58 protein-coding genes, 1 tRNA gene, 1 other RNA gene and 1 pseudogene (2 of these 61 running past the window's edge) are annotated in these 55,504 nt (G+C 69.4%); 23 read left to right on the top strand and 38 right to left on the bottom strand.

What is annotated here, in order from left to right:
• Positions 1-328: the 5' portion of a winged helix-turn-helix domain-containing protein gene (locus tag ACZ3I4_RS04270; RefSeq protein ID WP_465380461.1), read on the bottom strand. It extends 17 nt beyond the left edge of the window; 328 of the gene's 345 nt are visible here — the first part of the coding sequence; its start codon is at positions 326-328; its stop codon lies off the left edge, out of view.
• A complete protein-coding gene (locus tag ACZ3I4_RS04265; protein ID WP_465380369.1) occupies positions 328-1,071 on the bottom strand; it encodes a hypothetical protein in 744 nt (247 codons plus the stop codon). Before ACZ3I4_RS04265 ends, ACZ3I4_RS04270 begins: the two co-directional genes overlap by 1 nt.
• 1,346 nt (positions 1,072-2,417) lie before the next feature.
• Here ACZ3I4_RS04265 and ACZ3I4_RS04260 point away from each other — a divergent pair.
• Both ACZ3I4_RS04260 and ACZ3I4_RS04255 read left to right on the top strand, forming a co-directional pair.
• Positions 2,418-3,164 (top strand): HEPN domain-containing protein, encoded by a 747-nt coding sequence (locus ACZ3I4_RS04260; protein ID WP_465380368.1) that lies wholly within the window; start codon positions 2,418-2,420, stop codon positions 3,162-3,164.
• Between the two features lie 251 nt (positions 3,165-3,415).
• The gene (locus ACZ3I4_RS04255; protein WP_465380367.1) at positions 3,416-3,547 is read left to right on the top strand and encodes an integrase; all 132 of its coding nucleotides are present in this window, start codon (positions 3,416-3,418) and stop codon (positions 3,545-3,547) included.
• A 58-nt stretch (positions 3,548-3,605) separates the two neighbouring features.
• Here the strand turns inward: ACZ3I4_RS04255 and ACZ3I4_RS04250 are convergent.
• Positions 3,606-3,681 (bottom strand) — tRNA-Ala (locus ACZ3I4_RS04250).
• Positions 3,682-3,782: 101 nt separating this feature from the next.
• On the bottom strand, positions 3,783-4,376 hold the full coding sequence (locus ACZ3I4_RS04245; RefSeq protein WP_465380366.1) for a YqgE/AlgH family protein: 594 nt from the start codon (positions 4,374-4,376) through the stop codon (positions 3,783-3,785).
• Positions 4,377-4,444: 68 nt separating this feature from the next.
• On the opposite strand from ACZ3I4_RS04245, the gene ACZ3I4_RS04240 reads away from it, so the two are divergent.
• Positions 4,445-5,242, top strand: coding sequence for an S-methyl-5'-thioadenosine phosphorylase (locus tag ACZ3I4_RS04240; RefSeq protein WP_465380365.1), 798 nt, complete (start codon positions 4,445-4,447; stop codon positions 5,240-5,242).
• A 43-nt stretch (positions 5,243-5,285) separates the two neighbouring features.
• Entirely contained in the window at positions 5,286-6,017 is a 732-nt protein-coding gene (locus ACZ3I4_RS04235; RefSeq protein WP_465380364.1) for a class I SAM-dependent methyltransferase, read from the top strand.
• On the opposite strand, the gene ACZ3I4_RS04230 is transcribed toward ACZ3I4_RS04235, so the two are convergent.
• On the bottom strand, positions 6,007-6,573 hold the full coding sequence (locus ACZ3I4_RS04230; RefSeq protein WP_465380363.1) for a TetR/AcrR family transcriptional regulator: 567 nt from the start codon (positions 6,571-6,573) through the stop codon (positions 6,007-6,009). The genes ACZ3I4_RS04235 and ACZ3I4_RS04230 overlap by 11 nt on opposite strands.
• Before the next feature lie 71 nt (positions 6,574-6,644).
• On the opposite strand from ACZ3I4_RS04230, the gene ACZ3I4_RS04225 reads away from it, so the two are divergent.
• The gene (locus ACZ3I4_RS04225) at positions 6,645-7,190 is read left to right on the top strand and encodes a hypothetical protein (RefSeq protein ID WP_465380362.1); all 546 of its coding nucleotides are present in this window, start codon (positions 6,645-6,647) and stop codon (positions 7,188-7,190) included.
• On the opposite strand, the gene ACZ3I4_RS04220 is transcribed toward ACZ3I4_RS04225, so the two are convergent.
• Positions 7,145-7,624, bottom strand: a complete 480-nt coding sequence (locus ACZ3I4_RS04220; RefSeq protein WP_465380361.1) for a VOC family protein — start codon at positions 7,622-7,624, stop codon at positions 7,145-7,147. The two genes, ACZ3I4_RS04225 and ACZ3I4_RS04220, sit on opposite strands and share 46 nt — an antisense overlap.
• Before the next feature lie 112 nt (positions 7,625-7,736).
• Here ACZ3I4_RS04220 and ACZ3I4_RS04215 point away from each other — a divergent pair, with 112 nt between their 5' ends.
• The 4 genes and pseudogenes from ACZ3I4_RS04215 to ACZ3I4_RS04200 all read left to right on the top strand — a co-directional run.
• On the top strand, positions 7,737-8,423 hold the full coding sequence (locus ACZ3I4_RS04215) for an aggregation-promoting factor C-terminal-like domain-containing protein (protein WP_465380360.1): 687 nt from the start codon (positions 7,737-7,739) through the stop codon (positions 8,421-8,423).
• Positions 8,424-8,512: 89 nt separating this feature from the next.
• Complete coding sequence (locus tag ACZ3I4_RS04210; protein WP_465380359.1) at positions 8,513-9,322, top strand: hypothetical protein; 810 nt, start codon at positions 8,513-8,515, stop codon at positions 9,320-9,322.
• Between the two features lie 5 nt (positions 9,323-9,327).
• The gene (locus tag ACZ3I4_RS04205) at positions 9,328-9,699 is read left to right on the top strand and encodes a GntR family transcriptional regulator (protein WP_465380358.1); all 372 of its coding nucleotides are present in this window, start codon (positions 9,328-9,330) and stop codon (positions 9,697-9,699) included.
• 120 nt (positions 9,700-9,819) lie between these two features.
• Positions 9,820-10,194 (top strand): annotated as a pseudogene (locus tag ACZ3I4_RS04200) (TetR-like C-terminal domain-containing protein); the annotation flags it as partial.
• Between the two features lie 59 nt (positions 10,195-10,253).
• Here ACZ3I4_RS04200 and ACZ3I4_RS04195 read toward each other — a convergent pair.
• From ACZ3I4_RS04195 to ACZ3I4_RS04150, 10 genes are all read right to left on the bottom strand, one after another.
• Positions 10,254-10,808: a hypothetical protein gene (locus ACZ3I4_RS04195; protein ID WP_465380357.1), complete on the bottom strand. Its 555-nt coding sequence runs from the start codon at positions 10,806-10,808 to the stop codon at positions 10,254-10,256.
• Positions 10,733-11,239 (bottom strand): HAMP domain-containing protein, encoded by a 507-nt coding sequence (locus ACZ3I4_RS04190; RefSeq protein ID WP_465380356.1) that lies wholly within the window; start codon positions 11,237-11,239, stop codon positions 10,733-10,735. Before ACZ3I4_RS04190 ends, ACZ3I4_RS04195 begins: the two co-directional genes overlap by 76 nt.
• 190 nt (positions 11,240-11,429) lie before the next feature.
• Positions 11,430-11,806, bottom strand: a transfer-messenger RNA (tmRNA) gene (gene ssrA / locus ACZ3I4_RS04185).
• 24 nt (positions 11,807-11,830) lie between these two features.
• Positions 11,831-12,460, bottom strand: a complete 630-nt coding sequence (locus tag ACZ3I4_RS04180) for a cellulose binding domain-containing protein (RefSeq protein WP_465380355.1) — start codon at positions 12,458-12,460, stop codon at positions 11,831-11,833.
• 42 nt (positions 12,461-12,502) lie between these two features.
• Complete coding sequence (smpB, locus tag ACZ3I4_RS04175; protein ID WP_465380354.1) at positions 12,503-12,979, bottom strand: SsrA-binding protein SmpB; 477 nt, start codon at positions 12,977-12,979, stop codon at positions 12,503-12,505.
• A gap of 54 nt (positions 12,980-13,033) precedes the next feature.
• Entirely contained in the window at positions 13,034-14,275 is a 1,242-nt protein-coding gene (locus ACZ3I4_RS04170; protein WP_465380353.1) for a M23 family metallopeptidase, read from the bottom strand.
• A 105-nt stretch (positions 14,276-14,380) separates the two neighbouring features.
• Complete coding sequence (ftsX, locus tag ACZ3I4_RS04165) at positions 14,381-15,256, bottom strand: permease-like cell division protein FtsX (protein ID WP_465380352.1); 876 nt, start codon at positions 15,254-15,256, stop codon at positions 14,381-14,383.
• Positions 15,257-15,315: 59 nt separating this feature from the next.
• Positions 15,316-15,996: a cell division ATP-binding protein FtsE gene (gene ftsE / locus ACZ3I4_RS04160; RefSeq protein WP_465380351.1), complete on the bottom strand. Its 681-nt coding sequence runs from the start codon at positions 15,994-15,996 to the stop codon at positions 15,316-15,318.
• 148 nt (positions 15,997-16,144) lie between these two features.
• Entirely contained in the window at positions 16,145-17,263 is a 1,119-nt protein-coding gene (gene prfB / locus ACZ3I4_RS04155; protein ID WP_465380350.1) for a peptide chain release factor 2, read from the bottom strand.
• A 61-nt stretch (positions 17,264-17,324) separates the two neighbouring features.
• The gene (locus tag ACZ3I4_RS04150; protein WP_465380349.1) at positions 17,325-17,840 is read right to left on the bottom strand and encodes a PadR family transcriptional regulator; all 516 of its coding nucleotides are present in this window, start codon (positions 17,838-17,840) and stop codon (positions 17,325-17,327) included.
• 322 nt (positions 17,841-18,162) lie between these two features.
• On the opposite strand from ACZ3I4_RS04150, the gene ACZ3I4_RS04145 reads away from it, so the two are divergent.
• Positions 18,163-19,107 (top strand): hypothetical protein, encoded by a 945-nt coding sequence (locus ACZ3I4_RS04145; RefSeq protein ID WP_465380348.1) that lies wholly within the window; start codon positions 18,163-18,165, stop codon positions 19,105-19,107.
• On the opposite strand, the gene ACZ3I4_RS04140 is transcribed toward ACZ3I4_RS04145, so the two are convergent.
• Complete coding sequence (locus tag ACZ3I4_RS04140; protein WP_465380460.1) at positions 19,104-19,565, bottom strand: DUF6912 family protein; 462 nt, start codon at positions 19,563-19,565, stop codon at positions 19,104-19,106. The genes ACZ3I4_RS04145 and ACZ3I4_RS04140 overlap by 4 nt on opposite strands.
• A gap of 319 nt (positions 19,566-19,884) precedes the next feature.
• Positions 19,885-20,400, bottom strand: coding sequence for a rhodanese-like domain-containing protein (locus ACZ3I4_RS04135; protein WP_465380347.1), 516 nt, complete (start codon positions 20,398-20,400; stop codon positions 19,885-19,887).
• Positions 20,401-20,494: 94 nt separating this feature from the next.
• On the opposite strand from ACZ3I4_RS04135, the gene ACZ3I4_RS04130 reads away from it, so the two are divergent.
• From ACZ3I4_RS04130 to ACZ3I4_RS04120, 3 genes are all read left to right on the top strand, one after another.
• Positions 20,495-20,950, top strand: coding sequence for an Lrp/AsnC family transcriptional regulator (locus ACZ3I4_RS04130; protein WP_465380346.1), 456 nt, complete (start codon positions 20,495-20,497; stop codon positions 20,948-20,950).
• Between the two features lie 49 nt (positions 20,951-20,999).
• Positions 21,000-21,230 carry a helix-turn-helix transcriptional regulator gene (locus tag ACZ3I4_RS04125; RefSeq protein ID WP_465380345.1) on the top strand — a complete coding sequence of 77 codons (231 nt, stop codon included), beginning with the start codon at positions 21,000-21,002 and terminating at the stop codon, positions 21,228-21,230.
• 175 nt (positions 21,231-21,405) lie between these two features.
• A complete protein-coding gene (locus ACZ3I4_RS04120) occupies positions 21,406-21,930 on the top strand; it encodes an Rv3235 family protein (RefSeq protein ID WP_465380344.1) in 525 nt (174 codons plus the stop codon).
• 116 nt (positions 21,931-22,046) lie between these two features.
• Here ACZ3I4_RS04120 and secA read toward each other — a convergent pair whose 3' ends face one another.
• A complete protein-coding gene (gene secA, locus ACZ3I4_RS04115; RefSeq protein WP_465380343.1) occupies positions 22,047-24,965 on the bottom strand; it encodes a preprotein translocase subunit SecA in 2,919 nt (972 codons plus the stop codon).
• A gap of 163 nt (positions 24,966-25,128) precedes the next feature.
• Between secA and ACZ3I4_RS04110 the strand changes: the two genes are divergently transcribed.
• Positions 25,129-26,262, top strand: a complete 1,134-nt coding sequence (locus ACZ3I4_RS04110; RefSeq protein ID WP_465380342.1) for a GNAT family N-acetyltransferase — start codon at positions 25,129-25,131, stop codon at positions 26,260-26,262.
• On the opposite strand, the gene hpf is transcribed toward ACZ3I4_RS04110, so the two are convergent.
• The 12 genes from hpf to ACZ3I4_RS04050 form a co-directional block, all read right to left on the bottom strand.
• Entirely contained in the window at positions 26,263-26,886 is a 624-nt protein-coding gene (hpf, locus tag ACZ3I4_RS04105; RefSeq protein WP_465380341.1) for a ribosome hibernation-promoting factor, HPF/YfiA family, read from the bottom strand. It abuts the gene before it with no gap.
• 256 nt (positions 26,887-27,142) lie between these two features.
• Positions 27,143-27,931, bottom strand: coding sequence for a ComF family protein (locus ACZ3I4_RS04100; protein ID WP_465380340.1), 789 nt, complete (start codon positions 27,929-27,931; stop codon positions 27,143-27,145).
• Between the two features lie 16 nt (positions 27,932-27,947).
• Positions 27,948-29,753, bottom strand: a complete 1,806-nt coding sequence (locus ACZ3I4_RS04095; protein WP_465380339.1) for an LpqB family beta-propeller domain-containing protein — start codon at positions 29,751-29,753, stop codon at positions 27,948-27,950.
• Entirely contained in the window at positions 29,753-31,438 is a 1,686-nt protein-coding gene (gene mtrB / locus ACZ3I4_RS04090; protein ID WP_465380338.1) for an MtrAB system histidine kinase MtrB, read from the bottom strand. The genes ACZ3I4_RS04095 and mtrB overlap by 1 nt, the downstream gene beginning before the upstream one ends.
• A 28-nt stretch (positions 31,439-31,466) precedes the next feature.
• A complete protein-coding gene (gene mtrA / locus ACZ3I4_RS04085) occupies positions 31,467-32,156 on the bottom strand; it encodes an MtrAB system response regulator MtrA (RefSeq protein ID WP_089293161.1) in 690 nt (229 codons plus the stop codon).
• A gap of 117 nt (positions 32,157-32,273) precedes the next feature.
• Positions 32,274-32,477: a DUF397 domain-containing protein gene (locus tag ACZ3I4_RS04080; RefSeq protein ID WP_465380337.1), complete on the bottom strand. Its 204-nt coding sequence runs from the start codon at positions 32,475-32,477 to the stop codon at positions 32,274-32,276.
• 42 nt (positions 32,478-32,519) lie between these two features.
• Positions 32,520-33,380 (bottom strand): DUF5753 domain-containing protein, encoded by an 861-nt coding sequence (locus ACZ3I4_RS04075; protein ID WP_465380336.1) that lies wholly within the window; start codon positions 33,378-33,380, stop codon positions 32,520-32,522.
• A 1,092-nt stretch (positions 33,381-34,472) separates the two neighbouring features.
• Positions 34,473-35,627, bottom strand: a complete 1,155-nt coding sequence (manA, locus tag ACZ3I4_RS04070; protein WP_465380335.1) for a mannose-6-phosphate isomerase, class I — start codon at positions 35,625-35,627, stop codon at positions 34,473-34,475.
• A gap of 38 nt (positions 35,628-35,665) precedes the next feature.
• Positions 35,666-36,613: a cation diffusion facilitator family transporter gene (locus ACZ3I4_RS04065; RefSeq protein WP_465380334.1), complete on the bottom strand. Its 948-nt coding sequence runs from the start codon at positions 36,611-36,613 to the stop codon at positions 35,666-35,668.
• A gap of 34 nt (positions 36,614-36,647) precedes the next feature.
• The gene (locus ACZ3I4_RS04060; protein ID WP_465380333.1) at positions 36,648-37,874 is read right to left on the bottom strand and encodes an SIS domain-containing protein; all 1,227 of its coding nucleotides are present in this window, start codon (positions 37,872-37,874) and stop codon (positions 36,648-36,650) included.
• A complete protein-coding gene (locus ACZ3I4_RS04055) occupies positions 37,874-38,062 on the bottom strand; it encodes a Trm112 family protein (RefSeq protein ID WP_465380332.1) in 189 nt (62 codons plus the stop codon). The genes ACZ3I4_RS04060 and ACZ3I4_RS04055 overlap by 1 nt, the downstream gene beginning before the upstream one ends.
• Positions 38,063-38,119: 57 nt before the next feature.
• A complete protein-coding gene (locus tag ACZ3I4_RS04050) occupies positions 38,120-39,499 on the bottom strand; it encodes a phosphomannomutase/phosphoglucomutase (protein ID WP_465380331.1) in 1,380 nt (459 codons plus the stop codon).
• Positions 39,500-39,677: 178 nt separating this feature from the next.
• Between ACZ3I4_RS04050 and ACZ3I4_RS04045 the strand changes: the two genes are divergently transcribed.
• From ACZ3I4_RS04045 to ACZ3I4_RS04030, 4 genes are all read left to right on the top strand, one after another.
• A complete protein-coding gene (locus ACZ3I4_RS04045; RefSeq protein ID WP_465380330.1) occupies positions 39,678-40,964 on the top strand; it encodes a GAF domain-containing protein in 1,287 nt (428 codons plus the stop codon).
• 33 nt (positions 40,965-40,997) lie between these two features.
• A complete protein-coding gene (gene adh / locus ACZ3I4_RS04040) occupies positions 40,998-42,521 on the top strand; it encodes an aldehyde dehydrogenase (protein ID WP_465380329.1) in 1,524 nt (507 codons plus the stop codon).
• Positions 42,522-42,525: 4 nt separating this feature from the next.
• A complete protein-coding gene (locus ACZ3I4_RS04035) occupies positions 42,526-42,897 on the top strand; it encodes a DUF779 domain-containing protein (protein WP_465380328.1) in 372 nt (123 codons plus the stop codon).
• A gap of 346 nt (positions 42,898-43,243) precedes the next feature.
• On the top strand, positions 43,244-44,080 hold the full coding sequence (locus tag ACZ3I4_RS04030) for a polysaccharide deacetylase family protein (RefSeq protein WP_465380327.1): 837 nt from the start codon (positions 43,244-43,246) through the stop codon (positions 44,078-44,080).
• Here the strand turns inward: ACZ3I4_RS04030 and ACZ3I4_RS04025 are convergent, their stop codons facing one another.
• Positions 44,081-44,449, bottom strand: a complete 369-nt coding sequence (locus tag ACZ3I4_RS04025) for a DUF3499 domain-containing protein (protein WP_436650369.1) — start codon at positions 44,447-44,449, stop codon at positions 44,081-44,083. It abuts the gene before it with no gap.
• Positions 44,450-44,655: 206 nt separating this feature from the next.
• Here ACZ3I4_RS04025 and ACZ3I4_RS04020 point away from each other — a divergent pair, with 206 nt between their 5' ends.
• Positions 44,656-45,135, top strand: coding sequence for a metallopeptidase family protein (locus ACZ3I4_RS04020; protein WP_465380326.1), 480 nt, complete (start codon positions 44,656-44,658; stop codon positions 45,133-45,135).
• Positions 45,136-45,148: 13 nt separating this feature from the next.
• Here ACZ3I4_RS04020 and ACZ3I4_RS04015 read toward each other — a convergent pair whose 3' ends face one another.
• From ACZ3I4_RS04015 to ACZ3I4_RS04005, 3 genes are all read right to left on the bottom strand, one after another.
• Positions 45,149-45,406, bottom strand: a complete 258-nt coding sequence (locus ACZ3I4_RS04015) for a WhiB family transcriptional regulator (RefSeq protein WP_014688021.1) — start codon at positions 45,404-45,406, stop codon at positions 45,149-45,151.
• Between the two features lie 285 nt (positions 45,407-45,691).
• Positions 45,692-48,202, bottom strand: coding sequence for a bifunctional FO biosynthesis protein CofGH (locus ACZ3I4_RS04010; protein WP_465380325.1), 2,511 nt, complete (start codon positions 48,200-48,202; stop codon positions 45,692-45,694).
• Between the two features lie 74 nt (positions 48,203-48,276).
• Positions 48,277-49,257 carry a hypothetical protein gene (locus ACZ3I4_RS04005; protein WP_465380324.1) on the bottom strand — a complete coding sequence of 327 codons (981 nt, stop codon included), beginning with the start codon at positions 49,255-49,257 and terminating at the stop codon, positions 48,277-48,279.
• A gap of 112 nt (positions 49,258-49,369) precedes the next feature.
• Between ACZ3I4_RS04005 and cofD the strand changes: the two genes are divergently transcribed.
• The 3 genes from cofD to ACZ3I4_RS03990 are packed head-to-tail and all read left to right on the top strand — an operon-like array spanning position 49,370 to position 51,985.
• Positions 49,370-50,326, top strand: coding sequence for a 2-phospho-L-lactate transferase (gene cofD / locus ACZ3I4_RS04000; RefSeq protein ID WP_465380323.1), 957 nt, complete (start codon positions 49,370-49,372; stop codon positions 50,324-50,326).
• Positions 50,257-51,411: a coenzyme F420-0:L-glutamate ligase gene (locus tag ACZ3I4_RS03995; RefSeq protein WP_465380322.1), complete on the top strand. Its 1,155-nt coding sequence runs from the start codon at positions 50,257-50,259 to the stop codon at positions 51,409-51,411. The genes cofD and ACZ3I4_RS03995 overlap by 70 nt, the downstream gene beginning before the upstream one ends.
• Positions 51,412-51,421: 10 nt before the next feature.
• On the top strand, positions 51,422-51,985 hold the full coding sequence (locus ACZ3I4_RS03990; protein WP_465380321.1) for an NUDIX domain-containing protein: 564 nt from the start codon (positions 51,422-51,424) through the stop codon (positions 51,983-51,985).
• On the opposite strand, the gene ACZ3I4_RS03985 is transcribed toward ACZ3I4_RS03990, so the two are convergent.
• Positions 51,982-53,097, bottom strand: a complete 1,116-nt coding sequence (locus ACZ3I4_RS03985; protein WP_465380320.1) for a mannose-1-phosphate guanylyltransferase — start codon at positions 53,095-53,097, stop codon at positions 51,982-51,984. The two genes, ACZ3I4_RS03990 and ACZ3I4_RS03985, sit on opposite strands and share 4 nt — an antisense overlap.
• Before the next feature lie 18 nt (positions 53,098-53,115).
• Entirely contained in the window at positions 53,116-54,267 is a 1,152-nt protein-coding gene (locus ACZ3I4_RS03980) for a glycosyltransferase family 4 protein (RefSeq protein WP_465380319.1), read from the bottom strand.
• A gap of 160 nt (positions 54,268-54,427) precedes the next feature.
• Here ACZ3I4_RS03980 and ACZ3I4_RS03975 point away from each other — a divergent pair, with 160 nt between their 5' ends.
• Positions 54,428-55,132: a TIGR03089 family protein gene (locus ACZ3I4_RS03975; protein WP_465380318.1), complete on the top strand. Its 705-nt coding sequence runs from the start codon at positions 54,428-54,430 to the stop codon at positions 55,130-55,132.
• On the opposite strand, the gene ACZ3I4_RS03970 is transcribed toward ACZ3I4_RS03975, so the two are convergent.
• Positions 55,129-55,504 carry the final stretch of an acetoacetate--CoA ligase gene (locus ACZ3I4_RS03970; protein WP_465380317.1) on the bottom strand. The gene runs 1,559 nt beyond the window's last position, so 376 of the gene's 1,935 nt are visible here — the last part of the coding sequence; its start codon lies off the right edge, out of view — the gene reads right to left on this strand; it ends in the stop codon at positions 55,129-55,131. The genes ACZ3I4_RS03975 and ACZ3I4_RS03970 overlap by 4 nt on opposite strands.

Here is a 55,504-nt window from a genome sequence, read left to right as displayed (position 1 = left end):
TCCGATGGCGTGACAGCAGTTCCTCCAGGGCGCGCAACTCCGTCTCGAGAGCGGTGCGCCCGCCGGGAGTGATGGCGAGCCAGGTTCGCGGGCGGCGTCCCTCGTGCCCCTTGGTCACCTCGACGAGGCCCGCTCCCTCGAGGACCGCGAGGTGCCGCGACAGGTTGCCGCCGGTCAAGTTGAGCGTGTCCCGCAGGTAGGTGAAATCGACGCGCTCCGCTTCCGCGCAGATAGTCAGAATCCCCAGCCGGTGCCGCTGGTGGACGGTGTCGTCGAGAACGTTGGTGGGATGCGGGCGATCATCGGCCTCGGTGGCGTCGGACGGGATCACGAGGCCTTCCGGCGCGCCCGCCCCGCAGCGGTGGCGCCGGCGACGATCAGGACCAGAGCAGGCAGTAGCACGGTCGGAACGTACCCCCACCGGGGAAAGGCGTCGCCGAAGGGCACCAGGTTCACGTACGCCACCGAAGCCACCAGCAGGACGGCCAGAGTCGCCGCCGTCACGGTCAGCAGGCCGCTGCGTTCGACGCGGGCCAGCACCAGCACGCCGACCGCGATCACCAGGATCGGGATGAGGCCGAGGTTGAGCAATGCGTACACCGGGCGTAGCAGGAATCGGGCCGCCTCCGACACCGATGTGGACGTGCCGGTGGCCAGCCATTGGAGCACCGGGCCGAGCACCAGGCCGCCGACGACTCCGGCCACCCCGGCCACGAGATATTTCCGGGTCGAGGTCTGAACGCCGACCTTGAGCGCGTGCCGGCGATGCCACCACAGCGTGCCGACATAGCCCAGAATCAGGGCGGCCAGCCAGTACCAGCCGAGGGCGCCGGAACGCTCCAGCAGATCGCCACCGAGGCCGGCCAGGGGCGGGTTTCCGGCCGGGGCCCGCAGAGCGTCCGGCCCGGTGGAGTCGAGATAGAGCGGCGTTGCCGCCAGCGCCAGGATCCCGAAGGCCAGCAACGGAACGCCGTACGCCCGCCGATCCCTTCGCACCGTGCGCCGAAGCTCCGCAAGCTGATCCAGCAGAGCCGCCGGCTGCGTGGCGCCGGCTTCGGAAGCCTCGGTCATCGCACACCTCCGCGTGTGTAGTGCACACAAGTTTGCATTACCAACAAGATGAGCACAAGGAGGCCACTGCGGCGCATCGGAGGGCGAACGAAAAAAGCGCCCGAACAATGTCCGAGCGCTCTACAAGGGTGGAGCTGAGGGGACTCGAACCCCTGACCCCCACACTGCCAGGGGGTCATCGTCGATCTTGGTTGAGCTGCAAGTACCTCACCTGGCCATACTCGGTTGGATTTGCCGCAGTTCCCCGCCACGTCCCGCCGATGACCGGCCGTCCTGGCACGAATCTGGCACGCGGCGAACCTTCCGACGCTTCCGTGTCAAGGTTTGGCACGGCGGCCGACTCGTCTCAAAGGAACGATTATCGAGCGCCGTGCCGACCCGCCTCACCAGCTCCCCCGGATAGAAAAATCGCGCCGGGCCAGCTCCAGTCAAGAAAGCCCAAGCCAAGACTTGATCAAGTCGTACACAGTGTTGACTAGCAAGCCCATTAGAAACTGACCGTAGGGATTACCGAGAAAACTCTTCAGCGTGTCGAACGTGAACCTTGACTGAGCAATCTTGGCCCGAAATGTGCTGAGTTCAGAGCTCAGGGTGAACGCGACACCATTGCTGGAAGTTCTGGATGGCCTTGAAGAATCTGGGGCTTCTGTACCTAGTCATAGCCTGCCCCTCTCGTGATGATCCCCGCTGGAAGTGTGTGCTTTGGCTTCTACACGTTGTGCCGAGCTAGCCGGTTCACTCATTGACAAAGATCTTGAAACTTACGTCGTTAGGGATCATCCCCGCGCTGCCGGACTCCGGCACGGACCCCTTGTCCGACTCCTTGACCCCCAGGCAACTTATGATCTTGAATGAGCTTGGTCAACAGGTCGAGGACCTGCGCTCATGAGTCCGCAGTGGTCCACGGGCGTCCGGCGTCGTTGCTGGCGATTGTCACCCAGTTAGACACTCACGCCACAGGGACATTGGGCGTCGACATCAAACTTGGGCCGGCAGACTAGCCACCCGAACCGCTGCAACCGTGGTTGATTAACTACCATGAGTGTCTACGAGGACATAGCTGCAGAGACAGCCGGCCGGGCCGCCGGGCAGTCTGGCGAGGACATGCAGACAGACGCGATCGGCGAAGGACTCGCGGCAGTGGCCTACGCCCTGCTCGAAGTTGCTCGTGCGATCCAAGAGTTGGCCTCAGCCACTAAGGCGCGGTCTTGAGTCTCGGGCCCGTTTGCCGCACCTCGCGGCCATGCAACAACTAACGCGGCGTCGACAGGACCGCACTTTTGCCGCATGGGCGCCCTTTCCGTATCAAGGTTGCGATCTTTTCCAGGAGGCAGCACGCTGCTGGGGTGACCGAGACCGTATCAGCATTGATCGACACACCGACCACGAAGAGGCTCGGAATCCCCGTCAGTGCCGCCTGTTACCGATTTGTAGAGAACAGTCAAGACATGAGGGATTTCTACGCCCTTCATCAAGCGGTAAGCAAGGCAGGCGTCCCGGTCATATCTAAGAAGATGCATGTGGTAAACAAAGCCGTTATTGTGCTTATTTCCGCCATGTGGGAGGCCTATTGTGAGGACCTGGCCGACGAGAGCCTTACCACCCTGGTCAAGTTCGCCCCAAGTTGGAAGAATCTTCCGGAACCGCTCCTGAAGAGCGTCACGAAGGACCTTAGGGGAATGGGCGACCTCGGCCCCTGGATACTGGCCGATGATGGGTGGCGAGACTATCTTATCGCCCGGCAGCCCAAGCTTATGCAAAAAAGAAATTATTCATTTGCTACGCCCAAGTCAGAACAGGTCAATAGGCTCTTTTTGGATTCCGTCGGAATAGTCAATATTTCCGATAGCTGGGAATTGCCGTACAGCCCGGATCGGTCCAAGCGCACCCTTGACCAATACATCGATATGCGCAATGTAATCGCACACCGCTACTCGCCGGGGCAGGCAGTAGTGAAGAAGAATGTTCGCGAGTTCTACAATTTGATAGCTTACTTGGTCGCTCAAACCGATGCCGCAGTCGGCGAAGTGATTGAGCAGGTCACTGGCGAGAGCAGGTGGGCAGATCGCGCCGACACCGGGGTTGCCATTTAGGAGACTGCCCGGTGTCAAGGCATGGTTGACATGGCACTGTTCCGACCTTGAGCGCTACGCCCAACCCGGCCCTACCGGCCGCGTCTTTGTCGGCCCGCACGGGGGCATACCTCTTCGCCGCAACTTCAACCGGATCTGGCATGCCGCGCTCAAAAGGCCAGAATCCCGAAGGAGACCGACCTCCACCTCCACGACCTTCGCCGCACAGGGAGCATCTGGCTGCGCAGAGCGGCGCGACGCACAAAGAGTTGATGGCACGCATCGGTCATTCCAGCACCCGGGCGGCGATGATCTACCAGCACGCGAGTCGTGCCCGAGATGAAGCCATCGCTACCGCGCTCAACCTGCTGATCGTGGAAGCGCGCACCAAGGGCAACGAGTGATCTGGCATGTATCTGGCACAAAGGGAAAGGCCCGGACCGAGGTCCGGGCCATATCTCCTGGTGGAGCTGAGGGGACTCGAACCCCTGACCCCCACACTGCCAGTGTGGTGCGCTACCAGCTGCGCCACAGCCCCTTGCCGTCCCCGGTTCGCCCGGGCACGGAAGAAATACTACACACCTCCGAGCCGCCCCCGAAGGGACCCCCTCAGTTCGCGAGGGGCAGGCCCGGGCCGGCTCAGTTGAGGGCCGGGTCGGGCGGGAAGTGGGCCACCGCGGCCAGGATGTCGCCCTGGCGGCGCAGGACCATGGCCCACAGGTCGTCGGGGCGGGTCATGAACGGGTCGCCGGGCAGGGCGTCGAGCAGGAACCAGGAGCCGGAGGCGATCTCCTCCTCCAGCTGGCCCGCGGACCAGCCGGAGTAGCCGGCGAACACGCGGATGCCGGCGACGCTCTCGCGCAGGCGTTCCGGGTCGGCCGAGAGGTCGACCGTGCCGACCGCGCCCGAGACCTGGTGGAAGCCGGACACCCGCTTTTTCACCTCGGGGCGGGTGCGGGCCAGGCAGATCGCCGACTCGGGCTGCACCGGGCCGCCCTCGAAGAGCACGGCCGGATCGCCGGCCAGCTCGCCCCAGCCGCCCAGCACGTCGGCGACCGGCACCTCGGTTGCGCGGTTCAGCACCACGCCGAGAGCGCCGCCCGTCTCGTGGGCGACCAGCAGCACGACCGTACGGTCGAAATTCGGATCTTTGAGGGTTGGTGTCGCCACCAGGAGCCGGCCGGTCATCGACTCCATCGACCGGCCTCCGATCCGCTGGCCCTCGCTATACATACGCCGTCCCCAGCAACGCCATGCTTGGCACATTAGCCCGAGATTCGGGCCCCCGATAAGGTCTGCCCATGAACCCAGCGGCCGAGATCGGCGTCATCGGCGGATCGGGCCTCTATGCCCTCCTGGACGGCGCCTCCGAGCACGAGGTGTCCACGCCCTACGGTGCGCCCTCCGATCCGATCACTGTCGCCCAGGTGGGTGACCGTCGCGTGGCGTTCCTGCCGCGGCACGGGCGCGATCACCGCTACCCGCCGCACAAGATTCCCTACCAGGCCAATCTCTGGGCGCTGCGCGCTTTGGGCGTACGGCAGATCGTGGCGCCCTGCGCCGTCGGGGGTCTGCGTCCCGAGCTCGGCCCGGGCACGTTCGTGGTGCCCGACCAGCTGATCGACCGTACGAGCGGGCGCGCGCAGACGTACTACGACACCGGCGCCGTGCACGTGAATTTCGCCGATCCGTATTGCTCGCACGGCCGGCGCGCCGTGCTGGCCGCGGCCGAGCCGGTCGCCGCGGTCGACGGCGGCACGATGGTTGTGGTCGAGGGGCCGCGTTTCTCGACCCGGGCCGAGTCCCGCTGGTTTACGGCGATCGGCGGCGCGGTCGTCAACATGACCGGTCATCCCGAGGCGGTGCTGGCCCGCGAGCTGGGGCTCTGCTACACGTCGATCGCGCTGGTCACCGACCTGGACGCGGGGGTCGAGGGCGAGCACGGCGTCACCCAGGAGGAGGTCTTCGGGGTGTTCGCCGAGAACACGGCGCGGCTGCGGGGCGTACTGCTGGATGCTGTGACCCGGCTGCCGCGGGAGCGGACGTGCCCGTGCGCGTCGGCGCTGGACGGTCTGAAGTTGCCGATCGAGCTGCCCTGAAAAGCGCTCGAAAGTGTCACAGGGCCCCGATAGCGTCCGGGCCATGGACGACGCCGACGGTTACTTCGATGAAGCAGTTGCCCGTACGTATGACGACGCGACCGGCACGGAGTTCGACCCGCTGGTGGTCGCGCAGACCGTTGACGTTCTAGCCGATCTGGCGACCGGCGGCAGCGCGCTCGAGTTCGCGATCGGCACCGGGCGTGTCGCCGTCCCGCTGGCCGAGCGGGGCGTCTCCGTGCGCGGCATCGACATGTCGCGCGCGATGGTCGCCCGCCTGCACGCCAAGTCGCCGGGCCTCGAGGCGGCGATCGGCGACTTCACGACGACGCGGGTCGAGGGCCGCTTCGATCTGGTCTACCTCGTCTTCAACACGATCATGAACGTGACCACGCAGGACGCGCAGGTCGACTGTTTCGTCAACGCCGCCGCCCATCTGCGCCCCGGCGGCCGGTTCCTGGTCGAGGTCATGATCCCCGAACTGAGGAAGTTGCCGGCCGGCCAGACGCTGGTGCCGTTCACGGTGACGCCGTCGCGCTGGGGCTTCGACAGCTACGAGGTCGCCACCCAGGGCATGGCCTCCAATTACGTGAGCCTGCACGAGGACGGCCGCGGCGAGTTCTGGTCGGTGCCGTTCCGCTATCTGTGGCCGGCCGAGATGGACCTGATGGCCCGGATAGCCGGGCTGCGGCCGGAGCACCGCTGGGACTCGTGGGCCCGCACCCCGTTCACCAACGAGAGCGGCAAGATCATTGCCACCTGGGTCAAGCCATGACCTCGTCGAGGTAATCGCCCAGCTGCCCGACCATCTCCGCCGGTGTCAGGTGGCCGGCCAGCACGTGCAGGCTCAGCCCGTCGACCACGGCGTGCAGGCGCCGCGCGGTCGCCTCGACGTCCCCGTCCGGGGTCAGGCCGGCCGCGAGGTTCCGGCACAACTCGTACATCAGCGTGAACTGCTTCTTTTGCACCTCGGCCAGCGCGGGGTCGCCGAGACCGAGCGCGAGGAACGAGAAGGCGATCGTCGCCTCGGCCTTGCGTCGCTCGTCCACCGGCATGGTCTCCAGCAAGATCTGCAACACCGCTTCCCGTACGCCCTCCGCCTGCGGCATCTGTTCGATGCGCTCGGTGACCTGGTCGATGACCTGCTCGCAAGCGAAGGCCAGCAGCTCGCCGCGGGTCGCGAAGTAGTGCCGCAGCGCGCCCGACGACCAGCCCGATTCGGCGGCGACCGAGCGGATCGACACGTCGGCCACCCCGTCGCGCGCGATGACGCGCCCGACCGCGGCGGCCAGCTCTCTACGGCGTACGGCATGGTCGACGATTTTTGGCACACCCGATCATCGCACGACTGTGTTACAAAGGTTATGGCACAATCGTGTTTTTTAACTGGACGGGGGCAGCCATGATCGTCGCGATCGTCGCCTGCGAGATCGGCTTCTGGGTTCTGCTCGTCGCCGGGCTGGCCGCGCGCTACCTGCTGAAGGCACGGGCCCTCAGCGCGGCCCTGCTCGTGTCGGTGCCGCTGGTCGACGTGGCGCTGCTGGCCTTCTCGGTGTTCGACCTGCGGCGCGGCGGCGAGGCCGAACTGGCGCATGCGCTCGCCGCCGTCTATCTGGGCGTGTCGGTCGCGTTCGGCCATCGCATGCTGAGCTGGGCCGACCAGCGGTTCGCCCACCGTTTCGCGGGCGGGCCGCCGCCGGTCAAGCCACCCCGGGGCGGCCGCGAACACGCCGCGTACGAGCGCCGCATGTGGCTTCGGCACCTTCTCGCGTACGGGATCGCGGGTCTGATCCTCGGCCTTTTCGCGTTGCTAGTCGGCGATCCGAGCCGGACCAGCGGGCTGTGGGGCGTGGTCTGGGTGTGGACGATCGTGCTGGTCATCGACGGGATCGTCGCGTTCAGCTACACGTTCGTGCGCCGGCCCATCTCGCCGGCGAAGGACCGCTGAGCTTCCTGCATGATCCGCAGTTCCTCCGGGTCTTCGAAAGCGGTCAGATCGGGTTCCGCGAGGTGCGTCTGCACCCACCAGATGTTGCCGACCGGATCGCGCAGGCGTCCGCCGCGGTCGCCGACGATGCGCGAGGTGAAAGGCTCGGTCACCACCGCGGCCCCGGCCCCGACCGCCCGCGCGAACGTCTCGTCGACATCCTCCACATAGACCGACAACAATGCTGGCATATCCGGCCAATCCGGATCCGCATCGAACGCCATCACCACCGAATTGCCGATAGTGACTTCGGAGTGACCGATTGTTCCGTCCGGATTGAACACTTTCCGGGCGGGCTCGGTCACGAAAGCCGCCTCGACGAAAGCGAGGAACCGCTCGGCCCCCTTGGCTGCCACATAGGGAGTCACCGCGTGCTTACCCTCGGGAATCTTCATGGACCGAGTATTGCCGCTGTAGCGGTCATTTTCCGACCGCTGTTGCCTTCCGGGTCGCGGTGCGCCAATGTGTTCCGAGCAATCTTCCGTGCAGGCGGCGAAAGGGACGCTCGTGAATCGGCTCTGGAGCCGGGTTTCGGTACGCGCCGTGTCGGTCGGACTACTGGTGGCGGGCCTCATCGGGGGCATCTACCTGGGCCAGGACTGGCAATCCGAGCCCGTCGAGACGTCGATCGCCAACGCCGCGCAGGCCGACCTCGACATGCGGCTGCTCAAGCAGCACCAGAGCCAGAACGCCGCCGCCCGGGCCTGGCAGCGTCAGGCCGAGGGCGCCGCCGCCGCCAAGGCCGCCACCGCCGCCCGGGCCGCCGCCGGCCGGGCCCACAAACTCGAGACGAAGGTGGCCGCCCAGAAGAAGGCCGCCGCCGAGCGCAAGAAGGAGGAGGCGAGCGGCCCCGTCCCGTACAGCGGCCCGATTCCGTCCTCCTGCAACGAATACTCCGGAAGCCGCAAAATCGGCTGCGCCCTGATGCTCGACAAGGGCTTCCCGATCGCCGAGTTCCCCTGTCTCGACAAGCTGTGGAAGCACGAGAGCGGCTGGAACTACAAGGCCGAAAACAAGAGCTCGGGCGCGTACGGAATCCCGCAGGCCCTGCCCGGAAAGAAAATGGCCTCGGCCGGCGACGACTGGAAGACCAACCCGGCCACGCAGATCAAGTGGGGCCTGGGCTACGTGAAGGGCCGCTACGACACCCCGTGCGGGGCGTGGGGCCACTTCCAGGACAACGGCAACTACTGAATCGCCTCATCTCAGGGCTCCCGGTTGACTTGTCGCAATCCTTGTCTCACTATCTTGGGACAAGACTTGCGACAAGCCGGGAGGCAGTCATGCCGCGGAAGGTGCGTCCGACAGAGCTCGAGATAGCCCGTCTGTGGCTGGCCGCGCGCGGCCTGGCCGACGTCACGCCGACACCGATGCTGGCGGCGCGCCTGTCGGTGCGGCGACGCGCGCGGGTGGCCGCGGCCCTCCTCCCGGCCGCGTTCCTCTGCGCAACCGCCCTCGTCTACGTCTCCGCCCTGCCGATCCGCCCTACGGATGACGGGTTCGGGACGCAGGGGCGCGCGGCACTGGTGGCGCTGACTGCCCTGGTGGCCGGGTTGGTGCTGGGTCTGTCGCTGGTGGACCGGTGGGTGCGCCGGGTCGACCAGCAGGCCGGCGCGGAGTTGCCGCGACGGGCGACCCATTCCGTACGGCCCGGCTGGCGAACCGTGCTCGGCGTGCCGCGGGCCGCGCTGCTGGCGGTCACGTACGCGGGCGCCGCAGTGCTGGCGATCGCGGCCTTGACCATGCGGGACGGCGCCGAAAGATACGCGGCGGTCATCCTGCTCATCGGCCTGTGCGGGGTCGCGGTCGGTACGGCCGTCCAACTGCGCCACGTGCTCACCCACCCGGTGGTGGCCGACGACGAGGGCACGCTGAAGGCCGACTTCCTCATGCGTGTCGAGGACGCCCGCGAGGTGGCCGTACCGACCGTGGTGTGGTCCTTGCCGGTCGTTTCGGTGTTCGACACCGGGCTCGATCCGTGGAACACGGGCTGGCTCGTCTTCATCGTCCTGAGCGTCATCGCGCTGGCTCTGATCACGGCCGGGCAGGCGCGGGGTGTCCTGGCCGCCCAGCACGGCCCCGACGCTCGGTGAACCGCATGATCGTCATCGACTCGGCCTCGCCCGTCCCGCCGTTCGAGCAACTCCGCGCCCAGCTGGCCGGGCAGATCCAGGAACGCACGCTGGCCGTGGGCACTCGGCTGCCGACCATCCGCCGCCTGGCCGCGGACCTCGGCTTGGCGGTCAACACGGTCGGCCGGGCCTACCGGGAGTTGGAGGAGGCGGGGCTGATCGAGACCCGCGGCGCGGCCGGCTCCTTCGTGTCCGCGGCCGGCGAGCAGGGACGCGAACGCGCCCGCCGCGCCGCCGCCGAGTACGCCGCCGTCATCGCCGCAATCGGCATCGACACCACCGAGGCCGTCCGCATCGTCCAGGCGGCGCTGACCCGGGGCGTTCCCGAGGCCAGCTGAACGAGTTCAGCGTGTGCCGCCGAAGGCCGCGGGGACCAGGTCCGCCCGAGGTTCGCCGCTTGCACCGGCAAAGCCAAAACCACGCTCTACCGCAGATGGGCGACGAAAGAGGACCTCGTCCTGGCCGCGCTCCGAGCCGCCGGCCGGCCACCGGAATCCGATCAGCTGCCGGATCTCGGCTCCCTCCGATCGGACCTGCTGGCGATGGTCGACTCTCCGTGGCTCGGCGGACCCGACCGGCGACTCGCGATCTTCGCCGGCCTGGTCCCGGCCACCCGCACGTCGCAGCGGCTGGCCGACGCCGTACGCACGGAAGTGATCGACCCGTACGTCGAGGTCTACCGCCGCCTGCTGCACCGCGCGATCGACAGGGGCGAGGTCTCCGCCAACTTCGCGGCGAGCGTCCCGGTCCTGGCCGAGGTGATCCCCGCGATGAGTACGCACCGCCTGAGCGCCGGCCGCGGACCGGTGCGTCGAGACTTCTTCGTCTCGGTGGTGGACGACGTCGTGCTCGCCGCCCCTCCACTTACCGGCGCGGTGAGCCGCCGGCCCGTTCAGACCTGGAAGCCGACGACCAGCGCCCGCAGTTCCTCGCTCGTGCGGGCCAGATCGTCGGTGCTACGCCGGGAAGCCGCGACCGCCGACGCCGTGACTCCCGCCGACGACGCCACACCGGCGATGTTCGTCGCGATCTCGGAGCTGCTGTCGGCCACCTCGGCGACGCTGCGACCCATCTCGCCGGCCGTCGCGGTCTGCTCCTCGACCGCGGCCGCGATCACCGTCTGCAGGTCGCTGATCCGCCTCACCAAGTTGCCGATCCCGTCGACCGCGACCCCCGCCGCCTCGCCGGCCCCCTTGGCGATCTCTTCGATGGCGAGTGTCATCTCAGAGCTGCCGGCTTTCAGCGTACGAACGTTGCGGGACACATTCGCGGCGGCGTGCGAGACAACCTCGGCCCGCGCGTCGGTCGCCGTGCTCGAAGCGTCAATCTGCGCGGACACTTCCGCCAGTCCCTTCGCCGCGTCGGCCAGCGTCACGGCGTGCCCGTTGATGGCGGCAACGGTGCCGCCGAGGGACGCCGCGGTCCGGTCGAGCGCCTCACCGAGCACCCCAGCTCGTCCTTGCGGCGCAGTCCGACCCGGGTAGTGAGGTCGCCGCCCGCCAGCCGGTTGAGGGCGCCGACGACGACAGCCAGCGGCCGGACCACGGAACGCGTCACCAACACGCCCATGATCACGGCAAGCAACACGGCAAGAAACAGCGCACCACCGAGCACCCGTACGCCGGTGTCACGCACCCGCTCCACTTCGGCCTGCAATGCCGTCACCCGGCCGTCGACCGACTTCTCCAACTCCGCCGTGATGTCGAGCACCACACCGTACGAGGTGGGCGCATCACCGCCGTTGATGCCGGCCATCGCCTTGGCCCGCGCCGACCGGGTGTCCTGCGCCAGCCAGCCCATGACGGTGTCATCCCACCGAAAGAAGTCGTCCCAGGCCGGCCCCAGCTTGGCGAAGACCGCCTTCTCGCTCTCGGTCATCGCATTGACGTCCGATGGTCTTGTCGGCAGCTGAAGCGCTCTAGCTCCACTGAGAAGCGAGCGCTGCGCAGGCCGACCACCCACCAAGCGCAACACGCCGCACCGTGGGGTTTCAGGGGGCTCGGCCCCCTGAGCCGGAATACCGAAACGGCCCCCTGTTCGCGCTTTCCGCGAACAGGGGGCCGCCATACCGTGGAGGTGCCGGGAATCGAACCCGGGTCCTTCGTCGCTTTGTCAGGGCTTCTCCGAGCGCAGCTCACTGTGCCTCTACTCGGCCCCTGGAATCACGTGAGCAAGTTCCTGTGACGGGCCCAGTCGCTGATTAATCTCGCCGCAAGGTCCCCGCGACCGGGACCTGTTGGCCAACCTCCTAGCTGATGCCGGAAATCCGGGACGGAGGTACTCCCGGTCCGACAGATTTAGCTACTCGCCTCAGGCGGCGAGTGCGAAATCGTTGCGCTTAGTATCGGCGCTTATTGTTTTCCGACGACCGATTCTCGAGACGACGTCGGCTTCCTCGGCTCGCTTCCCCTGTCTCCACATTCGAAGTCGAAACCAGTCACCCCCTGGTCAAAACACAACTGTGCCATCCTACCTGACGCTGCAGGAACCGCCCAAGGCATTACAGCCCGACGGGCGGACCTTGCCCCGGGCGCTCGCCGACGTCTGGAAGCCGAACGAGGCGCGGGCGCCGGGGGCCAGCGTTCCGCCCTTGAAAACGATGCTGTCGCCCTGTTGATTCCCGCGGGCGTTCCACACGCCGCGCAGCGAGAGGTTGCGCAGGCCGGAGTGGCTGACCGTGACCTGCCACTCGACGGGGCGGTCGCCCTCGTTGACGACCCGGACGGCCGCGACGTAGCCCTCGTCCCAGCTTGCGCCGACCGTGAGCGTGGCTTCGATGTCGACCCGAGGGGCGGGTGGCTTCGTCGTCTTGGTCACCGCGGGCTTGGAGGTGCGACGCGGGGCCGGCTTGGTGGTGGTGCGCTCGGGAGACGGCGTACGGGATGGGGAAGCGGACGGCGTGGGCGCAACCACAGGCGAGGGCGGCGCGAGGGTGGCCCGGGTCACGGACGGCAGCACCACTGTGGGGGCCTTGGACGCCTCGGCCGGCCCGACGGCCCGCGCCGCGATCCAGACGACCAGGAGCACCAGGATCGCGACGGCGAAACTGAGGATGAACCTGGCCGTCCCGAACACGCGGACGGAGTGCTTGGCTGCCAACTTGCGTCCTCCCCCAAATGAGCCGGCGGGGAAGACTACCTGTCAGCCCATGCCCTTGGCACGCCGGCCGAGGGAGCGGTTGATCTCCTTCTGGGCGTCACGACTGGCCAGGTCCTGGCGCTTGTCGTAGCTCTTCTTGCCCTTGGCCAGGCCGATTTCGACCTTGGCGTACCCGTTGTGGAAATAGACCTGGAGGGGCACCAGCGTCACGCCGTCGTCGCGCAGCTTGTTGCGCATCTTGGCGATCTCTTCGCGGTTCAGCAGCAGCTTGCGTACGCGCCGAGGCTCGTGGTTGGTCCAGGTGCCCTGGGTGTATTCCGGGATGTGCATCCCGTGGAGGAAGATCTCGCCGTTGTGCTCGTGGCCGAACGCGTCGACCAGCGAGGCCCGCCCGGCCCGCAACGACTTGACCTCGGTGCCGGTGAGCACCATGCCCGCCTCGTACGTGTCGGAGACGGCGTAGTCGTGGTAGGCCTTGCGGTTGGAGGCGACGACCTTGCGACCTTGTTCGCGTGGCATGTCGCCGGAACCCCCTGTGAATGAGTGATGGAACGCCGCAATGTTACTCGGGGTTCAACACAGACAGGGCGGCAGATAGTTCAGCGGATTGCGAGGCGATCCGTTGAAGCGGGTCTCGAAGTGCAGATGGTTGCCGGTGGAGGCGCCAGTTGTGCCGACCAGCCCGATGACCTCGCCGCGGCGTACGTGCTCGCCGACGTCGACGAGGAACGCCGATTGATGGCCGTAGCAGGTCTGGAAGCCGACGCCGCTGATCCGTCCGTGGCTGATGCAGGTGTAGCGGCCGTAGCCGCCGGCCCAGCCGGCCCGGATCACGCGGCCCGCGGCGGCCGCGCGGATGGGGGTGCCGCCGCCCGCCGCGATGTCCATGCCGGCGTGCAGTTGCCACACCCGGTAGTACGGGTCGTATCGCCATCCGTAGTCGCTGGATTTCCAGCCGTTGACCGGCATGAGCAGCCGGCCACCGCCGTACCGGCCTTCGCCGGACTTGGCCGAGTAGCCGCGCAGGGCCGCCTCGATCCGGGCCTCCTCGGCCTTGGCCGCCCGATACTGGGCGAGCACGGTCGCGCGCTGGGCGTTGGCCGACTGGAGCGCGGCCGCCCGGGTCCGGGCCAGCTGGGCGAGGGCCTCGCGGGCCTGTACGGCGGCGGCCTGGGCGGATCGCGCGGCGTTCAGGCGGTCGCGGGCGTCGGCCTCGGCGTCCTCGGCGGCGCGCTTGGCCAGTCCGGCCCGGTCCTGTTCCGTACGGGCCTCGCGCCGCGCCTCCACCAGCACGGCGACGTCCCGCTGCTGGCTGCGCATGATCTGGTCGACGATGCTGAGCCGGTCCATCATGTCGGCCGGGCCGCTCGCGTCGACGAGCACGTTGAGCCGCACGATGTCGCTGCCCATGTAGGTGGCGGTGGCGATCTCGTCGACCCGGTCGCGAGCGGCCGAGACCTGGTCCCGCGCGTTCTGGAAACGCCCAGCGACCTTCGCGTACGCCTCCCGGGCCGCCTTGGCCTTGCGGTCGGCCGTCTTGGAGGCGGCCAGTGCGGCGGCCACCGCCCCGCGTGAGGTGGCGACCTTCTTCTGCGCGGCGGGCATCGCAGCCGTTGCCGTCTCGAGCCGCCGGGCGGCCGCGCGGGCGACGTCGGTGGCGTGTTCGAGGACGGCCTCGGCGCGCTGCACGGCCCGGCCGGCGCGCTTGGCGGCGTCGTCGCCCGGGTCGGCCCGGGCCGGGTGTGGCGCGAGGAGCAGGGCAGCGCAAACCAGCAGAAGGGCACTCTTCCGGCTATGTCGGCGTTTGGACCACACGAGAGCACCGTAACGCGCCCTAACCGGTCTTAACTCCTAAAACGCCCAACGGCCGCATCCTCGCGTGGAGGATGCGGCCGTGGTGTGAGTTCAGCGGCGCGGGCGTCAGACCTTCAGGTAGAAGCGCAGCGTCACCCAGGCGGTGACCGCGCTGACCAGGGCGCCGACGCCGGCGAGCAGCGGCAGCATAAGCCACACGTTGCCGTTGTCGATCGGCGTCAGGATGGTCGTGAGCGCCTGAAGCTTGTTGTCGAACAGCACGATCTTGCTGATGAACAGGGCGACGAAGCCCAGCAGCGCGCCGATGAGACCGGCGACCACCGCCTCGAGCACGAACGGCGCCTGGATGAACCAGTTCGACGCACCCACCAGCTTCATGACGGCGACCTCGCGCCGCTTGCTGTACGCGGCGACCTGGATGGTGTTTCCCACGAGGAGCAGCGCGGCCAACGCCATCACCCCCGCGACCACCAGCGCACCGACCTGGATGGCGTTGAAGATGTTGAACACGCGGTCGAGCAGCGCACGCTGGTCGATGATGTCCTGGATCCCCTGCATGCCCTTCATCTGATCGGTGAAGGTCTTGTACGTCTCGGGATTCTTCAGCTTCACCCGGAACGACTCGGGCAGGCTGTTCGGGCCGACCGAGTTGACGAACTCGGGCGAGTCCTTCCAGAGCTGCTTGAACCGCTCCAGCGCCTGCTCGCGAGTCTCGTACGTGCGGTCGGCGACCAGGGGGTTGGACGCGATCGCCGATTCGATCTGCTGACGCTGGCCGTCGGTGACGTCCGTGCGCAGGAAGATCGAGACCTCGATCTCGCCGTAGTAGTAGTTCTTCATCTGGTCGACCTGCATATACAGCAGCACGCTAGCGCCCAGCATGGTCAGCGAGACCGACATGGTGATGATCATGGCGACCGTCATCGTGACGTTTCGCCACAGGCCCACCAGGACCTCGTTGAGGACGTACTTCAAGCGCATCGGGGGGTTCCTTCCGGGACTCCGCGCAATTCTTCTTCAGTCGGGGGTGGAGGCGGAGCTCAGCCGTAGACGCCGCGAGCCTGGTCGCGCACGATGCGGCCACTCTCGATCTCGATGACGCGCCGGCGCATCTGGTTGACGATGTTGGAGTCGTGCGTGACCATCACGACCGTCGTGCCGGTCCGGTTGATCCGGTCGAGCAGTCGCATGATCTCGATCGACGTGTCGGGGTCGAGGTTTCCGGTGGGCTCGTCGGCCAGCAGGATCAGCGGGCGGTTGACGAAAGCCCGGGCAACCGCGACACGCTGCTGCTCACCACCGGAGAGCTCGTGCGGGTAGCGGTGCTCCTTGCCACCCAGGCCGACCAGCTCGAGAACCTCGGGCACGACCCGCCGGGACACGGCCTTGGTCTTGCCGATGACCTCCAGGGCGAAGGCCACGTTCTCGTACGCGGTGCGGTTGGGCAGCAGGCGGAAGTCCTGGAACACGCAGCCGATCGAGCGGCGGAAGTGGGGAATCTTCCAGGAGCGGATCGAGGTCACGTCCTTGGCGTTGACCATCACCTTGCCCTGGGTCGGAGCGACCTCGTGCAGGAGAAGCTTGATGATCGTCGACTTGCCGGAACCGGAGGGGCCGATGAAGAAGACGAACTCACCCTTCTCGATCCCGACGCTGACCTCGTCCAGCGACGGGCGAGACGCCTTGGGGTACGTCTTCGTCACGTTCTCGAGCTGAATCACGGGAACGGAGTCTACGCGGTGTAACGAAAACGCCAACCCCGCCGGGTCCGCCATTCTGCGCATCTGGTGAAGAAACCTGGCCGCCGGGCGGCGCCGGCCCACCGTTCGTCCGGGGGCCGTCGCCGTCCGTAAACGATCTTGCCGGACGTTACGCCGAAGCGGCCTTCTCGGTCTGCTTGCGCCACCGGATGCCGGCCTGGATGAAATCGTCGAGGTCGCCGTCGAAAACGTTCGTCGGGTTGCCCGTCTCCTGCTCAGTGCGCAGATCCTTGACCATCTGATAGGGGTGCAGCACGTACGAGCGCATCTGGTCGCCCCAGGATCCGGTGGTGTCGTGCTTGAGGCCGGCCATCTTGGCCTCCTCCTCCTGGCGCTTGCGCTCGAGCAGCCGGGCCTGGAGCACGCGCATGGCCGAGGCCTTGTTCTGAAGTTGCGACTTTTCGTTCTGGCACGTGACGACGATGCCCGTCGGAATGTGCGTGAGGCGCACAGCGGAGTCGGTGGTGTTAACGCTCTGTCCACCAGGACCCGACGAACGGTAGACGTCGGTGCGGAGCTCGTTGTCCGGAATGTCGATGTGGTCGGTCTGCGCGACCACGGGCATCACCTCGACACCGGCGAAGCTCGTCTGGCGGCGGCCCTGGTTGTCGAACGGGCTGATCCGCACCAGCCGGTGAGTGCCCGATTCCACACTCAAGGTCCCATAGGCGTACGGGACCTTGACCGCAAAGGTGGCCGACTTGAGCCCGGCCTCCTCGGCGTAGGACGTCTCGTACACCTCGGTGGGATAGCCGTGCCGCTCCGCCCAGCGCAGGTACATCCGCATGAGCATCTCGGCGAAGTCGGCCGCGTCCACGCCGCCGGCGCCGGCCCGGATGGCCACCACTGCCTCGCGGGAGTCGTATTCACCGGACAGCAGGGTGCGCACCTCCATCTCCTCGACCGCCTTGGTCAGGCCCACGAGTTCCTGGCCGACCTCTTCGAGGGAATCGGCGTCGTCCTCGGACTGGGAAAGTTCGAGAAGGGTGCTGGTGTCGTCGAGCCGCGAGCGCAGGCGCTCCAGCTTGCTGATCTCACCGGAGATATAGGAGAGGCGACTGTTGACCTCTTGCGCGCGGGCCTGGTCGTCCCACAGGTCCGGCGCGGAGGCCTGCTCCTCGAGATCCGCCTTGTCCCGTCGCAGCTTGTCGACGTCCAGGACGTTCTCGATGTTGCGCAGGGTGGCGTCGAGTGTCTTGAGTTGCTCGGGATAGTCGGCAGCAGTCACGACAGTCAAGACTACGCCGCCCCGGCCAGATAGCTGGTCGGGGCGGGCACAGTGTCAGTCGTCAGCCGGCCGGAGCGATCTTGAGCCAGCTGAGCGCGGCCTTGTGATAGGCAACGGCGAACTCGAGGGCCGCGGCGCCGTACTGGTCGCCCGCCTTCTTCGCTTCCTTCGCCTGCTCCTTGGCCATCGCCATGGCCTCGGAATGGTACTCACTGGCCCCGGTGTACAGGGTTTGCAGCTGATTGCCGCTGTGTTGCTCGCCGAAGGCGACCCGCAGCGCGATCGGGTTGCGCAGGGCGTCCCGGCCGGCCGGCTCGGCAAGCCACCGGCTGAAGGCTCGCTTGCCGGCGGCGGTGATGGCGTAGGGCTGGCTGGATCTGGGACCGGGCTTGCCGAGACGGACGTATCCCATTTCGGCGAGAACCGGCAATTCGCGGTAGACCTGGCTCCGCGTCATCGACCAGTATGGCCCGAGGCGGCGTTCGGCAGCCGCCATAAGCTGACCGCCGGTCATCGGCCCCTCGTGAAGCAGGCCGAGCAGAGCGGCAGCCGTGGGATTGATTTGAGAGTCGGGCATGCCTTCTAAGCTGCCACTTTGTCGCGCCGACGTCCAGGATTTCGCCCGATCCGTCCAGTTTGCGTCTCCACAAGCGACTGTCCCGCACAGACAGTCCGACCACGAGGGTCGAGACGGCGCGTTCTGCCGAAAATCTGGGTCTTGACCAGCTAAAATGGCCCTAGCCAAACGGTCAGACGGCGATGCCGGGCAGGAAACGGTCGAAACTGGGACAGACAGCTGCTCCGGAACGCCTACGTTCCCAACAAATACGACAATCGACTCCGTTTTGCCGTCTCAGGGCCCGTCCGGCCCCGCGGGCGAGCCGCGTACCCTGAGCCTCATGTCTGAACAGGAGGTCGCACCGGCCCCCAAACCGGCCGCTGCCGCCTCGTCGAACGGGTTCCTGCTGGCCGCCCTCACTCTCATCTGGATGGGCGCCATGCTGTGGTCGGCGCGGGCCACCATCACCGGCCGGGCCGAGGCCGAGATGGAAGTGACCTCCACGGCGTACGCGTTGCCCGGCGCCATCTCGGCCAGCCTTGTCACCGGGTCCACCGTGGCCCTCGCGGTCCTGGCCCTGCTGAGCCGGCGCGGCGAGCTCGGCGCCACCACCCGGTTCGCCATCACCACCGGCAGCGGCCTGCTCATCGGCGTGCTCGGCGCGCTGACCATCATCACGATCAACACCGAGGGCTGGCTGTACGCGGTGGTCGGCGGGACGGTGGCCGCGGCCGCGACGATCGGCGGGGCTCTGGCCGGGTTCCGCATCCCCCGGGTGGTGAACGCGGTCGGCTGGGCCTCCGTGGTGGTCTTCGCCGTCGGCTTCGTGCTCAACCTGTTCCAGGGCCCGCTGCTCGACGCCCTCAGCTCCGGCTCGGCGAGCTCCCGGGCCGATGCGAACCAGTGGATCTCGTACGGTCAGGGCGTGCTCAGCGGTCTCGCCGCGGGTGTGGTGTCCTACCTGGTGCTGCGCCGCGACCGCCGCAAGTCGGACGGGCTGGACGTGCCGTGGCCGCTCTACGGGCTGGCCGGCGCTGGAGCGGGCCTGCTGCTCGTGATCGGCGAGATCCTCACGCGTACGGCGGGCAACCGGGTCCTCGATCTGGCCGGGCGGGTCAGCGAGCTCGAACTCGTGGTGCAGCAGATGCTCAGCGGGGCCCGGCTCAACAGCGCCCTGATCGTCCTGTTCGTCGGCGCGATCAGCGCGACGATCGCCGTGGGCCGCACGATCAGCCCCGCTCCGGAGGACGACGAGGCGGAGGCCCATCCGTCGAGCGCCGGCTAGATCAGCTCGTCCAGCTCGGTCACCGCGTACCACTCCAACTCGTGATCCTCGGCGCTGTCGACGGTGAACTGCGCGTCGGGATCGCCCGCGGCCGCCTCGTCGACCACCTCGGCTGCCGCCGCCACCGCCTCGGAGGCATCCGCCCCGTCGACGTAAATCGCGGCGACCTCCTTGATCGACACAGGCTGTGGAAGCCGGACGGTGCTCGAGCCGAGTTCGACATCCTCGCGAACCAGCGCCGTGGACGGCACGTCGGCCGAGACCACGACGCGCCGGCGCGGCGCCTTCGGGTCGAGGCGAAGCAGGTGGAGCGCGCCCTGGGCGGCCCGGGTGAAGGCGACGTACTCCAGCTCCTCCTCGTCGCCCTCCGCATACCACTCGCGGAGCGCGGGAGTGACGGCGTGCGCCTCCACCGGCCCGGCCCCCAGATGCCCGTCGGCGCGCAGGGCGGCCAGCATCGGCACGGTGGCCGGCACGTAGACCCGGACCAGCTCGGTGATCGGCACATCTCCTCCTGCGGTTGGACCGTCCCCGTAGTACACCGCCGAGGCGGCGCCGGGAAGGCCCATTCCACCAGGCGTGTCCGAATCGTGCCTCGCCGGGTCGCCGCCCCTGTGGATAACCCTGGACTGTGGATAACCCGACGCCTCCCCCTCCCGCGCAGTAGGGTCAGCGCGCTTTTCCCTTGGGTGGGCGGGGGAGGCGGCGGCACTCCGAAAAGATCAGGATTCCGCGACAGGCGGACAGGCGCGCAGGCAGAGCAAGCAGGCGGGGCAATCAGCAACCGCACGCGTCGGGCGTGGCCGGACCGTCGCCTGTGGCTGCAGCGGCCAGCGCGGCGGGGGCGAAGCTCAGAGCGGCCGGGGCGAAGTTCAGGGCGGCCGCGACCGTGAGGGGCCCGGCGGGGGCCACGCGCGGGTCGGCCGGGGCGGCGACGTCGCCGGCCGGGGTGCGTACGGGGAAGCCCTCGCGAATCCAGTACTCGATGCCGCCGATCATCTCCTTGACCTGGTAGCCCGCCCGCGACAGAGCGAGCGCAGCCCGGGTGGCGCCGTTGCATCCCGGGCCCCAGCAGTACGTCACCACGGGCACGGCCGGGTCGAGGAGCTCGGCCGCGCGGGCCGGGATGTCGGCGGTCGGCAGGTGCAGCGCACCGGCGATGTGGGCCTGGTCCCAGGATGCCCGTGACCGCGAGTCGAGGAGCACGAACCCGGGCTCCCCGCTCGCCATGGCCGTACGGACGTCGGCCACGTCGGTCTGGAAAGTGAGCAGCGCCTCGAAAAAGGAAGTCATGGCACATCACGCTAGGTGGGCGAGCCCCGGCGATACATGGTCATTCCCCGGCGCTGCTGGCGTACGGCCGGGGAAAGGCGCTTAGATGACCGGCATGACCACGGATTTCGCGCTGGACCGGACGGACTGGCAGTTGCTGAGCGAGCTGCAGAAGGACGGCCGCTCGTCGTACGCCGAACTCGCCCGTGCCGTTGCGATGTCTCCCAGCGCCGTCGCGGAGCGGATCCGGCGGCTCGAGGAGGCCGGCGTGATCGCGGGCTACCGGGCGGCGCTCGATCCCGAACGGCTCGGTCTGCACGTGATGGCCTTCGTTCGCCTTCGATACCCGACCGGTAACTATCGGCCGTTCCACGCGTTGCTCGACTCGACTCCCGAGATCGTCGAGGCGCACCACGTCACCGGCGACGACTGCTTCGTGCTCAAGGTTCTGACCCGCTCGATGCGCCACCTCGAGGAGGTCACCGGGCGCATCTCGGGTCTGGGTGCGGTCACCACCAGCGTGGTCTACTCGAGCCCACTCACTGGGCGGGCGATCGCGCCGCCGCAGTGAAACGGTGGCAAACTGAGGCAACCGTACGCGATCACGAGGAGGAACGATCATGGCCGAGCCGCGCTTCCTCCCGTTGCCCGACGTCGCCACCGAGCTGAACGTCTCAGAGTCGCAGGTCTACCACATGGTGCGCAGCGGCGAACTGCCCGCGATCAAGATCGGTGGCCGCGGCCAGTGGCGTGTCGAGCGCGCCCGCCTCGAGCAGTACATCGAGGAGAAGTACGCGGAGACGGCCGCCTGGGTGGCACAGAATCCGCTGAACGCGCCGGATCCCGAATAGCCGCGCCCGATTCATCCGTCTTCCCGCCTGGTCCAGATCGATCTCCGTCCACGTTGACCGCCCGAGCGCGCCTTCTTCAGAATCGCTGTCACAGGCAAACGAAGGCAAACGAAGGAATCGAGGCGATGTGGCGATGCAAAGGACGCTCGAGGCAACCCGAACCGGGCCCCAGTCCGTGATCAGCCTTCGTCCCACCCCGCGCTGCGAGCCACCCTTCGACGACGAGCTGGAGCCCACCGTCTGGGCCACGGCCCAGCAGCTCGCCCTCAACTGGCCGTCGGCGCACGAGCCGGCCGTCCCGGGCGAGGAACCACCGCCGATGCCGCGGCACTCGCCGATCGCCGGGGCCTCGACGGACGCCAAGCACGCCGTGCGGCGCTTCGTGCAGACGTGTGTCGAGGTGCTCAACGGTCATCGTCCGGCCGCCCACCTGCGCCGGCTCTCGCGCCCGATGGAGGCGTCGGCGGTCGTGGCCCAGGGCATGGCGGCCGCGCATCGGGTCGCCGACCTACGCCGGGGGCGCCGAAAACAGCACCGGGCCTCCCCCGTCGCCGTCATCCACGTGCGCCTGTGCGAGCCGCGCCCAGGCGCCGTGGAGGCCGCGGTGGCGCTGCTCACCGGCGAACGCACGTGGGCGTTGGCGCTGCGGCTGGAGCTGCACGAGGACGCGTGGCGCGCCACCGCCCTGCGGCTCATCTGACCGAAGACTCCCGGGGCGCCTGCCGACCACGCCCGGCAGTGGGCGTCCCGGGCCAAGCAAAAGCCAAAGCGAAAGCCCGCCTGCAGGCTCGCAGGCGGGCTTTGGCCGAGGAACTATCAGGCTGCTCCGGGAGCTCCGTGGCAGCGCTTGTACTTCTTGCCCGAGCCGCAGTAGCACGGCGCGTTGCGCGACGGGCCGTTGGACTCGGCCTGCCCGACCTGGGCCGACCGGCGGCCCGTGTGCGCCGGACCGGCCGGCACCGGGGAGCCGCCCGGGCCGATGCCCAGCGCCGGAGCCTGCTGCTGCTGGTCGCGCTGGATCACCGGGGAACCCTCGCCCGCCTCACCGTCGATGGCCGGCGCGGTGTACTGCAGGTTCCGCGGACGGCCCTCGCCGCCGAGGCCCTTGGCCCGCACCTCGACCCGGTCGGAGTCGGCCTCGTTGTCGGAGTCGTCGGAGGTCATCACGCCACCGGCCGGCAGGGGCACTGCCTTGCTCGGGTCGACGGTGACCGTCGGCTGCTCCTGCACCTGGACCTCCAGGTTGAACAGGAACCCGACCGCCTCCTCCTTGATGCCCTCCATCATCTGGTTGAACATGTCGAAGCCCTCGCGCTGGTACTCCACGACCGGGTCGCGCTGGGCGTACGCCCGCAGGTTGATGCCTTCCTGCAGGTAGTCCATCTCGTAGAGGTGCTCGCGCCACTTGCGGTCGATGACGCTGAGCAGCACCTGACGCTCGAGCTCGCGCAGGGCCTCGGCCCCGAGCTCCTCCTCGCGGGCCGCGTACGACCCTTCGGCGTCCTTCTTCAGCTGCGCGGTCAGGAACTCCTGGTCGAGAGCCTGCCGCTCGCCGCCGACCTCCTCGAGCAGGTCGTCGATCGTGACCGTGACCGGGTAGAGCCGCTTGAGGTTGGTCCAGAGCTGCTCGAGATCCCAGTCCTCGGCGTAGCCCTCGCCGGTCGCCGCCAGCACGTAGTCGCTGACCACGTCGCCGATCATGTTTTCGACCTGGTCGTGCATGTCCTCGCCGTCGAGAACCCGCTTGCGCTCGGCGTAGATCACCTGGCGCTGCTTGTTCATGACCTCGTCGTACTTGAGGACGTTCTTGCGGATCTCGGCGTTCTGACCCTCGATCTGGGTCTGGGCGCTGCGGATCTGCCGGGTCACCATCTTGGACTCGATCGGCACGTCGTCCGGGATGTTGAACCGCTCCATGACGGCCTCGACGGCGCCCGCGCGGAACCGCTTCATCAGGTCGTCCTGCAGCGACAGGTAGAACCGGGACTCGCCCGGGTCGCCCTGCCGGCCGGAACGACCGCGCAGCTGGTTGTCGATGCGGCGGGAGTCGTGCCGCTCGGTGCCCAGGACGTAGAGCCCGCCGGCGGCCTGAACCTCGGCCGCCTCTTCCTCGCAGGCGTCCTTCCACACCGGGAGGACCTCTTCGAGCGCCTTCGCGTACTCCTCCGGGTTCTCCTCCGGGTCGAGGCCGCGCTGGGCGAGCTCGTTGGCCGCCAGGAACTCGGGGTTGCCGCCGAGCAGGATGTCGGTGCCGCGGCCGGCCATGTTGGTGGCGACCGTGACCCCGCCCTTGCGGCCGGCCTGCGCGATGATCGTGGCTTCCTGCGCGTGGAACTTCGCGTTCAGCACGCTGTGCGGGATGCCCCGGCGGCGCAGCAACTGCGAGAGGATCTCAGAGTTTTCCACCGAGACCGTGCCGACGAGAACGGGCTGGCCGGTGGCGTGCCGCTCGGCGATGTCCTCGATGACCGCGTCGAACTTGGCCTTCTCGGTCTTGTAGATGACATCCGGGTGGTCGATGCGGATCATCGGCCGGTGGGTCGGGATGCTCACGACGCCGACCTTGTAGACCTTGTTGAACTCGCCGGCCTCGGTCTGCGCCGTACCGGTCATGCCGCCGAGCTTCTCGTAGAGCCGGAAGTAGTTCTGCAGCGTGATGGTGGCCAGGGTCTGGTTCTCCTGCTTGACCTCCACGCCCTCCTTGGCCTCGATGGCCTGGTGCATGCCCTCGTTGTAGCGGCGGCCGTGCAGGATGCGACCGGTGAACTCGTCGACGATGAGGACTTCGCCGCCCTCGTCGACGATGTAGTCCTTGTCGCGCTTGTAGAGCTCCTTGGCCTTGATGGCGTTGTTCAGGTAGCCCACCAGCGGGGTGTTCACCGACTCGTAGAGGTTGTCGATGCCCAGGCGGTCCTCGACCCGGCCGACACCGCGCTCGGTGATCGAGACGGTGCGCTTGGCCTCGTCGACCTCGTAGTCGCCCTCGCCGTCCTTGCCGCGCTGAAGCCGGCCGACGATCGCGGCGAACTCGCCGTACCACCGCTGCGAGTGCTCGGCCGGGCCGGAGATGATCAGCGGGGTGCGTGCCTCGTCGATGAGGATCGAGTCCACCTCGTCGACGATCGCGAAGTTGTGCCCGCGCTGCACCAGCTCGTCCTTCGACCACGCCATGTTGTCGCGCAGGTAGTCGAAGCCGAACTCGTTGTTGGTGCCGTACGTGATGTCACACAGGTACGCCTCGCGGTGCTCGGCCGACGGCCGGTTCGGCAGGATCACGCCGACGGTGAGGCCGAGGAACACGTGCACCCGGCCGACCCAGTGGGCGTCGCGCTGGGCGAGGTAGTCGTTGACCGTGATGATGTGCACGCCCTTGCCACTCAACGCGTTGAGATAGGCCGGGAACACACCGGTCAGGGTCTTGCCCTCACCGGTCTTCATCTCGGGAATGTTGCCGAAGTGCAGCGCCGCACCACCCATGAGCTGCACGTCGTAAGCCCGCTGGCCGAGCACCCGCTTGGCGCCCTCACGGGCCACCGCGAACGCTTCGGGCAGCAGCGAGTCGAGCGACTCACCGTCCTCGTAGCGTTCTTTGAACTGCTGGGTGCACTCGCGCAACTCCTCATCGGTCAGGTCGACATAGTCGTCCTCGATCGAATTGACCGCGTCCGCGATCGCTTTGAGCCGGCGCACCATGCGGCCTTCGCCGGCACGTAGGACCTTTTCCAATATCGACACGGGTCAGCGCTCCCCTAGACAGTCTGCCGAACCATCGTAGGCACCCTTCGGCAGAAGCTGTGACCCGAGCCTCCGGTTAACCGCACAAATGGTGTGAAACTTCGCATCAAGTTCGCTGAGAGCGGAGCACTTCGGGCAGGATGACCCGGGAACAGGAGAGGGCGTGACCATCACACAGATCAACGGTACGGGGGTACGCCTCCGGGCGTTTCGCGCCGACGACGCCGACGGGCTCGCCGCCGGGTTCAACGATCCGCTCACGCAACGCTTCCTCCCACAGATGCCGGAACCCTTCACGACCGCACACGCCGAGCGTTACATCGCCGAGCGCGTCGTGGCCACCCTTGCCGAAGGCGGCGTGCTGTATGCGATTGCCGACCCGGAGACCGACGAACTTCTCGGCGGCATCGGATTCGACAAGGTGGTGCCCGCCCGCGGCCAGGCCGAGGTCGGTTACTGGGTCGGTCCCTGGGCGCGCCGCCGCGGAATCGCCTCGGCCGCCTTGCGGTCCCTGAGCGCGCACGCCCTGAGCCACGGCCTCCAGCGCCTCGAACTGCTCACCCACTGGGACAACCCGATCAGTCAACGAGTCGCCCTCGCTGCCGGTTACACCCGCGAGGGGGTACGCCGGGGCGCGCAGCCCGGCCGCGACGGCGACCGCGAGGACATGGTGGTCTTCACCCGGCTCGCCGCGGACTCCGGCCGTCCCCCGCCGCGCCTGCTGCCCGACCTGCCCGGCGGCGAACTCACCGACGGCGTCGTGCGCCTGCGCCCGCTCGGCGCCGGCGACACGGATTTCCTGGCCGAACTGCTCGGGCAGCCCGACGTGATAGCCACCAGCGTGCCCCCGGTCACGCCGACACCGCAGGTCATCCACCGCCGGTGCTTCTGGGCCGAGGCGCACTGGCTCGCCGGCACCCGCGCCGATCTGGTGATCGAGGACGCGGCGACCGGTGCGCCGGCGGGCGACATCGGGTTGTACTACGAGGACCCGCACACGCAGCAGGCCATGATCGGCTACAGCATGCTGCCCGCGTACCGGGGGAAGGGTTTTCCGACCCGGGCCGCGCAGCTGCTGTCGCTGTGGGTCTTCGCCGAGACCGACGTGGCCCGGCTCGTCGCCGGCGCGATGCCGACCAACGCCGGCTCGCAGCGGGTGCTCGAGAAGGCGGGATTTCACCAGGAGGCGTTCCTGCGCTCGCGACTGCCCGGCCCGGACGGGACGCGCGTCGACGACGTGCAGTTCGTCCTCCTCGCCGAGGACCTTCTGACCGAAGGCCCTCGGCTTGATGGGTGACTAACCCGTGGTCTCCAGCGACAGGATTCCGTAGTCGTAGCCGCGGCGGCGATAGACGACGCTCGGGCGGCCGCTGTCCTTGTCGAGGAAAAGGTAGAAGTCGTGGCCGACGAGCTCCATCTGGAAGAGGGCGTCGTCGACAGTCATCGGGTCAGCGGGATGCTCTTTTTCCCGTACGATCCGCCACGGCTGATCCTCGTCGTGTTCCGCGAGGGCGGTGGCTACCGGTGACGTGTCCTCGGCCGCCTGTGCGGCCAGGCTGAGGTCGGTGGGCAGGCCGGCGGTGGCCGCCGCCACCGAGCGGGGCGTGTGACGCCCCCGATGGACCCGGCGCCGGTCGGCGGAACGCCGCAGCCGGCCGTCGAGCTTGGTGATGGCGAGATCCAGAGCTGCGTAGAAGTCCTTGGCGCAGGCTTCGGCCCGAATGACCGGGCCTCTGGTCATGACGGTGATCTCGACGCGCTGGCACGTGTCGGCCTGGCGCGGATTGCGTTCATGGAACAGCTCGACGTCGGCCCGGATCAGCTTCTGGTCGTAACGCTCGACCTTGCTCAGCTTGTCGGCGACGTGTTCCCGATAATGGTCGGGAACCTCTACGTTGCGGCCCTTGACGACAATGTCCACTCGTGACCTCCCCCAACGTTCCTGTTTTGCAGACGCCCCTGCGAAGGGTGCGGCGGGGGCGCCGAACTGCGACGCGTTAAGTCTTTTCCGGTAAGCCGTGACGACCCCTTGGCCACTCACAGGGCGTTACCGATCGCGAGGAAGACGACTCCTTTCCGGTGCGGCGGTTCGCGGAACGCTGCGCCTCCGGCTCAGGCGGGTTGAGACGGCACTCATACCCTCGTCACCAAGACGCTAACGTGCCGATGCTCTCTCGTCACCCCTCGTTCGGGATACCAGATGCCCGACGTTCCACCTTTTTCCTACCCCTAGGTGGTAATCCGTCGAAACCGACTGCGGTTGATCTACGCAGTCGAGTGGCGGCAAGTACCGCGGCTCCCGCGACCTGCATCTTCGCCTCCTCGAGCCGACCCGTCGCCGCGGCCAAAGTGGCTCCGGTGGTGACGATGTCGTCGACTACCACCAGCGTGCCTTTCCGGGGAGCGGCGCGTCGCAGAACGCCGATTCGAGGCCGCCGAACTCGCAGCGAATCCTCAGCTGCGGCACGGCGACCGGCCACACTCAGTGACGTAGAGTCAAGACGCGGTAACGCTTCGAGCTGATGACTGACGCCGGCGTCCCAACCGGCGGCGCGCAGGCGCCGCACGGCCTGTGCGGCCAGCCGGATCATGTGGTCGCCGTGCCGCTCGCGCGCGGCCGCGGCGGTCGACGGCACGGGCACGAGAGTCACCGGTGCCCCGCGCGGGGCGAGCACGGCCACCGACGTGGCGAGCAGAGTGCCGAGCGGTCCGGCGAGACGGTGCCGGCCCTTCTCCTTGTAGCCGAGCAGCACGCCCCGCAAAGCGCTCTCGTACGTCCCCACGGCCACGCACAGCGGCAGACCGGGCGGCGGGGGCTCGGGAGCCGTACGGAACGGTCTGAGGGCTTCCAGACGGGCAGCGCAGCTCGCGCAGACGCCGAAGGTCAGCCGCACCCGCTCGGCCTCGCAGCCGGCGCAGGGAGCCGGCAGCACGAGGTCGGCGAGATCACCGAGAAGTCCCGTCAAGCGCTGCGCCGCCCGCTCAGTCGAGGAAGAAGGGTGCGGTGGGGTTGACGCCGGGCTGCGGTGTCACATCGGCCAGATGCTCGGGCAGCAGCTTCACCGGCTCGCTGAGCACGTCCCACGCGTCGCCGCCGGCCACGTACCACTCCGAGGCCAGCCGCTCGGGATTCACCGGAGTGGACGGGTACGCCGTCAGATAGGTGACCGGCTCGGCCCCGATGTCGTTGAGGCGGGTCGTCGCCAGCGTCCCGTCGACCGTCACATCCAGCACCGCGAACCGGTCGTTGGTGCGCAGACCGGCCACGGCCAGCGAGGTCTCGCTGTTCCAGGCGGCCGCGGCCACCGTCTTGAGATCGGGCGGTTGCACCCTTTCCGGGTCGCTGAGGGTGATCTCGTCGCCGCTGGTGTTGAGCACCGCGCGATACAGATGGCCGCCGCTGACCAGCACGATGCGGTGGCCGTCGGGGGCCACCGACAGGCCGGTGACCGCGCCCGGCGGATTTTGCCACTCGACCTTTCTCGCGGCCGCTCCAGTCGCGTCGAAGCTGTAGATCTGGCCGCCCATCGTGATCAGGCCGACGGCCGCGGCGGGCTCGTCGCCGTCGGGGGTCTGCGCCCACACCGGCGTGCGGAGATCACCCTCGAGCTTGCCCACCTGCAGCAGGTCGGCCTGCTCGCCGAGCGGCGCCTGGGCCACCCGCAGCCGGCGCGCGGCACCCGTGCCGGTCACGACCGCCGCGTACGCCCGGGTGGAGGACGAACTCATGGCGGCCGAAGTGATGTTCTTGTTGGCCGCCGGCTTGATCACCGGCACAGGGTCGGTGGAGTGCGGCGAGTCCTTGAGCCGGCGGATCGACGAGCCGTAGATCGCGAACCTCTCGGGCACGTCGGCCAGCCCGTACGCCGCGTTGCTGTCGAGATAGGCGCCGTCCCTGGTGCGGACCGGATCGTCGTGCCCGATCTTGATCTCGATCGTGCGGGTGACCAGCGGCCGCATCGACCATTGCAGCTGCCGCCGCAGGCGATCGAGAGCGCCGGCGTCGCTGCCCTGCGGCACGGCCTGCGCGTTGAGGCTGATCTGCAGGGTGTCGTTGCTGATCGCGGGCACGTTGTCGGCCGCCTGGGTGCCCTGCGGCAGCGCGTTCACCGTGTCGTCGAGCCAGGGCGCCGGCGAGCCGGTGAGCCAGCCGAGCACGGTCGTCGGCTGCTGCACGGTCGGCACGCTGAGCGGCATGTAGCGCACGTCGGGCACCAGGCCGGTGTTCGCCGTGTTCCACCAGTAGATCGTGCGGGGCGAGTAGTACTCCTGCAGCGCCACGTCGGTCATCATCAGCATCTGCGGAGCGTCGAGGATGAACTGCCCGTCCCGGCCGGACACCCGGCCCACCCGCACGTCGTACTTCTGCGGGTCGGCCGGGACGGCCGGCTCGAAGACGCCGTTGGCCTTGAGCGTGCCGATCACCTGAATGTTGATCGTCACCTCGGCCTCGCCCGGGCTGTGCAGGGACGCCTCGGTCTCGTGGACCACCTTGATGTCGTTGCCCGAGGGGAAGCCGGCCGCCTTGTCGGGCCCCAGGAACGCCTTCGCCCGGGCCGCCGCCGTCTCGGGATCGCCCGCCGCGGCCTGCAAGTAGTTGCTGACCAGCGCCTTCGGCTCGTCGGTGTCCTCCCGCCGGGGCTGCACCGGTGGTTCGTCGCCGCCACCGTCCGTAAGCACGCCCGACGGGCCGTCGTCGACGATCGTCACGTCGCTCTCGTCGGGGATGCCACAGCCGCCGGCCACCAAGGTGGCCAGCACGGCGGCCACGCACAGCAGGCGCTTCATCAGACCACCTCGACCTTCGGCTCGGCGGTTTCGCCGTCCTCGGACAGGGCCGGGACACGGTCCCGCGGGATGAGCGGGAGCGGCGCCGCCAGCAGCCGGTCGCCCGAGCGCACGGGCAGAGTGAGCCGGAACTGGGCGCCCTCGCCCGGCGCGCCCCAGGCCTCGAGCCAGCCGCCGTGCAGGCGCGCGTCCTCGGCGCTGATCGACAGGCCCAGACCGGTGCCGCCGGTCTGCCGGGCCCGGGACGGGTCGGCCCGCCAGAACCGGTTGAAGACCAGCCGCTCCTCGCCCGGTTTGAGGCCGATGCCGTGGTCGCGCACGGTGATCGCCACCGCCGCGTCGTCGCAGGCCAGCGTCACCTGCACCGGCTTGGCCTCGCCGTGCTCGACCGCGTTGCCGACCAGGTTGCGCAGCACCCGCTCGACGCGGCGCGGATCGACCTCGGCGATCACCGGCTGGTCGGGCAGGCGCAGTTCGATCGCGACACCGACCCGCTCGGCCAGGCCGGCCAGGCGGTCGGCCACCCGCTCGACGATCGGCACCAGGTCGGTGTGCTCGGCGTCGAGAGCGGCGAACCCGGCGTCGAAGCGGCTGATCTCGAGCAGGTCGGTGAGCAGGCTCTCGAACCTGTCCAGTTCGGCCTGGAGCAGCTCGGCGCTGCGGGCCACGGCCGGATCGAACTCGTCGCGCTCGGCGAAGATCAGGTCGGCCGCCATGCGGACCGTGGTCAGCGGCGTACGCAACTCGTGCGACACGTCCGAGGTGAACCGGCGCTGCAGCCGGGACAACTCCTCCAGCCGCACGATCTGGCGCTGCAGGTTGGCCGCCATCTGGTTGAACGAGGCGGCCAGCAGGGCCAGGTCGTCCTCGCCATCGACCTTCATACGCTGGTCGAGCAGGCCGGCCGACAGGCGCTGGGCGGTGCGGGCGGCCACCCGTACGGGCGTGACGACGAGCCGGGTGACCAGGCCCGCGATCACCCCGAGCATGATGACCAGCGCGATGCCGGTGGCCAGCACCGTCGTGCGGATCTGGTTGGCCGCGCTGTCCTCGGTGGTCAGCGGCACCATGTAGTAGAGCTCGACGTGACCGAAGCTGGTCGGCACCGGCGAACCCGTGGCCAGATATTTGGTGGTGCGGTCGTTGACCCGGGCGGTGACGATCTGGCGGCCCACCTTGCCCTCGCCGGCGACGTCGTGGATCAGCTCGCGCGTGATCAGCTCGTCGGTGGGGACGTTGGGCGAGGTCACCGGGGGCAGCTCCGGGTGGTCCTCGGCGCGGATCGAGACCACCGAGCCGCCGGACTCGGCCGGGTCACCGTCGGTGAGCTGGCTGACGATCAGGCTGAACGTCTTGGGCAGCCGCGGGTCACGGGCCTGCGGGTGCACGGTGAGCTGCTGTTCCGCGTACGCCACCCGGTTGCGCATCGAGACCTGGACCTCGTCCTGCGCCCGGCTCAGCAGGATCTTGGCGCTGCGGTCGGCGATGAACCAGCCGAACGCGCCGACCAGCAGGCTGGACGCGACGAGGGTGAGCGCGACGACGCGCAGCTGCAGCGAACGCCGCCAGGCACGACGGGCCGGCGACGACCACACCTGCACGCGGCGCACGAGCACACGCCAATATCGCCGCACGACCCGCAGGACGCGGCGTACAGGGAGGGGAAGCCAGGCCGGAGCACGCATTACGCGGCAAGGTTAGCCGCTCGAACTTCTAACCGGTGCCCGCCTTGTAGCCGACCCCCCGGACGGTCAGGATGATCTCGGGTCGCTCCGGGTCCGGCTCGATCTTGGCCCGCAGTCGCTGGACGTGCACGTTGACCAGCCGGGTGTCGGCCGCGTGGCGGTAACCCCAGACCTGCTCGAGCAGCACCTCGCGGGTGAAGACCTGACGCGGCTTGCGAGCCAGGGCCACCAGCAGGTCGAACTCCAGCGGCGTGAGCTTCACCTCCTCGCCGTCGCGCGACACGGTGTGCGCCGGGACGTCGATGGTGATCTGGTTGCCCGGCGGCCCGATGGTGAGCATCTCGGGCGCGGCGTCCTCACCGCGGCGCAGCCGGGCGCGCATCCGCGCCACCAGCTCCTTGGGCTTGAACGGCTTGACCACGTAGTCGTCGGCGCCCGACTCGAGGCCCAGAACCACGTCGACGGTGTCGCTCTTGGCGGTCAGCATGACGATCGGGATGCCCGACTCGGCCCGGATCGCCCGCGCCACGTCGATGCCGCTCATCCCCGGCAGCATCAGGTCGAGCAGGACGATGTCGGGCCGGCTCTCCCGGAACGCGGCCAGTGCGCGCTCACCGTCGGCGACGAACGAGGGCAGGAATCCTTCGCTTCGCAGGACGATGCCGAGCATCTCGGCCAGCGCTGGATCGTCATCGACGACGAGTACCCGGGCTCTCATGCGGTCCAATATTGCACTGTCCTCCCGAGCCCCATGTACCCCGGGGGCGATCTTGCGTCTTTTCACAAAGAAGCGGGCGGTCCCGCGAGGGACCGCCCGACCGGCTTGCCGTACAGATCAGGCGCCGGGCCTGTCGAACTCCCCGGCCCGCACACCGGCGATGAAGCCGGTCCAGTCCGCGTCGCCGAAGGCGAGCATCGGACCCGAGGCGTTCTTCGAGTCGCGCACCAGCACGGTCGACGGGACGTTCGCAACCTCGACACAGTGGCCGGCGGCTCCGCTTCGAGTGCTCTTGCGCCAGGTGAGAGTGGCGTCCTGCATCGTGGGTCCCCTTCCAAGGATGGAATGCACCCCCATTTCAGCTCACGATGCCGTCAAGAGGCGGAGCGCTTCCTCCCTTTCAGCGATGGCCGTTCGGCTGTCTTCTGCCGTCAATGCGCGTTCCCGCAGGTCAGAGAGCGCATCTCGGTAGACGTCGACATCGGTCGGCTTCACCCGGAAGAGACCTCCGGTGAGCCCCTCGATGTGCACGATCGGCGCCCGCGTGCCGCTCTCGAACTCCAGAACCATGAACGGCTCGGTCATCCCCGCGTGCGCCCCCGCGGTGAACGGCAGCACCAGAAGCTCCACGCCCGGCCGCTCACTCGCCTCGACCAGCCGGGCCAGCTGCCGGCGCAGCACCTCGGGCCCGCCGACCTCGCGATGCAGAACCGCCTCGTCCAGCACGACGCGCAGCATGGGCGGCGGCTCCCGGGTCAGCACCGCCTGCCGCGCCATCCGCAGGGCCAGCCGCCGCTGAATCGTCTCGGCTGCCCCGACATCGGCCCCCACCTCGATCACGGCCCGCGCATACTCGTCGGTCTGCAGCAGCCCCGGCACGACCTGCGTCTCCCACTCGCTGATCAGCACGGCCTCGGCCTCGAGCGCGACATATTCGTCGTACGGATCCGGCACCGACGACCGATACGGCGTCCACCAAGCCCGCGCCCGCCCCCGGCGCGCGAGCTCGCGAAGGCGTTCACGATCCTCGACCCGTACGCCATAAGCCGTCAGAAGACGATCGAGATCGGGCTCGGTGATGCCGGTGTGAGCGGTCTCGATGCGGCTCAGCTTGCTCTCGGACCACCCCAGCGACGTCGCCACCCCGGCCGCCCGGCGCTCGCCACGCAGACGCCGGAGCTCGTTCCCGAGCTCACGCCTGGCCGTCGAGGTCGCCCTTGCCACGCGAACACCATAACGGCACATTGGTCGCTGTCTGCAACTTGCATCGCACACTCTGCACTTGCACGCAGGTCAGGGGCCATGAAGTAATGGAGTGGACGACGGGTGCGGGGGTGGCGGCAAACACCACCGGGACCCGGAGAGGGAGACCCCGTCCGGCGGGCGGACGGGGTCTCTTCAATCCCTGCTCTTGCCCCTGCCGCGGATCTTCTCGTGCCTCTTCGATCTTCCCGTACGCCTCGTGGGGCGGATCGAACGCAAGTGCCGGGCGGGCCTTGTGCCGCGCCGCCCTCTCCCGTCGGGGTTGCGCTTGGTCGGCGCGGGTTGCGCTTGGTGGCAGCTCGGCAGCTCGGCAGCTCGGCAGCTCGGCAGCTCGGCAGCTCGGCAGCTCGGCAGCTCGGCAGCTCGGCAGCTCGGCAGCTCGGCAGCTCGGCGAGATTGTGTTCCCATAGCGAACGGGGCGGCAGACCTAAGTCCGCCGCCCCGTTCATCCCCCCGGTTTGGTACCGCGCGCGTCCGTGGGACCCCCCGATCACCAATGACGCTGCGTGGTTATAGATTCACACTCCGCACAGGCCACTGTCAAGGAAATCCGGAAATTTCCTATTTCCCAAGCCGTCGGCATCACTCCCCGTGCCCGACCAGCAGTAGAACGCGGCCTGTGGACAGCTCCGCGCACCCTGTGGACAGCCGCAAACGATCTCATCGCGTTTGTGGAAAACTCGACTCCAGGATTTGACGTCCGCCCATAGGGTCGGAGGTCCCCCGGTAGGGCGGGTCACTGTCCAGGATTACGTAGGGGCACGAAGCATCGCGGCCGCCTCGAAAGGCCGGGTCGCCCTCGGTGGTCAGGAAGCCCAGCGGCAAGCGTCCTGCGGCCTACCGTTCAGCCGCTCGTCGAGGAACGGCTATGTACCGGCGGGCTCGTCCGGGACCCGGGATGAGTCGGATCCAGTCACCCGCATACGGCGACAGTGGGCCCGGCCGGCTCAGGAAGAGCAGGCGTGGCCTGACCAGAGACACGGAAGCAGGCCGCCACTCCGAGCACGAGCAGACGGCCCACGGCTTCCGGGCAGCGCGAAAAGCGAGTGCTTGTCAGGCGGGAACCGCCGCCACGAAGAGCTGGCCCTGGCCCGCCACCTTGATCGCGCCGGCGTCGGCGGGGGCGTAAGCGGCCCCGCCGGGGGCGAGTTCGACCGGGGTGCCGTCGACGGCCTCGCCGACGAACGTGTCGCCGCTGATGGCCAGGATGATGCGCGGGCCCGTGGCGGGGACCTCGGTGGGCGGGCGGGTGCCGTCGAGTTCGATGCGGAACAGCTCGAAGTCGGGGACCGGAACCTTCCACGTGGTGACGCCGGGGGCGACCTCGACGCTGGGCAGGATGGGGTCGTCGAGGACCTCGAAGCGCAGGACGTTGAGGAGTTCGCCGACGTCTACTCGCTTGGGGGTCAGGCCGCCGCGGAGGACGTTGTCGCTTGCGGCCATCAGTTCGACGCCCGCGCCCTTCAAGTAGGCGTGCATGTTGCCGGCCGGCATCCAGATGGCCTCGCCGGGGGCCAGACGCACGTGGTTGAGCAGCAGCGCGACCAGCACGCCGGGGTCGCCGGGATAGTGGCCGGCCAGGGTGGTGGCCAGTTCGGAGCGGCCCGACGAGGCGACGGCCGCGATCAGAGCCTCGCGGTCGTCGGCGGGCCACGTCAGCAGGGTCTGCACCGCCGTACGCAGGTCTCCCCCGCGCAGCGACTCGACGACGGGGGTCAGCGACTCGAGGCCGAACGACTCGATCTCGTCGGCGGCGGTCGCGGGGGAACGGAAGCCGCACAGCGCCTCGAACGGCGTGACCGCGACCAGCATCTCCGGCTTGTGGTACGCGTCGGTGTAGTTGCGCGGCAGGGCCGGGTCGGCCTCCTGCCGGGCGTACGCCAGCTTGGCGTACTCGGGATCGGGGTGGGCCTGCAAGGACAGGGGTGTCTCGGCCGCCAGCACCTTGAGCAGGTAGGGCAGCCGCGGGCCGAACGAATCCAGTACGGGCGGGCCGAGCTGGCCCTTGGGGTCGTCGGCGATGAGCGCTTCCAGGCTGACCGGGCCGTCCGGGCCGGTGACCGTGGCCGGGTCGCCGGGGTGGGCGCCCAGCCACAGCTCGGCCTCGGGCTGCTCGGTGGGGGCGGAACGGCCCTGGAGCTCGGCGATGAGGGTGCGGGAGCCCCAGGCGTACGGCCGGACGACCCCGGTCAGCGAATAGACGCTCATAACAGGAGAATAACCTTTTGTCCGTTTATCGAAGGGTGTTACGCGGGCGCCGGGGCGGGAGTCGCGGCCTCGGCGGGGCGGTAGATGTCGGGCTCGATGTAGATCACGCGGGCGATCGGGACCGCGTCGCGGATGCGCTTCTCGGTCTCGTCGATGTGCCGGGCCACCTCGGCGGCCCGTTCCGAGCTCGGCACCGCGATCTTGACCGCGACCAGCAGTTCCTCGGGGCCGAGGTGCAGCGTCTTCATGTGAATGATCCGCTCGATGCCCTCGCCGGCCAGCACGGCCTGCTCGATCGCGCGGGTCGCCTCGGGGCTGGCCCCCTCGCCGATCAGCAGGCTCTTGGTCTCGATGGCCAGCACGGCCGCGATCGCCACCAGCAGCAGGCCGATCGCCGCGGTGCCGATGCCGTCCCACACGCCGTTGCCGGTGATCAGGGTGAGCACGACGCCGAAGAACGCGAAGACCAGTCCGAGCAGGGCGCCCGAGTCTTCCAGCAGCACCACCGGCAGCTCGGGGGCCTTGGCCCGCCGCACGAAGTCGATCCAGGAGGTCTTGCCGCGGGTGCGGTTCGACTCCTTGATCGCCGTCATGAACGAGTAGGACTCGAGACCGATCGCGACCACCAGCACCACGACCGGCACCCACTGCCAGCTCTCGATGGGGTGCGGTTCCCGGATCTTGTGCCAGGCCTCGTACAGGGCGAACAGGCCACCCAGGCTGAACAGCACGATCGAGACGATGAACGCGTACAGATAGCGTTCTCGGCCGAAGCCGAACGGGTGCTCGGGGGTGGCCTGCCGCTTGGCCCGCTTGCCGCCGACCAGCAGAAGCAGCTGGTTGCCCGAGTCGGCCACCGAGTGGATCGACTCGGCCAGCATCGACGACGAGCTGGTGAGCATCCAGGCGACGAATTTCGTGACCGCGATGCCCACGTTGGCGCTCAACGCCGCCAGGATCGCCTTGGTGCCGCCTTCAGCGCTCATTTTGCCCACTCCACAGTGACGTCCGAAAGTACTGTCACTGCATTCCCTCGGGGAGCGGGTTCGAAAGCTCCTTCATCTCGCTGATCGCGGGCACGGCCATCGGGTCGAGTCCGTGCGCCAGCGCGAGATAGAGGGAGGCGAAGTCGGGCACGGCGGTCAGTGAGGCGAGACGCTCGAGCGCGGAGCCGCCCTCGGCGGTCAGCACGTCGCAGCGCACCCCGCGCCGCTCGGCCAGCGTCTGCACGGCGTCGGCGCGGCGCTCCTCGACGGCGACCGGCTCGTCGGCGTCGTCCTCCGGGTTGAGCCCGCCGTCGCGGAACAACACGAGCCGCAGCCGGGTGGCGCCGGTCTCCTCGGCGTCGGGGTCGGCGAAGATGTCGCGCGACGACTCGGCGAGCCCGCCGAAGACGCCGTCGAGCAGGCCCACGCGGCCGCGACCGGCCTCGCCCAGCGCGCCCGCCATCACCGGGTAGCGCGCGTTGGCCGCGAGCGTGTCGGCGAAGCGACGGGCGGCCACCGTGGCCAGCGGCGACGAGCCCCAGACGATCGGGATCGAGCCGGCCAGGCCGAGCGCCAGCGCCTTGGCCGGGTTGACGAAGGAGTCGGCGCCGGGCCGGCAACGCTCGGCGTCGGCGTCGAGCCGGGTCGCGGTCTCGGCCAGGTCGGCCTCGTTGACCTTGACCAGGCCGATCGCGCGCGCGGCGAGCAGCACCGGCACGGCCAGGCCCCAGAGGCTGGCGCGGGCGGGCGCCCGGCGCGGCACCGGGAAGAACGGGGCCCGGGCGCGGGCGGCCATGGCCTCGAGCTCCGAGTCGGGGTTGCCCACGGCGACCAGCCGGGCGCCCCGGCGGGCGGCCGCCTCGGCCGCGGCCAGCGCCTCGGGGCTGCGGCCGGAGGCAGAGACGGCGATGACCACGTCGGCCGCGCCGACCCAGCCGGGCAGGCCGGGGCTGCGGTGCCCGATGATCGGCACCGGGCAGCGCGGGCCGGCCGCGGTCGACAGGATGCTGCCGGTCAGGCCGGCGGTGCCGATGCCGGCGACGACGACCGCGCGGGGGCGGCCCTCGTCGGCCAGCATGCTCAGGTCGGTCTCGGCGGCCAGCGCGGCCGCCTCGCGCACCTGGGCGCCCGCCGACGCCGTGGCCCGCAGCATGCCGCCCGGGTCGTTGGCGAGCATCGACTTCTCGTCGTCGAGCAGCGACTCGTCGGCGTGCCGGTGCCCGGCCACCCCGGCCCTGCCACCCTCCAGCGGACCCGCCATCAGGCCTTGCCCCCGTCGGCCGCCGGGCGCGCCTCGTCGAGCAGCAGCACCGGGATGTCGTCGCGGACCTCGAAGACCCGCCCGCACTCGGTGCAGGTCAGGGTCTGCGCTTCGGCGTCGTGGGTGAGCGGCGCGTGATGCGTGTCCGGGCAGGCCAGGATGTCCAGAAGTTGCGGATCGAGGGCCACCGAACGCTCCTTACATAACGGAAAGGTGAGGCGACGCGCCCCTAAAACAGGCCCAGCCTAACCGCGGACGATCGCCAGGACCTCGTCGCGGAGGGCGGCCATCCGGTCCGGCTTGGCCGCCTCGACGTTCAGGCGCAGCAACGGCTCGGTGTTGGAGGCCCGCAGGTTGAACCAGGAGCCGTCGGGCAGGGTGACGGTGAGGCCGTCGAGCTCGTCGAAAGTCGCGGCCGGGAACGCGGCCCGGACCTCGGCCACCTTGGCCGTGGCATCGGCGACCGTCGAGTTGATCTCACCGGAGGCGGCGTAGCGCTCGTACTCCGCGGCGAACTCGGACAGCGGCCGGTCCTGCCCGCCCAGCGCGGCCAGCACGTGCATCGCGGCCAGCATGCCGGTGTCGGCGAACCAGAAGTCCCGGAAGTAGTAGTGCGCCGAGTGCTCGCCGCCGAAGACCGCGTTCGTCCGGGCCATCTCGGCCTTGATGAACGAGTGGCCGACCCGGCTGCGTACGGGCGTGCCGCCCGCCTCCTTGACGATCTCGGGCACGGCGTTCGAGGTGATCAGGTTGTGAATGATCGTGCTGCCCGGGAACTTGGCCAGCTCGCGCCGGGCCACCAGGGCGGTGACGGCCGAGGGCGAGACCGGGTCGCCGTTCTCGTCGATGATGAAGCAGCGGTCGGCGTCGCCGTCGAACGCGACACCGATGTCGGCGCCCTGCTCGCGGATCGCGTTCTGCAGGTCGACCAGGTTGGCCGGGTCGAGCGGGTTGGCCTCGTGGTTGGGGAACGAGCCGTCGAGCTCGAAATACAGCGGGACGATCTCGAGCGGCAGCGCGGGCAGCACCTGGTCGCCCAGCACGGCCGGAACCGTGTAGCCACCCATGCCGTTGCCGGCGTCGACGATCACCTTGAGCGGCCGGATGGCCGACAGGTCGACGAGCGAACGGAGATGCTCCGCGTACGCCCCCAGAAGTTCGCGGGTCTCGACCCGGACCGGGCCGTCGGCCCCGGCGTTCAGGTCGTCGAGCAGGGCCTGGGCGCGCTGGCGGACGATCGCGAGGCCGCTGTCCTGGCCGACCGGCTTGGCGCCCGCGCGGCACAGCTTGATGCCGTTGTACTGCGCCGGGTTGTGGCTGGCGGTGAACATCGCGCCGGGCAGGCCGAGCGAGCCGGACGCGTAGTAGAGCTGGTCGGTCGAGGCGAGGCCGATGTTGACCACGGCGGCGCCGGCCGAGTTGGCGCCGCGGGCGAACGCGGCGGCCAGACCGGGACCAGACTCGCGCATGTCGTGGGCGATCACGATCTCGTCGCCGTTGTCGCCCGACTCGCGCAGCATCTCGACGAACGCCGTGCCCAGGGCCCGGGCGACCGACTCGTCGAACTGATCCGGCACGATGCCCCGGACGTCGTACGCCTTGACGATCTTGGACAGGTCAGACACTGCGCCCCCTAGGCCCTACTCAGGATGTTCGGGCCGAGAGTAGCGGAGCTGCGTGGGCGGCAAGGTGGCAACGAGGAGGCGTCACTGTTACGTGATCCGATCGCGATCAATACTGCCTCCGGACATCGCTTGTCGCCGGGCGTGATGCGGGTCACGATGGAGATCTGGAGGTGTCTCCTTGCCCAACCCGTGGCTCGCCCTCGACTCCGGCGCCGATCCCGTCGAGCGTATTAGGCAGGTCGGGCGCGCCCACGAACGGTTCGTGACCGGGGAGACGAGCGCCGGGCCGGCCATCCGGTCGATCGTGGCCGACTCCTGGAAGCGCTCCGCGGTCGCGTTGCCGGGCCCGGACGCCACCGCCCCGATCGAGCTCAGCGACGCGGGCCTCGAGTCGTACCGGGCGGCCCACCCGCTCGCGCGTGTCCTGCCGATCTTCCGCGACCTGCTCGGCGGTCTGGCCGAGGACGGCGAGCACCTGATGGCGGTCTGCGACGCGTACGGGAGGCTGCTCTGGGTCGAGGGGACGGCCAAGGTGCTGCGGGGGGCCGAGAGCATGAACTTCGTGCCCGGCGCCCGGTGGGACGAGGCGCACGCCGGCACCAACGCGCCCGGCACGGCACTGGCCATCGACCACCCGCTGCAGATCTTCGCGACCGAGCACTTCAGCCGCTCGGCGCAGAGCTGGACGTGCGCCGCGGCGCCGATCCACGACCCGTCGACCGGCCGGTTGCTGGGTGCGATCGACGTGACCGGCGGCGATCATCTGGCCAACCCCCACAGCCTTGCCCTCGTACGGGCCACCGCGCTCGCCGCCGAGGCCTACCTGCGGGGCAACCTGACATCCGCCTCGACCGCCGGCTCGGTCGCGGCGCTCGGTCGCAACGAGGCCCGGCTGACCTTCGAGGGCCGCCAGTGGCGCCTGGGCCGCCGCCATTCCGAGCTGCTCGTGCTGCTGCTGGCCCATCCCGAGGGCAGCACCGGCGACGAGCTGGGCGCCGGGCTGTACGGGGACGACGCGAGCCCGGTGACCGTACGCGCCGAGTTGTCCCGGCTGCGCCGCACGCTCGGGCCGGAGCTGATCGAGGCCCGCCCCTACCGGTTGCGGGCCGAGGTCGAAGCCGACTTCCGTACGGTCGTGCGGCTGCTCGAGCAGGGGCGGACGGCGGAGGCGCTGGAGGCGTACGCGGGACCGCTCCTGCCCGGATCCGACGCCCCGGGCGTGGTGCGGCTGCGGAGGCTGCTCGACGACCGCCTGCGCACGGCGCTGCTGGCCGCCCGGGATCGCGACCTGCTGCAGAGCTGGGTGCACTCCCCGTGGGGCGCCGACGACCTGCAGATCTGGGAGGCGTACGCCCAGCTGCTGTCCCCCACCGCCCCGGCCCGCCCGATGGCCATGACCAGGGTCCGCGAGCTGCAGAGAGAATACGGCCTACTTGCAACGTCCGTGCAACGTACGCGTAACTAACGTCGGCCGTACCCCACTGGTACGGAGGCAGGCATGACCGTATATTCCGCGCCCGGAACCGACGGCGCCATCGTCAGCTACGAGTCGCGTTACGACCACTTCATCGGCGGGGAATACGTGCCCCCGGCGAAGGGACAGTATTTCTCCAACCCGAGCCCGGTCACCGGCGAGGACTTCTGCGAGGTGGCCCGGGGCACGGCCGAGGACGTCGAGAAGGCGCTGGACGCCGCGCACGGCGCGGCCGACGCGTGGGGCCGCACCTCCACCGCGGAACGGGCCAACATCCTCAACAAGATCGCCGACCGGATGGAGCAGAACCTCGAGAAGCTGGCCGTCGCCGAGTGCTGGGAGAACGGCAAGCCGGTACGCGAGACGCTGGCCGCCGACATCCCGCTGGCGATCGACCACTTCCGGTACTTCGCCGGGGCCATCCGGGCCCAGGAGGGCACCGCGGGCGAGATCGACGACGACACCGTCGCCTACCACTTCCACGAGCCGCTCGGCGTGGTCGCCCAGATCATCCCGTGGAACTTCCCGATCCTGATGGCGGTCTGGAAGCTGGCCCCGGCGCTGGCGGCCGGCAACGCGGTCGTCCTCAAGCCGGCCGAGCAGACCCCGGCGTCGATCCACTACCTGATGTCGCTGATCGCCGACCTGATCCCGCCGGGCGTCCTCAACATCGTCAACGGGTTCGGCGTCGAGGCCGGCAAGCCGCTCGCCTCGTCGAACCGGGTGGCCAAGGTCGCCTTCACCGGTGAGACCACCACCGGCCGGCTGATCATGCAGTACGCCTCGGAGAACCTCATCCCGGTCACCCTGGAGCTGGGCGGCAAGAGCCCGAACATCTTCTTCGAGGACGTGAGCCGGCTCGACGACGACTTCTACGACAAGTCGCTCGAGGGCTTCTCGATGTTCGCGCTCAACCAGGGCGAGGTCTGCACCTGCCCGTCGCGCGCGCTGATCCAGCAGAGCATCTATCCCGACTTCCTGGCCGCGGGGGTCAAGCGGGTCGAGAACCTCAAGCAGGGCAATCCGCTGGACACCGACACCCAGGTCGGCGCGCAGGCCTCGAACGACCAGCTCGAGAAGATCCTGTCCTACTTCGACATCGGCCGGCAGGAGGGCGCCAAGGTGCTCACCGGTGGCAGCCGGGCCGACCTGGGCGGCAACCTGTCCGGCGGGTACTACGTGCAGCCGACGATCTTCGAGGGCAGCAACTCGATGCGGATCTTCCAGGAGGAGATCTTCGGGCCGGTCGTGTCGGTGACCTCGTTCGCGGACTACGCCGACGCCATCAAGATCGCCAACGACACCCTGTACGGCCTGGGCGCCGGCGTGTGGACCCGGGACATCAACACGGCGTACCGGGCCGGCCGCGCGATCAAGGCGGGCCGGGTGTGGACGAACTCGTACCACCTGTACCCGGCGCACGCCGCGTTCGGTGGCTACAAGCAGTCCGGCATCGGGCGTGAGAACCACAAGATGATGCTCGACCACTACCAGCAGACCAAGAACCTGCTCGTGTCGTACAGCCCCAAGGCGATGGGTTTCTTCTAAGCCGATGGCCACCAGGGTTGATGTCACTCCCGCGGCTGCCGATCTGATGCGGCAGCTGCGGGACCAGCACGGTCCGCTGATGTTCCACCAGTCCGGCGGATGCTGCGACGGCAGTTCACCGATGTGTTACCTGGAGGGCGAGTTCCGTACCGGCCAGTCGGATGTTCTGCTCGAGTCCCTCAAGATCGACGGGGTGCCCGAGCCGATCACCTTCTGGATGTCGGCCTCGCAGTTCGAACTCTGGAAGCACACCCATCTGACGGTGGACGTGGTCCGCGGGCGCGGTTCCGGCTTCTCGCTGGAGGCGCCCGAGGGCGTACGGTTCCTGATCCGGTCCCGCCTGCTCACCGAGCAGGAACTCGTGGAATTGTCCTGATCGGACCAGATGACAATCATTTGACACTGGCCACAATCTGATCCGCGCGCCGCCGTCGTCCCGTATCAATGGGGGACGGCGGCGGTTCTGCGTCGCCGGCACACGCCCCCCGATGCCGACCCCCGAGGAAAGAGTGCGAGCCCCCTCCGCCCACCAGATCCTGGCCGCCCTGCACGCTTTGGACCGCCGCGTCATGGCACTCGCCCGCCGGGTGCTCGAAACGGCCCGGAACGGCGACGAACGGCCGGTTGACGTCTCCCCCGACCGTGCCGAAACCGGCCGGAAAGTGGCAGTCCGCGCGGTGCGGACGGCATTGTCGGCAGCCGGACGGCACAGGGAGGCTTGGATGCGGATGTCCCGCGGCCGCAAGGCGGTTCTGCTCGGCGTCGTGCTGCTGGTGGTGGGCCTGACCGGGCGCGCCTCGGCCGAGACACGTCTGCCCGAGGCCGGCTCCGTGGCTCAGGCGCCCGCGTCGGCCCCCGCCACGAAGCCGGCGGTCCCGGCCAAGACGTCGAAGCCCAAACCCAAGCCGAAGCGGAAGCCGGAGGTACGCCGGGCGAACAACCCGCGCCTGGCCGGTCCCGCGGGCAGCCGGGTGCTGACCGGCGGCAAGGGCGTCGCGCTGACCTTCGACGACGGCCCCGACCCGGCCGAGACGCCGAAGCTGCTCCGGCTGCTGGCCAAGCATCACGTCAAGGCCACCTTCTGCCTGGTCGGCAGCAACGCGCAGCGGCACCCGGAACTGGTCCGCCAGATCGTCGCGGGTGGTCACACGCTCTGCAACCACACCTGGAACCACAGCCTCAAGATCGGCAAGGACCCGGCCGGCAAGATCCGGGCCGACCTGAACCGCACCAATGCCGCGATCCTCCGGGCCGCGCCCAAGGCGAAGATCAAGTATTTCCGCGCGCCCGGCGGCAACTTCACGCCGCGGCTGGTCGCGGTGGCCGACCGGATGAACATGACGTCGATCTATTGGAAGGTCGACCCGCGGGACTGGAGCCACCGCAAGGGCGAGAGCAGCGCAGCCCACCAGGCCAAGGTCATCTCCAGCGTGACCCGGCACTGCCGGCCCGGGGCGATCGTGCTGTCGCACGACTACGCGCAGCCGGACACCATCGCCGCGTACCGGAAGCTGATTCCATGGCTCAAGAAGCGTTACACGCTCGTCGCGCTGCCCTGATCAGTGGGACGGCGGGATGACCCGCAGGTGACCCCGGCGGCCCGTCTGGTGGCCGGGGAGGCGCTCCTCGTCGTCGGCGCGCGGGGGCGGCGCCGTCGGGCGGGCGGCCTCGCGCACGGCATCGGCCAGGGCGACCAGGTCATCGGTGGTGGGCGGCGGCGGGGCGAAATCGCCGTCGTGCCGGACGAGCTCCCAGCCTCGGGGGGCGGTGAGGCTGCGGGCGTGCGGCTCACACAGGTCGTACGTGTGGGGTTCGGCGAAGGCCGCCAAGGGGCCGACGACCGCCGTGGAGTCGCTGTACACGTAGGTCAGCGTGGCGACCGCCTGTCGGGGACAGCCGTTCCGGGAGCAGCGCCGTGGTGACCTCACGGCGGCACGTTATCGCTCCGGACGCCCGCGTGGGTGCGGAAGCCCCGCGACACGCCGACCCACGATGCATCACGATTCGGCCATGAGGGGCCGACACGCCGCCCCCGATGGGACGAATTACCGGCGTACGCCCCCGTTGGGGCGAATCAACAACGCGGTAACAGGTCTGACGCCGTGTCACACCGTCGGAGGACTAGAGTTGCCGAGTGACCACCAGTCCCGAACGCCGCCGTGCCGATCCTTCCCGGGCGGCACGCAAGGCCGGGCCGGGGCATCCCACCCGTCGCGACCGGCACGGCCGCGGTCTGCGGGGCAGGCTGGTGCCGGCCACCGTTCCCCTCGCCCGCACCAAGGCCGAGATCTTCGACGACCTGGTCCTCGACACGGTCGAGCAGCTCGAGCGGCGTTATGCCAAGGAGCTGGCCGGGGTCGAGTTCGCGGTCGAGGATGTGCCACCCGAGCTGAACGTCTACGACTCCGATGTGCTCGAGGACGGCGAGGTGCCGCTGGCCCGGCTGCTGCCCGGTCGCCCCGGCCGGCAGGAGCTTCCCCCACGGATCGTGCTCTACCGGCGGCCGCTGGAATTCCGGGCGATGGACCGTGAGGACCTCGCCGACCTCGTCCACGATGTGATCATCGAGCAGGTCGCCAACCTGCTCGGGGTGGATCCTGACGAACTGTCCTAGGCGCTGAGCCGGATCAGGCGACCCGGCGCTTCAGCTTGCGTCGCTCGCGCTCGGACAGTCCACCCCAGATGCCGAAACGCTCGTCGTGACCCAGTGCGTATTCCAGGCACTCGGCCTTGACCTCACAGCGACCGCAGATCCTCTTTGCCTCCCGGGTGGACCCACCCTTTTCCGGGAAGAAGGCCTCCGGATCGGTCTGCGAACACAGCGCCCGCTCTTGCCACTCGGGCGCGTCCCCGAGCAGGTCGACCCCTTCAACCTGCGCTTCCATCGGCGTGCCTCCCAATTTCCGCGCCGGCAGCAGTGCCGGCGCTGACCCCCCACGCACGCAGCGTGTTTTTTGTGAGCAGAGTTCGCATTTGTGGGCGCCTCGCTCACAACCCCACCGAAATTACACGCGTGTAAGACGTGCGTCGTCAAGCCGAACCTGATAAATAGGCCCGTTTCCCCGGCGCGTCTTCGGCGCGTCGCGGTCCCGTTCCTGCCATATCTCTCCGGGGCACCGGAAAGTAACGCAGCCCGGCCCGCCTGCGTCCTATTTAACCCGATTTGTGATCTAGCGTCGACCGTAGGTCGTGGTCCGCTCCACGGCCGGGCGACCCGCAGTCGCGGCAAGTTCCTTCAGCTCAGCGACCGTACGGGCCGATCCGTGCTCGGAACCCGCCATCCGGGAGATCGTTTCCTCCATCAGGGTGCCACCGAGATCGTTGCAGCCGCCGTCGAGCATCACCCGGGTGCCCTCGTCGCCCAGTTTGACCCACGAGCACTGGATGTTGTCGATGCGGCCGTGCAGCAGGATGCGGGCCATCGCGTGGACCACACGGTTCTCGCGCCAGCTGGCGCCGTTGCGGGCGATGCCGGCCAGATAGATCGGGGCGTTGGTGTGAATGAACGGCAGCGCCACGAACTCGGTGAAACCACCCGTGCGATCCTGAATGCCGGCCAGCACCCGGAAGTGGCCGAGCCACTGACGCGGGTGATCGACGTGCCCGTACATCATTGTCGAACTCGAGCGGATGCCCAGCTCGTGAGCCGTGCTGACCACGTCGACCCAGGCGCTGGCCGGGAGCTTGCCCTTGGTCAGGACCCAGCGCACCTCGTCGTCGAGGATCTCGGCCGCGGTGCCGGGGATGGTGCCGAGCCCGGCCTCCTTCAGCTGGGCCAGCCAATCGCGTACGGGGACGCCCGCCTTGGCCGCCGCGGTGACGATCTCCATCGGCGAATACGCGTGGACGTGCATGCCGGGGACGCGCTGCTTGACGGCCCGCACGAGGTCGGCGTACGCGGTCACGGGCATCTTGGGGTCGATGCCGCCCTGCATGCAGACCTCGGAGGCGCCGTCCTGCCAGGCCTGCTCGGCGCGATCGGCCACCTGCTCGACCGAGAGGCGGTAGGCGTCGGCGTCCTTCTCGCGCTGGGCGAACGCGCAGAACCGGCACCCGACGTAGCAGACGTTGGTGAAGTTGATGTTGCGGTTGACCACGTAGGTGATGTCGTCGCCGTTGACCTGCCGGCGCAGGTCGTTGGCGATGCGGGCGAGCTCGTCGAGGGCCTCGCCGTCCGAGTTGAACAACGCCATCGCGGCGTCCTCGTGCTCGGGCAGCAGCAGCTTGGCCGGGTCGGTCGAGGCCAGCTTGAGACCGGCCAGCACATCGGACTCGAGCCGCTGGGACGTGTCGGTGGTGATGTGCGCGGCCACCTCGTCCCAGTCGCCGTAGACATCGTCGAAGTCGGATCGCCGGTCGCCCGTGCGGCCCTCGGTGTCGATCGTCGCGAAGAGATCGGTGCGACCCGACCCGTACGCCTCGTCGGGCTCCTGCCAGGGCCGGCCCACCACCTCGGCGTCCTCGCGGGCCAGCCCGTCGGGACCGGCCAGCGCGGCCACGTGGGCCGCCAGCCGCGGATCGAGCCAGCCCTCGGCGCCCCGGCGGACGTACTCCGGATAGATCGTCAGCCGCTCGCGCAGCTCGAAGCCGGCGTCGGCCGAGCGGGCCCGCAGCAGGTCGATCTGGGGCCACGGACGCTCGGGGTTGACGTGGTCGGGGGTGACCGGCGAGACGCCACCCCAGTCGTCGATGCCCGCCCGCAGCAGCAGCGCGAACTCGGCGTCGATCAGGTTGGGCGGGGCCTGCACCCGGGCCCGCGGACCCATGATGATCCGGCCCACGGCCACCGTGGCGGCCAGCTCGCGCAGCTCGGCGTCGGGCATGCCGCGCATCGCCGTGTCCGGCTTGGCGCGGAAGTTCTGGATGATGATCTCTTGGATGTGGCCGTACTCACGGGCGGCGCGGCGCATCGCGAACAGCGCGTCGACCCGCTCCGCCGGCGTCTCGCCGATGCCGATCAGGATGCCGGTGGTGAACGGCACGCCGACGCGGCCGGCGTCGTCGAGCACGCGCAGCCGGACGGCCGGCTCCTTGTCGGGCGAGCCGAAATGCGGGCCGCCGGGCTCGGACCACAGGCGGGTCGCCGTGGTCTCGAGCATCATGCCCATGCTGGGCGCGACCGGCTTGAGGCGCTGCAGCTCGGCCCAGCTCATCACGCCCGGGTTGAGATGCGGCAGCAGGCCGGTCTCCTCGAGCACGGCGATCGCACAGGCGCGCACGTAGTCGAGGGTGGAGTCGTAACCGCGCTCGTCGAGCCACTGCCGGGCCGCGGGCCAGCGCTCCTCGGGCCGGTCGCCCAGCGTGAACAGGGCCTCCTTGCAGCCCTGGGCGGCGCCCTGACGCGCGATCTCGAGCACCTCGTCGCGCTCGAGGAACGCCGCGGGCAGCCGATGTGGCACCGTCGCGAACGTGCAGTAGTGACACCTGTCCTGGCAGAGCCGGGTCAGGGGGATGAAGACCTTGCGCGAATACGTCACCACGCCCGGACGCCCGGCCTCACGGAGACCGGCGTCGCGGACGTGGCCGGCGATCGTCAGCAATTCGTCGAATTGGTCGCCGGTCGCGGCCAGCAAGGCCGTCGCCTCTTCGGCGTCGACCGCCTTGCCGTCGGCGGCGCGGCGCAGGGCGCGCCGGATGCTCGCTTCGGTGGGCCTGCTTCCGACCGTGTTGACCTCTACCACCCCAGCAGCCTAGGCCGGAAAGCCGATGGTTGCCCCGGGCGTTCCGGGCCAACCACAGTGGTATAGGACACGGCTCAGCGGCGCGGCGGGTCCTCGTCGGCCGGGCCGAAGCCGGGACGGTCGTCCGAGGAGATCTTCTCGGTGCGCTCGTCGCCGGGAGTGTCGGCGCCGGGAACCGGCTGGGTCGGCTCGGCGAAATTGGGGAACGCCGTCGTGGGCGCCGGGTGCGGCGCGAACGGGCCGGACGGGCCGGAGGCCGGGTGCGCGGGCGGGGCCGACGCGGGCATCGGGACGGCCGACTGGTTCCACGCCGGCGGCTGCTGCGGATAGCCCTGGTGCGGCTGACCCGGCTGGGGCTGGCCGGGGTGAGGCTGACCGGGCTGGGGCTGGCCCGGCTGGCCGTACTGCGGCGGCTGCGGGAAGCCCTGGGGCGGCTGCGGCGCGCCCGGCGGCGGGTAACCACCGGGGCCGAAGCCCGGCTGCGGCGGCTGTCCGTAGCCCGGCTGGCCTGGGTAGGCGCCCGGCTGCCCGTAGGCCGGCTGGCCGTAGACGCCCGGCTGCGGCTTGGGCTTGTGCACCTGGAAGAGGCCCTGCCAGAGGCGGAACACCGCGTAGGCCGCCACACCGAACACGGCCAGCCAGGCCGCGCGCACCAGGAGCTCCTCGAACGCGATTCGCGCGCCGTTGTTGCTCGCGTGGTTGATCAGGCCGATCAGCAGCCCGAACAGCACCCCGAAGAGCGCCATGACCGCGTACTCCACCACGGCGATCAGCGTGATCAGCGACGCCTTGGGGTGGCGCGGCTGCACCAGCACGGCCAGCAGCACCGCGGCCAGCGGCATGAAGATCGTCGACGTGTTGATGAAGCCGTAGAAGCTGTCCTGCGTGCGGTAACCGAACTGGTTCTCACCGTCCGGGATCAGCCGGATGACGGCCACGAAGAGCAGCAGGGCGGGGGCGCCGACAAGCGCGTAGGCCGCGAGATCACGCAGCGGCCGGAGCAGCTGCCCCGCCGATTTGCCCTCGCCCGGCGCGGGCTGCGGTTGGCTGGTCACGGACATTCTCCCTGGCGAGAAGTGGGTGAGATCGGCTAAGGGTAGACCGGGTTCGCACGTGGCCCGATACCCGGCGGCGTGTTCTGTCATACCGGTGCGGGAGGATGGCGGCATGCGGATCGTGGTCCTCTCCGGCGGCATCGGCGGCGCGAAGTTTCTGGCCGGCGTGCGCGCGCATGCCCGCGGCCTCGGCGCCGAGGTCACCGCCGTGGTCAACGTCGGCGACGACGTGCGCATGCACGGCCTGCAGATCTGCCCCGACCTCGACAGCGTGATGTACACGCTGGGTGGCGCGCACGACCCCGAGCGCGGGTGGGGCCGGGTCGGCGAGAGCTGGGTGGTGAAGGAGGAACTGGCCGCCTACGGCGCCGAGCCGTCGTGGTTCGGCCTGGGCGACAAAGACACCGCCACCCATCTCGTACGCACCCGGATGCTCGCCGCCGGCTATCCGTTGTCGCAGGTCACGGCGGCCTTGTGCGCCCGCTGGCAGCCCGGCGTCACGCTGCTGCCGGCCACCGACGACCGGCTCGAGACCCACGTGGTGGTCGATGTCGAGGGCGAGCGCAAGGCGATCCACTTCCAGGAGTGGTGGGTGCGATACCGCGGCGACCTGCCGACCCACCGGTTCATTTTCGTCGGCGCCGAGGCGGCCAAGCCGGCGCCGGGCGTGCTCGAGGCGATCGCCGGCGCCGACGTGGTGCTGGTCGCGCCGAGCAACCCGGTCGTGAGCATCGCGCCGATCCTGGCCGTCAACGCGATCCGCGACGCCGTGGCCGGCGGTTCGGCCCCGGTCGTCGGGGTCTCCCCCATCATCGGCGACTCCCCCATCCGCGGCATGGCCGACAAGTGCCTGGCCACGCTCGAGGTCGAGGTCAGCCCGGCCGGCGTCGGCCGGCTCTATGGAGCCCGCTCGGCCGGCGGCCTTCTCGACGGCTGGCTTGTCGACACGTCCGACGCGGGCGTCGAGATCCCCGGTCTCCAGACCCGCGCCGTCCCGCTGTGGATGAGCTCGGAAGAGGCCACGGCCCAGATGGTGAAGGACGCACTCACCCTGGCCGGCGTCGCCTGACCGACCGGCCGACCAGCGCAGAAAGGGACGACGTCGTGGAGGACGGGCTGGAGATCCTGCCGGTGCGCGGGATGGGGCACATCGAGGCCGGGGACGACCTGGCCGAGCTGATCACCGCGGCGGCGCCGTGGATCGCCGACGGCGACGTGCTGGTGGTCACCAGCAAGATCGTGTCGAAGGCCGAGGGGCGGCTGGTCGAGGTCCCGGCCGACGGGCCCGAGCGCGACGAGGCACGCCGGGCCACGCTGGCCTCGGAGACCGCGCGGGTGGTGGCCCGCCGCGGCCCGACCACGATCGTGCAGACCCATCACGGGTTCGTCATGGCCGCGGCCGGCATCGACGCCTCCAACGTCGACAAGACCCACCTCGTGCTGCTGCCCGCCGACCCCGACGCGTCGGCCCGGCAGTTGCGCGCCGCCTTCCGGGCCCGCGGGCTCGACGTGGGCGTGATCGTCTCCGACACGACCGGCCGCACGTGGCGCAACGGGCTGACCGACGTGGCGCTGGGCGCGGCCGGCATCGAGCCGATCCGTGACCACCGGGGCGAGACCGACCCGTACGGGAACGAATTGGAGATCACCCAGATGGCGGTGATCGACGAGCTGGCCGCGGCCGGGGAACTCGTCAAAGGCAAGCGCGACCAGGTGCCGGTGGCTGTCGTGCGGGGTTATCCGCGGTCCGGCATCCGCGACTCGGACGGCGCGTCGGTGCTGCTGCGCGACGCCGCGTCCGACATGTTCAGCCTGGGCACGGCCGAGGCCCGCGCGCTCGGCCTGCGCGACGCCGCCCAGCTGCCCGACGGCGCCCTTCCGGGGCGTCCGATCGATCCGGCCGCCGTCGACCGGGCCGCGGCCGCCGTCGCCGGTCTGCTCTCGCCGGCCATCACCGTCGTGCCGGCCGAGGTGGTCACCGGCAGCGGCGCCACCGCGGCCCTGCATCTGCAGACCCGCGACACCACGCCGGCCGGCCTGATGCGGCTCGGTTCCGACGCGCACCGGCTGCGGGCCGCGCTGGCCGCCGAATCGATCGTCACGCTGTCGCTGCCCCACGAGGACGGCATCCGCCTCGAGCTCTCCGGAAACTGAGGACATCACGGTGACTCTGGAAGACCTGCACGCGGACGCCGTCCGGGTGCTAGAGACCTGGCAGCCCACCTCCGACGAGGCCGCCCTGGCCCGCAAGCGGACCCTCGAGCTGCTGGCCGACGGGCCGGTCGCGATGACCCGGGCCCACCGGGAAGGTCACGTGACGGCCAGCGCGCTGATCGTCGACGGGGACGGGCGGGTGCTGCTCTGCCTGCACGGCCGCCTGGGCCTGTGGATGCAGCTCGGCGGGCACTGCGAGGCCGGGGACGCGTCGCTGGCCGCGGCCGCGTTGCGCGAGGCCACCGAGGAATCCGGCATCGCGGGCCTGGAACTGGATCGGACGCCGATCGACATCGACATCCACGAGGTGCGCTGCGGAGCGGCCGACGGCGTCGCGGCGACGCCGTCGGTCCACTATGACGTCCGCTTCCTGCTGCGCTGCCCGGCCGGCACGCGCGAGCAGATCAGTGCCGAGTCGGCCCAGCTGGGCTGGTTCGACCCGGGCGAGCTGCCCAGCCCGCTGGCCTCCGGAACCGCCCAGCAGATCGGGCCCGCGCTGGCAAGGCTCGACTAGACGTAGCCGTGCTGGCCGAGCTCCTTGAGCTCGTCGACCAGGTGCTTGACCTCTTGCGCGCGCTCGCGCGGGATCACCAGGACGGCGTCGGGGGTGTCGACGATGACCAGGTCACGCACGCCCATCGCGGCGATCAGACGACCGTCGGTCGGCACGACCACCAGGCCCTCGGTCTCGCGCAGCAGGACGCCCGAGGTCTGCTGCATGTCGCGGCCCACCACCACGTTGCCCGCCGGGTCGGCCGCCAGCACCTCGCCCAGCGTGTGGAAGTCGCCGACGTCGTTCCAGCCGAAGTCGCCGGGGACGGTGCCCACCCGGCCGGCCGTGGCCGCGCCCTCCATCACCGCGTAGTCGACCGAGATGCGCGGCAGGGTCGGCCAGACCTCGCCCAGCACCTCTTCACGGCCCGCGGTGTCCCAGGCCTGGGCGATGCGCGAGATGCCGGCCGCGAGCTGGGGCTGCTGACGCGACAGCTCGGACAGGAACGTGTCGGCCCGCCAGACGAACATGCCGGCGTTCCACAGGTAGTTGCCCGACTTCACGTAACCCTCGGCCACGTCGTAGGTCGGCTTCTCCTTGAACTCCTCGACGGCGAGCACCGGACCGTCGCCGGTCGCGCCGCCGCACTGGAGATAGCCGTAGCCCGTCTCGGGCCGGGTCGGGGTGATGCCGAGGGTCATCAGCAGACCCTGGCGCGCGCCCTCCATCGCCTGACGGATGACCTGGGTGAAGCCTTCCTTGTCGGAGATCAGGTGGTCGGACGCGAACGAGCCCATGATCGCCTCGGGATCACGCCGGGCGATCACGGCCGCGGCCAGGGCGATCGCCGCGCACGAATCCCGTGGGGACGGCTCGACCAGCACGTTGGCCTCGGGGATGGCGTCGAGCTGCCGGGAGACCGCGGCCGCGTGCGCGACACCGGTGACCACGAAGATGCGGTCCATCGGCGCGAGCAGGTCGAGGCGGTCGACCGTGGCCTGCAGCAGCGACGCGTCCGTGCCGGTCAGCGGATGCAGGAACTTCGGGTGACCGGCCCGGGACAGCGGCCAGAGACGCGTGCCCGTCCCACCAGCCAGCACCACGCCGTAAAGCCCGCCGAGTTCATCGCTCATGCGCACAGAGTGTAAAGGTCAGATCGCCGAGACTCGTTTCCAGGTTGTGACGTGCACTTCCGCGCTTGACGCCCAAGTGAATTCCTTGGCCCGGTCGAAGCCCGCCTTGGCCAGCGTGACGCGCCGCGGCTCGTCGTGCAGCAGGTCGGCCAGGTCGGTGGCGATCCGGTCGGGATCTTCTGTCGTGTACGCGACAGCGTCGCCGCCGACCTCGGGCAGGGACAGCCGCGGGGTCGTCAGGACGGGGGTCGCACAGGCCATCGCCTCGAGGATCGGCAGGCCGAAGCCCTCGCCGAACGACGGGTAGCAGGCGACCAGCGCGCCGCCGAGGAAACCGGGCAGGTCGGCGTACCGCAGATAGCCGGGGCGCAGCAGGCGCAGGTGGGACGGCACCTCGGCCACGGCGCGATCGATCTCGTCGTCGTGACCCTGGCCACCGGCGATCACCAGCGCGGGCGGGTGCGGCCAGTCGGCGACCGCACGGGCCCAGCCCCGGATCAGGTTGGGAACGTTCTTGCGGGGCTCCTTGGCGCCGAGGAACGCCACATAACCGGCGTCGTTGAGGCCGAGCCGGGCCCGCACGCGAGCCTTCTCCTCCTCGGTCGGCGCGTGGAAGGCCGCCTGGTCGACGCCGTGATAGGCCACGTCGATGCGGGTCGGATCGGCGTCGAGGAGCCGGATCAGCTCGTCACGGGTCGCTTTGCTGGGCACGATGACCCGCGCGGCCCGGCGCAGCGACGTCTTGATCGCGCTGCGGAAGAACGTCCGCTTGGTGTTGTCGTAATGCTCGGGTTCGGTGAAGAACGTCGCGTCGTGCACGGTCACGGTGACCGGGCAGCCGGCGCGGAGCGGGCACGTATAGAAAGGCGAGTGCAGCACCTGGGCCCCGACCTGCTGAGCGAGCAGGGGCAGACCTGTCTGCTCCCACGCCAGCCGGGCCGGGCGGTGCGCGACGGCAGCCGGGCCGGCGATCACCTCGGCCTTGTGGTCGAGCATGCGGCTGTAACGCTCCGCATCCGACCGCTGGGCCACAACGGCCAGATCGACCCGGTCAGGATCCATCCGTCCGAGGGCACCGAGTAGGCCGTCGACGTATCTGCCGACTCCTCCTCGGTCTGCGGGGACGCTGGTGGCGTCGACGAGCACTCGCGGGGGGCGACCGGCGGTCACGAGGCAACTCCCAAAGAGGTTGTAATTCAGACCACTGGCAAGGGTACGCCCGCAATGCATCGCGCATGTGACCGCGACACCGCCTTGTTGCCAGCGTTTCGCCGTTCTCATCGCCCGTTCAGGATCGATTACGGAGCGTAATCCCTCTATCGTTGTCCCGGTGGAGACCACGATCCCCCAGGTGCTGGCGGCCGCGGTGCGCCGTGATCCGACCGGTCCGATGCTGACTTTCTATGACGACGCGAGCGGCGACCGCACCGAACTGTCCGGCGCGACTTTGGACAACTGGGTGTCAAAGACGGCAAACATGCTGGTCGACGGCCTCGGATTGGGCACCGGCGACACCGCCGCGGTCAAGCTGCCGCCGCACTGGCAGACGGCGGCTGTCCTGCTCGGGGTCTGGTCGGCCGGCGTGACGGCGGAGATCAGCGACCCGGATTCGGCCGACGTTCTCTTCACCGCGCCCGATCAGACCACCACGACAAAAGCCTCGGACCGGTACGCGACGGGCCTGCTTCCCTTCGCCATGCCGCTTCGCGAACTGCCCGCGGGCTTCGCCGACTACGTGCTCGAAGTGCGCCAGTTCGGCGACCACTTCCCGGGCCGGCCGGTCGCCGCGGGGGATGTCGCGCTGAACGACCGTACGCACGCCGAAGTGATCGCGGCCGCCCAGGCGCGCGCCACCGAACTGGGCATCGCCCCGGGCAGCCGGGTGCTGATCGACGCGGCGACCCGGTTCGATCCGATCGACTGGCTGGTCACCCCGCTGGTCGCGGGCGCGTCGATCGTGCTGTGCGCCAACCTCGACCCGGCCCGGACGTCGAGCCGGGCCGAGTCGGAAAAGGTGACGCTGGTCGTGGCCTAGCGTGCGCGCTTGCGGGCCAGCTCCTCGAAAGCCACCAGGGACTCCGGGTTGGCCAGTGCCCCCTTGGCCGCGGCCGACTCGACCGGGGTGCCGGTGAGGATTCGCTTGACCGGCACCTCGAGTTTCTTGGCCGACAGGGTGCGGGGCACGGCCCGTACGGCGTGGATCTCGTCGGGAATGTGCCGTGGCGACAGAGCGGCACGCAGCTCGCCGGCGATCCTCTTGCGGAGCGCGTCGTCGAGCTCGAGACCCTCGGCCGGCACGACGAAAAGCAGCAGCTCGCCGTTCGGGTCGTCGTCCTTCTCCAGGTGCACGACCACCGAGTCGGCCACCTCGGGCAGGGCCTCGACCACCGAATAGAACTCGGCCGTG

The sequence above is a fragment of the Actinoplanes sp. NPDC021490 genome (genome assembly GCF_055562135.1).
Note: the sequence above shows the minus strand (reverse complement) of the source record. Positions and strands in the feature narration are given on the sequence as shown.

What these genes read in the sequence shown, in the direction of transcription:
- ACZ3I4_RS04265 (WP_465380369.1), bottom strand. Translation starts at nt 1,071, where the DNA reads ATGACCGAGGCTTCCGAAGCCGGCGCCACGCAGCCGGCGGCTCTGCTG.
- ACZ3I4_RS04255 (WP_465380367.1), top strand. Translation starts at nt 3,416, where the DNA reads ATGGCACGCATCGGTCATTCCAGCACCCGGGCGGCGATGATCTACCAG.
- ACZ3I4_RS04245 (WP_465380366.1), bottom strand. Translation starts at nt 4,376, where the DNA reads ATGTATAGCGAGGGCCAGCGGATCGGAGGCCGGTCGATGGAGTCGATG.
- ACZ3I4_RS04240 (WP_465380365.1), top strand. Translation starts at nt 4,445, where the DNA reads ATGAACCCAGCGGCCGAGATCGGCGTCATCGGCGGATCGGGCCTCTAT.
- ACZ3I4_RS04235 (WP_465380364.1), top strand. Translation starts at nt 5,286, where the DNA reads ATGGACGACGCCGACGGTTACTTCGATGAAGCAGTTGCCCGTACGTAT.
- ACZ3I4_RS04225 (WP_465380362.1), top strand. Translation starts at nt 6,645, where the DNA reads ATGATCGTCGCGATCGTCGCCTGCGAGATCGGCTTCTGGGTTCTGCTC.
- ACZ3I4_RS04220 (WP_465380361.1), bottom strand. Translation starts at nt 7,624, where the DNA reads ATGAAGATTCCCGAGGGTAAGCACGCGGTGACTCCCTATGTGGCAGCC.
- ACZ3I4_RS04210 (WP_465380359.1), top strand. Translation starts at nt 8,513, where the DNA reads ATGCCGCGGAAGGTGCGTCCGACAGAGCTCGAGATAGCCCGTCTGTGG.
- ACZ3I4_RS04205 (WP_465380358.1), top strand. Translation starts at nt 9,328, where the DNA reads ATGATCGTCATCGACTCGGCCTCGCCCGTCCCGCCGTTCGAGCAACTC.
- ACZ3I4_RS04190 (WP_465380356.1), bottom strand. Translation starts at nt 11,239, where the DNA reads ATGACCGAGAGCGAGAAGGCGGTCTTCGCCAAGCTGGGGCCGGCCTGG.
- smpB (WP_465380354.1), bottom strand. Translation starts at nt 12,979, where the DNA reads ATGCCACGCGAACAAGGTCGCAAGGTCGTCGCCTCCAACCGCAAGGCC.
- ftsX (WP_465380352.1), bottom strand. Translation starts at nt 15,256, where the DNA reads ATGCGCTTGAAGTACGTCCTCAACGAGGTCCTGGTGGGCCTGTGGCGA.
- ACZ3I4_RS04150 (WP_465380349.1), bottom strand. Translation starts at nt 17,840, where the DNA reads ATGCCCGACTCTCAAATCAATCCCACGGCTGCCGCTCTGCTCGGCCTG.
- ACZ3I4_RS04145 (WP_465380348.1), top strand. Translation starts at nt 18,163, where the DNA reads ATGTCTGAACAGGAGGTCGCACCGGCCCCCAAACCGGCCGCTGCCGCC.
- ACZ3I4_RS04140 (WP_465380460.1), bottom strand. Translation starts at nt 19,565, where the DNA reads ATGCTGGCCGCCCTGCGCGCCGACGGGCATCTGGGGGCCGGGCCGGTG.
- ACZ3I4_RS04135 (WP_465380347.1), bottom strand. Translation starts at nt 20,400, where the DNA reads ATGACTTCCTTTTTCGAGGCGCTGCTCACTTTCCAGACCGACGTGGCC.
- ACZ3I4_RS04130 (WP_465380346.1), top strand. Translation starts at nt 20,495, where the DNA reads ATGACCACGGATTTCGCGCTGGACCGGACGGACTGGCAGTTGCTGAGC.
- ACZ3I4_RS04125 (WP_465380345.1), top strand. Translation starts at nt 21,000, where the DNA reads ATGGCCGAGCCGCGCTTCCTCCCGTTGCCCGACGTCGCCACCGAGCTG.
- ACZ3I4_RS04095 (WP_465380339.1), bottom strand. Translation starts at nt 29,753, where the DNA reads ATGAAGCGCCTGCTGTGCGTGGCCGCCGTGCTGGCCACCTTGGTGGCC.
- mtrB (WP_465380338.1), bottom strand. Translation starts at nt 31,438, where the DNA reads ATGCGTGCTCCGGCCTGGCTTCCCCTCCCTGTACGCCGCGTCCTGCGG.
- mtrA (WP_089293161.1), bottom strand. Translation starts at nt 32,156, where the DNA reads ATGAGAGCCCGGGTACTCGTCGTCGATGACGATCCAGCGCTGGCCGAG.
- ACZ3I4_RS04080 (WP_465380337.1), bottom strand. Translation starts at nt 32,477, where the DNA reads ATGCAGGACGCCACTCTCACCTGGCGCAAGAGCACTCGAAGCGGAGCC.
- manA (WP_465380335.1), bottom strand. Translation starts at nt 35,627, where the DNA reads ATGAGCGTCTATTCGCTGACCGGGGTCGTCCGGCCGTACGCCTGGGGC.
- ACZ3I4_RS04065 (WP_465380334.1), bottom strand. Translation starts at nt 36,613, where the DNA reads ATGAGCGCTGAAGGCGGCACCAAGGCGATCCTGGCGGCGTTGAGCGCC.
- ACZ3I4_RS04060 (WP_465380333.1), bottom strand. Translation starts at nt 37,874, where the DNA reads ATGGCGGGTCCGCTGGAGGGTGGCAGGGCCGGGGTGGCCGGGCACCGG.
- adh (WP_465380329.1), top strand. Translation starts at nt 40,998, where the DNA reads ATGACCGTATATTCCGCGCCCGGAACCGACGGCGCCATCGTCAGCTAC.
- ACZ3I4_RS04035 (WP_465380328.1), top strand. Translation starts at nt 42,526, where the DNA reads ATGGCCACCAGGGTTGATGTCACTCCCGCGGCTGCCGATCTGATGCGG.
- ACZ3I4_RS04030 (WP_465380327.1), top strand. Translation starts at nt 43,244, where the DNA reads ATGCGGATGTCCCGCGGCCGCAAGGCGGTTCTGCTCGGCGTCGTGCTG.
- ACZ3I4_RS04015 (WP_014688021.1), bottom strand. Translation starts at nt 45,406, where the DNA reads ATGGAAGCGCAGGTTGAAGGGGTCGACCTGCTCGGGGACGCGCCCGAG.
- cofD (WP_465380323.1), top strand. Translation starts at nt 49,370, where the DNA reads ATGCGGATCGTGGTCCTCTCCGGCGGCATCGGCGGCGCGAAGTTTCTG.
- ACZ3I4_RS03985 (WP_465380320.1), bottom strand. Translation starts at nt 53,097, where the DNA reads ATGAGCGATGAACTCGGCGGGCTTTACGGCGTGGTGCTGGCTGGTGGG.